Annotated in this window: 46 protein-coding genes and 1 tRNA gene (1 of these 47 running past the window's edge); 19 read left to right on the forward strand and 28 right to left on the reverse strand. The window is 45.1% G+C overall.

What is annotated here, in order from left to right; genetic code table 11:
• The 3 genes from J7K63_07555 to J7K63_07565 all read left to right on the forward strand — a co-directional run.
• The coding region (locus tag J7K63_07555; protein MCD6234875.1) for an electron transfer flavoprotein subunit beta/FixA family protein at nt 1-771 on the forward strand (771 nt) is incomplete at its 5' end.
• A 2-nt stretch (nt 772-773) separates the two neighbouring features.
• A complete protein-coding gene (locus J7K63_07560) occupies nt 774-1982 on the forward strand; it encodes an electron transfer flavoprotein subunit alpha/FixB family protein (protein ID MCD6234876.1) in 1209 nt (402 codons plus the stop codon).
• Nucleotides 1979-3382: an FAD-binding protein gene (locus tag J7K63_07565; GenBank protein MCD6234877.1), complete on the forward strand. Its 1404-nt coding sequence runs from the start codon at nt 1979-1981 to the stop codon at nt 3380-3382. The genes J7K63_07560 and J7K63_07565 overlap by 4 nt, the downstream gene beginning before the upstream one ends.
• An 89-nt stretch (nt 3383-3471) precedes the next feature.
• On the opposite strand, the gene J7K63_07570 is transcribed toward J7K63_07565, so the two are convergent.
• From J7K63_07570 to J7K63_07595, 6 genes are all read right to left on the reverse strand, one after another.
• A complete protein-coding gene (locus tag J7K63_07570; GenBank protein MCD6234878.1) occupies nt 3472-5325 on the reverse strand; it encodes an MFS transporter in 1854 nt (617 codons plus the stop codon).
• A gap of 178 nt (nt 5326-5503) precedes the next feature.
• On the reverse strand, nt 5504-6769 hold the full coding sequence (locus tag J7K63_07575; protein MCD6234879.1) for a thymidine phosphorylase: 1266 nt from the start codon (nt 6767-6769) through the stop codon (nt 5504-5506).
• Nucleotides 6769-7293, reverse strand: a complete 525-nt coding sequence (locus tag J7K63_07580; GenBank protein ID MCD6234880.1) for a gamma carbonic anhydrase family protein — start codon at nt 7291-7293, stop codon at nt 6769-6771. The genes J7K63_07575 and J7K63_07580 overlap by 1 nt, the downstream gene beginning before the upstream one ends.
• On the reverse strand, nt 7290-8672 hold the full coding sequence (locus J7K63_07585) for an LptF/LptG family permease (GenBank protein MCD6234881.1): 1383 nt from the start codon (nt 8670-8672) through the stop codon (nt 7290-7292). Before J7K63_07585 ends, J7K63_07580 begins: the two co-directional genes overlap by 4 nt.
• Before the next feature lie 29 nt (nt 8673-8701).
• Nucleotides 8702-11833 carry a PD40 domain-containing protein gene (locus tag J7K63_07590; protein ID MCD6234882.1) on the reverse strand — a complete coding sequence of 1044 codons (3132 nt, stop codon included), beginning with the start codon at nt 11831-11833 and terminating at the stop codon, nt 8702-8704.
• A 242-nt stretch (nt 11834-12075) separates the two neighbouring features.
• Nucleotides 12076-12354, reverse strand: a complete 279-nt coding sequence (locus J7K63_07595; protein MCD6234883.1) for an HU family DNA-binding protein — start codon at nt 12352-12354, stop codon at nt 12076-12078.
• A 216-nt stretch (nt 12355-12570) separates the two neighbouring features.
• Between J7K63_07595 and J7K63_07600 the strand changes: the two genes are divergently transcribed.
• Together J7K63_07600 and J7K63_07605 are read left to right on the forward strand one after the other, a co-directional pair.
• The gene (locus J7K63_07600; GenBank protein MCD6234884.1) at nt 12571-14097 is read left to right on the forward strand and encodes a TldD/PmbA family protein; all 1527 of its coding nucleotides are present in this window, start codon (nt 12571-12573) and stop codon (nt 14095-14097) included.
• Between the two features lie 8 nt (nt 14098-14105).
• Nucleotides 14106-15434 (forward strand): TldD/PmbA family protein, encoded by a 1329-nt coding sequence (locus J7K63_07605; protein MCD6234885.1) that lies wholly within the window; start codon nt 14106-14108, stop codon nt 15432-15434.
• Between the two features lie 261 nt (nt 15435-15695).
• Here J7K63_07605 and J7K63_07610 read toward each other — a convergent pair whose 3' ends face one another.
• Nucleotides 15696-18110 carry a penicillin acylase family protein gene (locus J7K63_07610; GenBank protein ID MCD6234886.1) on the reverse strand — a complete coding sequence of 805 codons (2415 nt, stop codon included), beginning with the start codon at nt 18108-18110 and terminating at the stop codon, nt 15696-15698.
• 265 nt (nt 18111-18375) lie between these two features.
• Between J7K63_07610 and J7K63_07615 the strand changes: the two genes are divergently transcribed.
• Both J7K63_07615 and J7K63_07620 read left to right on the forward strand, forming a co-directional pair.
• Nucleotides 18376-22368, forward strand: a complete 3993-nt coding sequence (locus J7K63_07615) for a PAS domain S-box protein (GenBank protein ID MCD6234887.1) — start codon at nt 18376-18378, stop codon at nt 22366-22368.
• A gap of 22 nt (nt 22369-22390) precedes the next feature.
• Nucleotides 22391-22609, forward strand: a complete 219-nt coding sequence (locus J7K63_07620; GenBank protein MCD6234888.1) for a hypothetical protein — start codon at nt 22391-22393, stop codon at nt 22607-22609.
• An 82-nt stretch (nt 22610-22691) separates the two neighbouring features.
• On the opposite strand, the gene J7K63_07625 is transcribed toward J7K63_07620, so the two are convergent.
• The gene (locus J7K63_07625) at nt 22692-23630 is read right to left on the reverse strand and encodes an FAD-dependent thymidylate synthase (protein ID MCD6234889.1); all 939 of its coding nucleotides are present in this window, start codon (nt 23628-23630) and stop codon (nt 22692-22694) included.
• Between the two features lie 119 nt (nt 23631-23749).
• On the opposite strand from J7K63_07625, the gene nfo reads away from it, so the two are divergent.
• The 3 genes from nfo to J7K63_07640 all read left to right on the forward strand — a co-directional run bounded on the left by nfo (nt 23750) and on the right by J7K63_07640 (nt 26170).
• On the forward strand, nt 23750-24613 hold the full coding sequence (gene nfo, locus J7K63_07630; protein ID MCD6234890.1) for a deoxyribonuclease IV: 864 nt from the start codon (nt 23750-23752) through the stop codon (nt 24611-24613).
• Between the two features lie 29 nt (nt 24614-24642).
• Nucleotides 24643-25530, forward strand: a complete 888-nt coding sequence (locus J7K63_07635; protein MCD6234891.1) for a cation transporter — start codon at nt 24643-24645, stop codon at nt 25528-25530.
• A 67-nt stretch (nt 25531-25597) separates the two neighbouring features.
• Entirely contained in the window at nt 25598-26170 is a 573-nt protein-coding gene (locus J7K63_07640; protein MCD6234892.1) for a peroxidase-related enzyme, read from the forward strand.
• On the opposite strand, the gene J7K63_07645 is transcribed toward J7K63_07640, so the two are convergent.
• Nucleotides 26152-26652 (reverse strand): GAF domain-containing protein, encoded by a 501-nt coding sequence (locus tag J7K63_07645; GenBank protein MCD6234893.1) that lies wholly within the window; start codon nt 26650-26652, stop codon nt 26152-26154. The two genes, J7K63_07640 and J7K63_07645, sit on opposite strands and share 19 nt — an antisense overlap.
• A gap of 63 nt (nt 26653-26715) precedes the next feature.
• Nucleotides 26716-26804 (reverse strand) — tRNA-Ser (locus J7K63_07650).
• Between the two features lie 180 nt (nt 26805-26984).
• Between J7K63_07650 and cas6 the strand changes: the two genes are divergently transcribed.
• On the forward strand, nt 26985-27785 hold the full coding sequence (gene cas6 / locus J7K63_07655) for a CRISPR-associated endoribonuclease Cas6 (GenBank protein MCD6234894.1): 801 nt from the start codon (nt 26985-26987) through the stop codon (nt 27783-27785).
• Nucleotides 27786-28145: 360 nt separating this feature from the next.
• Here cas6 and J7K63_07660 read toward each other — a convergent pair whose 3' ends face one another.
• Complete coding sequence (locus J7K63_07660; protein ID MCD6234895.1) at nt 28146-30869, reverse strand: pyruvate, phosphate dikinase; 2724 nt, start codon at nt 30867-30869, stop codon at nt 28146-28148.
• 217 nt (nt 30870-31086) lie between these two features.
• Here J7K63_07660 and lysF point away from each other — a divergent pair, with 217 nt between their 5' ends.
• The 7 genes from lysF to J7K63_07695 all read left to right on the forward strand — a co-directional run bounded on the left by lysF (nt 31087) and on the right by J7K63_07695 (nt 37999).
• On the forward strand, nt 31087-33060 hold the full coding sequence (gene lysF / locus J7K63_07665; GenBank protein MCD6234896.1) for a homoaconitase: 1974 nt from the start codon (nt 31087-31089) through the stop codon (nt 33058-33060).
• Nucleotide 33061: 1 nt separating this feature from the next.
• Nucleotides 33062-33973, forward strand: a complete 912-nt coding sequence (locus J7K63_07670; GenBank protein MCD6234897.1) for a sugar kinase — start codon at nt 33062-33064, stop codon at nt 33971-33973.
• A 97-nt stretch (nt 33974-34070) separates the two neighbouring features.
• A complete protein-coding gene (locus J7K63_07675; GenBank protein ID MCD6234898.1) occupies nt 34071-35168 on the forward strand; it encodes a tetratricopeptide repeat protein in 1098 nt (365 codons plus the stop codon).
• 190 nt (nt 35169-35358) lie between these two features.
• The gene (locus tag J7K63_07680) at nt 35359-36024 is read left to right on the forward strand and encodes a hypothetical protein (protein ID MCD6234899.1); all 666 of its coding nucleotides are present in this window, start codon (nt 35359-35361) and stop codon (nt 36022-36024) included.
• A gap of 5 nt (nt 36025-36029) precedes the next feature.
• Complete coding sequence (locus J7K63_07685; protein MCD6234900.1) at nt 36030-37154, forward strand: hypothetical protein; 1125 nt, start codon at nt 36030-36032, stop codon at nt 37152-37154.
• 244 nt (nt 37155-37398) lie between these two features.
• A complete protein-coding gene (locus J7K63_07690) occupies nt 37399-37536 on the forward strand; it encodes a hypothetical protein (GenBank protein MCD6234901.1) in 138 nt (45 codons plus the stop codon).
• Between the two features lie 64 nt (nt 37537-37600).
• The gene (locus J7K63_07695) at nt 37601-37999 is read left to right on the forward strand and encodes a hypothetical protein (protein MCD6234902.1); all 399 of its coding nucleotides are present in this window, start codon (nt 37601-37603) and stop codon (nt 37997-37999) included.
• Nucleotides 38000-38010: 11 nt separating this feature from the next.
• Here J7K63_07695 and J7K63_07700 read toward each other — a convergent pair whose 3' ends face one another.
• The 14 genes from J7K63_07700 to mutL form a co-directional block, all read right to left on the reverse strand.
• The gene (locus tag J7K63_07700) at nt 38011-39006 is read right to left on the reverse strand and encodes a hypothetical protein (protein ID MCD6234903.1); all 996 of its coding nucleotides are present in this window, start codon (nt 39004-39006) and stop codon (nt 38011-38013) included.
• A gap of 7 nt (nt 39007-39013) precedes the next feature.
• The gene (locus tag J7K63_07705) at nt 39014-39856 is read right to left on the reverse strand and encodes a sulfite exporter TauE/SafE family protein (protein ID MCD6234904.1); all 843 of its coding nucleotides are present in this window, start codon (nt 39854-39856) and stop codon (nt 39014-39016) included.
• 59 nt (nt 39857-39915) lie between these two features.
• The gene (locus J7K63_07710) at nt 39916-40317 is read right to left on the reverse strand and encodes an Rrf2 family transcriptional regulator (GenBank protein MCD6234905.1); all 402 of its coding nucleotides are present in this window, start codon (nt 40315-40317) and stop codon (nt 39916-39918) included.
• Between the two features lie 58 nt (nt 40318-40375).
• Nucleotides 40376-41011, reverse strand: coding sequence for a 4-phosphopantetheinyl transferase family protein (locus J7K63_07715; protein MCD6234906.1), 636 nt, complete (start codon nt 41009-41011; stop codon nt 40376-40378).
• Between the two features lies 1 nt (nt 41012).
• Complete coding sequence (locus tag J7K63_07720; GenBank protein MCD6234907.1) at nt 41013-41879, reverse strand: 1-acyl-sn-glycerol-3-phosphate acyltransferase; 867 nt, start codon at nt 41877-41879, stop codon at nt 41013-41015.
• Complete coding sequence (locus tag J7K63_07725; protein MCD6234908.1) at nt 41863-42108, reverse strand: acyl carrier protein; 246 nt, start codon at nt 42106-42108, stop codon at nt 41863-41865. Before J7K63_07725 ends, J7K63_07720 begins: the two co-directional genes overlap by 17 nt.
• Nucleotides 42109-42155: 47 nt before the next feature.
• Nucleotides 42156-43427, reverse strand: coding sequence for a beta-ketoacyl-[acyl-carrier-protein] synthase family protein (locus J7K63_07730; GenBank protein MCD6234909.1), 1272 nt, complete (start codon nt 43425-43427; stop codon nt 42156-42158).
• Nucleotides 43424-43888 (reverse strand): beta-hydroxyacyl-ACP dehydratase, encoded by a 465-nt coding sequence (locus J7K63_07735; protein MCD6234910.1) that lies wholly within the window; start codon nt 43886-43888, stop codon nt 43424-43426. Before J7K63_07735 ends, J7K63_07730 begins: the two co-directional genes overlap by 4 nt.
• Complete coding sequence (fabA, locus tag J7K63_07740; protein MCD6234911.1) at nt 43875-44516, reverse strand: bifunctional 3-hydroxydecanoyl-ACP dehydratase/trans-2-decenoyl-ACP isomerase; 642 nt, start codon at nt 44514-44516, stop codon at nt 43875-43877. The genes J7K63_07735 and fabA overlap by 14 nt, the downstream gene beginning before the upstream one ends.
• 16 nt (nt 44517-44532) lie before the next feature.
• A complete protein-coding gene (locus tag J7K63_07745) occupies nt 44533-45474 on the reverse strand; it encodes an SDR family oxidoreductase (protein MCD6234912.1) in 942 nt (313 codons plus the stop codon).
• A 657-nt stretch (nt 45475-46131) separates the two neighbouring features.
• Nucleotides 46132-46686 carry a peptidyl-prolyl cis-trans isomerase gene (locus J7K63_07750; protein MCD6234913.1) on the reverse strand — a complete coding sequence of 185 codons (555 nt, stop codon included), beginning with the start codon at nt 46684-46686 and terminating at the stop codon, nt 46132-46134.
• Between the two features lie 561 nt (nt 46687-47247).
• Entirely contained in the window at nt 47248-48105 is an 858-nt protein-coding gene (gene miaA / locus J7K63_07755) for a tRNA (adenosine(37)-N6)-dimethylallyltransferase MiaA (protein ID MCD6234914.1), read from the reverse strand.
• Nucleotides 48102-51434 carry a CPBP family intramembrane metalloprotease gene (locus tag J7K63_07760; protein MCD6234915.1) on the reverse strand — a complete coding sequence of 1111 codons (3333 nt, stop codon included), beginning with the start codon at nt 51432-51434 and terminating at the stop codon, nt 48102-48104. The genes miaA and J7K63_07760 overlap by 4 nt, the downstream gene beginning before the upstream one ends.
• Nucleotides 51435-51444: 10 nt before the next feature.
• Nucleotides 51445-53262 carry a DNA mismatch repair endonuclease MutL gene (gene mutL, locus J7K63_07765; protein ID MCD6234916.1) on the reverse strand — a complete coding sequence of 606 codons (1818 nt, stop codon included), beginning with the start codon at nt 53260-53262 and terminating at the stop codon, nt 51445-51447.
• Between the two features lie 310 nt (nt 53263-53572).
• Here mutL and J7K63_07770 point away from each other — a divergent pair, with 310 nt between their 5' ends.
• The gene (locus J7K63_07770; GenBank protein MCD6234917.1) at nt 53573-54118 is read left to right on the forward strand and encodes an epoxyqueuosine reductase QueH; all 546 of its coding nucleotides are present in this window, start codon (nt 53573-53575) and stop codon (nt 54116-54118) included.
• A gap of 141 nt (nt 54119-54259) precedes the next feature.
• Here J7K63_07770 and J7K63_07775 read toward each other — a convergent pair whose 3' ends face one another.
• The 3 genes in view from J7K63_07775 to J7K63_07785 are tightly spaced (at most 48 nt apart) and all read right to left on the reverse strand, a layout consistent with a single transcriptional unit that may run on beyond the window.
• Nucleotides 54260-55915 (reverse strand): VCBS repeat-containing protein, encoded by a 1656-nt coding sequence (locus tag J7K63_07775; GenBank protein MCD6234918.1) that lies wholly within the window; start codon nt 55913-55915, stop codon nt 54260-54262.
• 48 nt (nt 55916-55963) lie between these two features.
• Nucleotides 55964-56959: a PorV/PorQ family protein gene (locus J7K63_07780; GenBank protein ID MCD6234919.1), complete on the reverse strand. Its 996-nt coding sequence runs from the start codon at nt 56957-56959 to the stop codon at nt 55964-55966.
• 21 nt (nt 56960-56980) lie between these two features.
• Nucleotides 56981-57671, reverse strand: the final stretch of a protein-coding gene (locus J7K63_07785) for a hypothetical protein (GenBank protein MCD6234920.1). It continues 1310 nt past the right edge of the window; only the last 691 of its 2001 coding nucleotides appear in the window; the start codon falls outside the window, past its right edge — the gene reads right to left on this strand; its stop codon occupies nt 56981-56983.

Raw genomic sequence — 57671 nt, forward strand, 5'->3', positions numbered from 1 at the left:
CAGGTTCCCGGAACATCGGATGTGGAAGTTGACGAAAAGACCGGTGTTTTAAAGCGGGACGGCATTGATTCCAAAATGAATCCATACGATTTATATGCCATTGAGACAGCCCTGAAAATCCGGGAAACAAAGGGAGGAACCATTAAGGTCCTGAGTATGGGTCCGCCACAGGCTGCTCAAATCATCCGGGAAGCATATATGATGGGGGTAGACGAAGGGGCATTGTTAACGGACCGAAAATTTGCCGGAGCGGATGTGCTTGCCACAGCCTATACTCTTTCCCAGGGAATCCGTAAAATGGGTGAATTCGATCTGCTTCTCTGCGGTAAAATGACAACGGACGGGGATACGGCTCAGGTTGGGCCGGAAATTGCCGAATTCTTACAAATCCCCCATGTATCCAATGTCAGGCAAATCCTTTCCATGGACGATAAAGCCATCACCGTCGAAATGGACATGCCCGAGACCGTTGAAATCCAGGAAGTTTTGTTTCCCTGCCTCATCACGGTAGAAAAAGATATTTATACACCCCGGCTCCCATCCTTTAAATTGAAATTAAAAACCAATAAAAGGGAAATTCCCCATATCACCTTCAGGGATCTGGAAGACCAGGATATCTATCATTACGGATTGAACGGTTCCCCAACGCAGGTTCTGAAAGTCTTTCCTCCTCCCAAAAATGATGTGAGTGAAGTGTGGACCGGAAGTGGTGACGAACTGGGAAGACGGCTGGCGGAAAAACTCAAAGAACTGAAATTTGTCCGGGAGTAATCATGGCAAAAATCATTATCCATCAGGAAAACATCCGAAATCCCGAAGAACTGACAAACGTGTGTCCTTTCAATGCCATTGAATATATCAACGAGTACCTGAGCATCAATGCTGCATGCAAAATGTGCAAAATCTGTGTTAAAAAGTATCCGGATGTCTTTGAATATGTGGAGGAAGAGCGGCCTCAGGTAAACAAATCGGCCTGGCGGGGCATTGCAGTCTATGCAGATCACGTGGAGGGCAACATTCATCCCGTGACCTTTGAGCTTTTGGGCAAAGCCCGGGAAATGGCAGTTAAAATCGGTTACCCCGTATACTGCCTGATGATGGGGGACAGAATTTCCATAAAGGCAGAGGAGCTCCGGCATTACGGAGCGGATAAGATATTTGTCTATGATAAACCGGAGTTGAAAGATTTCCGGATTGAGCCCTATACAGCGGTTTTTGAAGATTTCATCAAAAAGGTGCGGCCTTCCATTGTATTGGTTGGCGGAACCACCGTGGGGCGTTCTTTGGCACCCCGGACGGCTGCCCGGTTTCGGACGGGACTCACTGCCGATTGTACCATCCTGGATGTACAGGATAACACCGATTTGGATCAGATACGGCCTGCTTTTGGCGGTAACATCATGGCTCATATTCACACTCCGAATCACCGGCCCCAGTTTGCCACGGTCCGGTACAAAATATTCAATGCCCCGGAGCGGACTGCAAAACCTTCGGGAGAGCTTATTTTTGAGGATATTCCATCCCATCGCCTGAAAAGCCGCATCCGGGTTCTGGAAGTACGGAAAAAGGAAAAGGTTCAGTCCATCGAAGATGCCGAAGTTATCGTTGTCGCCGGCAAAGGCGTAAAGAAAGAGGCTGATTTGGCCATGATCCGCGAATTGGCAGACCGGCTGGGCGGCATGGTGGCCACAACCCGGCCCTTAATTGAAGCCGGCTGGTCAGACCCCCGAACCCAAATCGGTCTCAGCGGTCGGACGGTAAAGCCCAAACTCATGATTACATGCGGCGTATCCGGATCTGTCCAGTTTGTCGCCGGCATGAACAATTCGGAAAACATCATTGCCATCAACACAGACCCGAAAGCTTCCATCTTTGATGTTGCCCATTATGCCATTATCGGGGATCTCTATGAAGTCATTCCCGCTTTATTGAAGGAACTGCCGGCCCCGGAGGGTCAGACTCACAAAGGAGACCAAGTATGAGTTTCACATATAAACAGGTAGATGCCCGGGATATTGAATTTTTAAAATCGGTCTGTGAGCCGGAACGGGTGATGACGGGTGAAGCAATTCATGAAGATTACAGTCACGACGAGCTGGCAGGCATACACCGCTATCCGGATGTCGTAGCTGAAGTGCAAAACCGGGAAGAAGTCTCGAAAATCATGAAATATGCCTGGGAAAATAATATTCCCGTCACCCCTCGTGGACAGGGAACAGGTCTGGTTGGAGCTGCCGTACCGGTGAAGGGGGGCATCCTCATGAGCCTTGTGAGGATGAATAAAATCCTTGAGTTGGATGAAGACAATCTAACTTTAACGGTTGAACCGGGCGTATTGCTGATGGAAATTTCTAAACATGTAGAATCCCATGATCTTTTTTATCCTCCCGATCCGGGAGAGAAAAGTGCAACCATCGGGGGAAATATCAACACCAATGCCGGCGGCATGCGGGCAGTTAAATACGGTGTAACCCGGGATTTTGTCCGGGGACTTGAGGTAGTGCTTCCCAATGGCGAAATGGTTGAAATGGGTGGTAAAATTGTTAAGGACAGCTCCGGTTACAGTCTGAAGGATTTGATTATTGGTTCCGAAGGAACCCTTGGGATTGTTACAGCTGCCACCCTGAAGCTTCTGCCCCTGCCAAGGGTTGCCATCAGCCTTCTTGTCCCCTTTCCAACCCTGGAAACAGCTATCGAAACAGTGCCTGAAATTATCAAATCCAAAAGCATCCCCACAGCCATTGAATACATGGAACGACGGGTAATTTTGAATGCTGAAGATTATCTGGGAAAAAAATTCCCGGACGCCACATCCGATGCCTACCTTCTGCTCACCTTTGATGGAAATACCCGCGAAGAAGTGGAAAAACAGTATGAAAAGGTTGCCCATATCTGCTTGGATGCCGGTGCCATGGATGTTTTCATTTCAGACACCCAGGAAAGGCAGGAATCAATCTGGAGTGCCCGGGGAGCTTTTCTGGAAGCCATCAAGGCATCCACAACGGAAATGGATGAGTGCGATGTAGTGGTTCCCCGAAAACACGTAGCCACTTTTATCCGTTATACCCGCCGGATTGAAAAAGAACTGGATATCCGCATTGCCAGTTTTGGTCACGCGGGGGACGGGAATCTCCATGTCTATCTGCTGAAGGATGAGATGGACAATGAAACCTACCATAAAAAGCTTACGGCTGCCTTCGATCGCCTGTATAAAAAGGGTAAAGAACTGGGCGGACATATATCGGGTGAACATGGCATCGGGTATGCCAAACGGGAATACCTGAAAAAAAACGCCGGCGATACCTACATGCAGCTTTTACGCAATATTAAAACAGCCTTTGATCCCAAAAACATCCTCAATCCGGAAAAAGTCTGCTTTTAATAAAACCTCTCAACGTCTAAACCTCTCAACGTCTAAACCTCTCAACGTCTAAACGTCTCAACGTCTAAACGTCTAAACGTCTAAACCTCTCAACGCCCTTCCTGCTTTTTCCCGAAATCGGGACTGATAGGCAGGTACCGAATCAATATAAAGCCAGGAATAGTTGCCAGCATAACCCAGATAAAGAAATTCTGGTAACCCACAATTTCCTGAATCCAGCCACTGATCATCCCCGGAATCATCATGCCCAATGCCATAAAACCGGTACACAGGGCGTAATGGGCTGTTTTAAACTTGCCTTCGGCAACGGAAATCATATAGAGCATATAGGCGGTAAATCCGAATCCGTATCCGAATTGTTCCAGTCCCACACATAAGGCCACGACAAAGGTATTGGACGGCAAAGCAGAGGACATGTAGATATAAACGGCATTCGGAACATTTATGGCGATAGCCATCCACCATATCCAGTATTTGAGTCCGTGTTTAGCTGCGGCAAAACCGCCCAGAATCCCTCCGAGTGTAAGCATCAGAAGGCCGATTGTTCCATAGATAAAACCGTATTCCTGAGTTGTGAGCCCTAATCCTCCGGCTTCCTGGGCATCCAGAATAAAGGGCGCCGCCAGTTTGACCAGCTGGGATTCACCCAGTCGAAAAAGCAGGAGAAAAGCAATAGAAACACCGATTTTTTCTTTTGTAAAAAAATCTTTGAAGGTTCCGAAGAAATCCTTCATGAATTCAAGAAGAGAACTTTGTTTCCGTTCTTCCTCCACATTTTTCGGCAGAACAAAGAAATGATACACGGCAAAGAACATGAAAAGGACAAACAGGACAATGAAGGTCACGGACCAACTTAGAACAATATTTCCACTGTTTGCCTCAAAGGTGGCAAATTCCCTCTGATCCAGTTTGGGATCCAATTGGATTAAAGCCATGGCGGGCTGATCCCAGTTATCACGGGTAAACACAAAGCGGGTGCCTTCCACCAGATTGATATTTTTGCTTCCTGTATTCCGGCCGAAAGTGATCACCACTTCTTCGTCATCTTTTTCCGGAGCTTTATTGAGCCGGAAAAAGATAACACCCATATTACCGACTTTTTCAAGGACCGGTTTGGGTTTATCGCCGAAACGATTCTTCAGAGTTTGTTTAAGGGGATCCGCCACATGAACGGCCCACCAGGAATGTGATTCCTTTTTCACCACTTCCTCTTCCTTGGGCTGCCCGTGGGCCAGATTCCAGGCTTTAACGGCTGCTTTGATGGAATCGGCCGTGGTTGTCATGATGGGCTCAATGTCAATCACAACTTCATCCGGCCAGCTGACAATGGATAATTCACCTGTTTCATCAATGGAAGGCATATCCTCTGCAGTAGCCATGGTATATACTTCCGGGGAGACATCGGAATAGGCTTTCAGTTCAACGGAATCCAGTCCGCTGTTACTTTCGATCAGTCCAGCCAGAATAATCAGCAGCCCCTGTCCCGTCAGCATGGCAAATCGGTAAAAAGTGCTCCGGATTCCTACAAACCAGGCCTGTTGATGCTGGTCCAGGCCAATCATATACAAACCATCGGCCGCAATGTCATGGGTGGCGGAGCTGAAAGCCATAAGCCAGAAAATCCCAATGGTGATTTTAAAGAAATTCGGCAAGGGGATGGTGAGGGCAACACTGCCCAAAGCGGCACCAATAATAAGCTGCATGGCAAGAACCCAGAACCGCTTTGTTTTCAACACATCCACAATGGGGCTCCAGAAGGGTTTTATCACCCAGGGTAAATAGAGCCAGCTTGTATAGAGTGCAATTTCAGCATTTGAAACCCCCATTTTCTTGTACATCACCACCGTGATATACATTACAATCGCGTAAGGGAGTCCTTCGGCATAATAAAGTGATGGTATCCACCACCAGGGAGATCGGCTTTTTGTGCTTTTTTCCGTCATGTCAAATCCCAATTTTAATGAGTGTATTTTTGCACGTGCAATTTACATGAAATGAAAAGGGAGAACAAGCCAAGAGCATATACTCCGGACTGAAATCCGGGGCCATCTTTTTTCCTGTTCCGGGCAAATACGGGAATCCGCTCCTATCCCTCGTATCCTCTCTTTCCGTTTCCCCCAACTATCCCTCTAAAACAAACCTTTTCCCTATTTCTTTCGTCTTTTGATTCAGGGTTTTTTCATTATCTGAAAAAAGGGTAATCACAGGATCTCCGGGAGAAACTTTATCACCAATATTTACATGGACCAGCATCCCGGCTTTCGGGTCGATAGTATCGGTGTTTTTCCGTCTTCCGGCTCCCAAATCGATAGCATCCAGTCCCAAACCATACGTATCAATGGATTTTACAGTGCCATTTTCATCGGCGGTGATTTCTGCCACATAATCAGACTCAGGATAGGTATCGGGATCTTCGAGAACGGAAATATCCCCGTCCTGTGCTTTTACAATTTCCAGAAATTTATCAAAGGCCTTACCGTTATCCAGGAGAGATGCCAGTTCGGCACGAATTTCTTTCCGGTCGGCTTCCGGTTCGGCCAGAAGAATCATCTCTTCCGTCAGGCGGATGGATAAATCCCGGACATCTTTGGGACCACCGCCAAGAAGGACATCCAGGGATTCGCGGACTTCCAGCCAATTCCCAATCGCTTTTCCAAGAGACTGATTCATATCCGTGATGACAGGCGTGACTTTCAGGCCTCCCGCCTCTCCAAAGTGTTTCAGTTTTGAGGCCAGTGTTTCAGCATCTTTTTGCGTTTGCATAAAAGCACCGTTCCCCGATTTCACATCCAGGACAAGTCCCTGAATTCCTTCTGCAATTTTTTTACTCAATATTGAAATGCAAATAAGGGGAATGGAGCGGACGGTTGCGGTCACATCCCGGAGAGCGTACAATTCCCGGTCTGCCGGACAAATATCGTTTGTTTGTCCGATGAGGGCGCAGCCGATGGTATCGGTCTGTTCCTGAAATTCCTTCAAAGTTAAATTGGTTCTCAGCCCGGGAATGCTTTCCAGTTTATCCAGGGTTCCGCCTGAATGTCCCAGTGCTCTACCGGAGATCATAGGAACCCTTACTCTGCCCGATGCGGCCGCCAAAGGTGCAAGAATCAATGAGATTTTGTCTCCAACCCCACCAGTACTGTGTTTATCGGCATAAAAGACATCCTTATGCTTGAAATGTATCCTTTCCCCGCTTTTAATGACGATATCAATCAGATTTGATACCTCCTCATCTTCCAATCCGCGAAAATATATTGCCATCAACATGGCGGACATCTGATACGCAGGGATATCTTCAGATAAATATCCGGAAATAAAAAATTCCCACTCTTTGCGGGTCAGAGATTTTCCGGCCTGTTTTTTTTCAATCAATGAATAGGGTAACATCAGTCTGTCTCCTGATTTGTTAAAAGATACGATTCTGCCAATTCACGGTAGTGATGAGCCGAGCTCAGAATTTTCTCATATTCCTCATCCGTCACATCCCGGATTACTTTAGCCGGCACACCGGCAACCAAGGTTCGGGCAGGTACGGTAAAATGTTCCCGGACAACAGCACCTGCCGCCACAATAGATCCTTCTTCCACAACAGACCCGTTTAACAACGTGGCACCCATACCAATGAGAACCCTGTCCCGGATATCTGTCCCATGAATAATGGCTCCATGACCAATAGTCACATCATCACCTACCAGTGCCGGATATTCTCCCGTACCCGTATGGACCAGAACCCCATCCTGGAGGTTAGAGTTTTCCCCGATACGAATATAGTGGATATCCCCCCGAAGGACGGAGCGAAACCATACTGAGGTATATTCTCCGATAATCACATCGCCGATCAGGGTCGTATCAGGTAACAGCATTGTTTTAGGATGAATGACAGGCTTCACGCCGTGATGGATAATAATCATGATTCATCGTTCCCGTTTTTTACACGTTTTCTGAATATTTTCAGGGTGACTTGTTCCCGTATGGCATACCACACCAGAAAAATCCCCAGGAATCCAAAGAAAATGTTGGATGACCACATCGCCACCCAGGGGGAGATAATAGCCCGGTCGGCCAGGCGTTCGCCGCCCATAAGGGATGCCCAGTACACCAGGAAAAAGACAACACTCACCCCAACGGCCACACCCATACTTCCCCGGCGGGCAATGATTCCCAAAGGTGCCCCTACCAGGACGAATATGATACAGGCAACCGGCATGGATATCTTTTTATGAATCTCCACCAAATATTTATTTTCCTGCATTTTATAAGCCTGGAGAATCCTGATATCCGTATCCAGGCGTTTCTGTCGGGCTTTCAATGTCCTGATTTGCTGTTTATAATTCCTGGCTTTCCGAGGATTGTTTGCGATGGAATCCCTCTCGAAAGAGGTTACCAGATTGTTCAGATGGGCATCAAACCTGTTCACATCAAAGACTGTTGTATCTGCATCCCAGCGGGCCATATCCGATTTAATCCTGTTTCGGATACTTTCCTGGCGCTCACGATAATCATGGACAATGGCCAGCATATCCGCAATATCCATCTCCCGGTCCCCCCGGTGATTCGACTCTTTTCTCTGGAGAGACATTTCATCCACAGGAATGGTGATGCGATGCTTTTCAAAATGGAGTATCCGGTATTCCTCATCTTTTTCAGCGGGATACTCATGAATTTCACCATCCTGCAAATCCAGGATCACCCGTGTACCCCTGGTGGATAAGTTTCCGGTATGAGCCCAGACAGTAATGTGCTGCCCCTCGGGAGACGTGTGGTAAATGAGCAAATCCTTTAAGTTATTTCCTTCTTTCTGCCGGATGAAGAGGGTGTAATCGGGAATATCATACAGGAAATATCCGGCATTGATATTCAGGTCGGGATGTTTTTGATAGATAGCCCTTTTTAAAAGTCTGGCCCGGTGGTTGGCATCCGGCAGGATATAATTGTTGAAGTACAGAAGTCCCAACATCACAATAAAGGCAAAGAGAAGAGATGGCCGGATAATCGATGTAAAACTGATTCCCGAAGCCCGCATGGCCGTAATTTCGTTATCTTCTCCCAGCCGGCCGTAAGCCATGAGGGTTGAAATGAGCACCGCCATGGGAACGGCCATCGCCAAAATCCATGCCAGATTCAGTATGATATATTCTACGGCTACAAAACCCAGGTTTTTACCCAGCAACTTATCCAGACTTGTCATGAGCAGATTGGAAATAAAAAGAAAAGCAAGCACGAAAATGGCAGCAAAAAAGGGGCCCTGATGCTCTTTAAAAATGTAAACATAGAGTTTTGGAATTCTCATAAAAGCCGGTCTCCGGTATAGTCAGCCATTTAGAAATCCCCTCCCAGAGAAAAGAGGTAGCGGGGTTTGGAAAAGCCATTGCCGTCGTATTCCCAGGCCATATCGACGCGCAGCAGGAAATAACCAAGGTAAATACGAATTCCCGTTCCCGTTGATGCAATGAGATCCTGAAACTTATTGTTAAAAGGCCACAAATCCGGATTCTGAATCAGGGTTAAATCATCATACCAGGCTGTTCCCGCATCCATAAAAAGCACACCCCTGATTTGCCAGAGATTCAACGGTAAGGGAAAGCGGAATTTTGCATATTCCAGGAAGGGGAAGCGGAGTTCGGCATTGACCACCGTGAATTTGTCTCCGTATTTGGCAAAATAGGGCGTTCCCCGGACAGGAGTGACAAAACGGGAAAAGTAATAAAGGGTCATATCGTCACTGAAATTTCTTGACGATGTGCCAAAGATGGGAGCATTCGTGTTATAGCGGTAGTTGAGCCAATTATCCACACCTCCGATGAGAAATGTTTGGGGATTTCGTCCCCAGGAGTACCCACTGGTCAGGCGGAAACCAATGTGATAATCAAAATTGAATTTCCAGTATTTCCTGAAATCCAGAGAGAGGGTGTTGAAGGCCGGTGTATCCGTATTGATATTGGGAGAAAAATCAAACTGTACCCGCCAGCGGGTCCCGTCCATGGGGGCCGTATAAGACCAGAGGACATTGTCTTTCACATAGGCGAGTGTGGAAACGGTGCTTCGGAAGGAGTGGTCAAAATCCTCGTAAGATTCATATATGTCCATCACTTCACGACTGATTGTTGACAAGGTCTGTGTATATTCAAGACGCCTGTAGCGGTCGAAGGGATAGGATATCCCTGCCATCAATCCGTAATTACGGTACCGGGTGAAACGGATAGCATACCCGTAGTCCGTAAGATAGTAGGTATAGTAGTGATTGGAATCATTATAATATGTGGCGGCGAAATTGAGTCTGTTTTTCAGATATGCATAACTGATGGAGTAGTCACTATTTTTCAAATCGATATATAATTCTGTCCCGATACCTATCTGATGGTCGCCCATCATATCACTGAAAAGGAATACCGTTTGTCCCTGGATTCCGTAAAAAGTGGAATATCCCACCTGGCTATCCACAAGATCCAGGGAGAATCGGGTTTTATACTCATGGACTTTGTAATCGCCCGTTTCGGTTAAGATGAGTGCTGAATCCAGAGCAACGGAATCCCCTTTTGTAAAGGCATCCTGTCTGTGGTGGGGAATAAAGATAAATTTGCTGTATTCACCCTGTCTTTCCGGTTTTTCCATATCACTGACTGTTGCCGGCATGGTCTTTTTAACGGATACCGACTGATCCGGGGCAGATTTGTAGGCCAGGGGTTCGGTGGTTTCAATGGTATAATGATGTTTTCTGAATTCAGTTATATTCAGGTCCCTGGGGAATAAAGACAGAGGCTCGTTAATCCGGTAGATATCCCATCCGCCGTTTTGAAAAGCCGTTAAAACCATGGTACCGCCGTCCCGTGAGATATCCAGGTGAAAAACACCGCCTAAAATATTTGTCACGGCATAGGGTTCGGCGGTTTCCGGTTTAATCCACACATTAAAAATCCCGTTCTCGTCGGACGTGTAAATAATCGTTTTCCCATCAGGGGCACAAATGGCATAATCTTCATCCCAGTCTGTCTGTGTCACGGCTTCTTTGACCCCTTCGGGATAAGTAATGCGCCAGACATCATTCTGGTAGGGATGGCGGAAAGACTGAAGGGGCAGGCTGCGGCGTTTTTCGTTAATATAAAGGATGGATTTGCCATCCGGTGCCCATATAGGATTCACGGAGCTGGTATGATCGCGGGTGAGATTCGTGAGGGTTTTGGTATCCAGATGATAGGTATAAATATCATTTTGGCAACCGTTGTTTCCGGAAAAGACAATAATATTTTCCCGGGGATGCCAATCCGTTGAATAGATTCCGTTCAGTTCTTCTATAGGATAAAAGGTTTGTTTTTTAGTTTTTACATCCACCACCACAAGAGCGTCGGAAGGACCGCTTTTTGCGGCAAAGACGATCTTTTTAGAATCGGGAGACCAGCTGATACCCGGAGAAAGCCATTTGAGTTCTTCAAGCTTTGCTTTCCGCTGACCTGAAACAATTTTCTTAACATCCTTCCCATCCTCAGCACGCATGGTAAAAATATCCGCATAGCCATTCCGGTCGCTGAGAAAGGCAATTCTGGATCCATCCGGACTCAGGGCCGGTGCGATATTCTGATAGTTCCCAAGTTCATTGTGATCGGTCAGCCGGACACTGATATTCAAAATATCTTCGGCAAAATCAATATCCGGCCAGTAGGTTTTTTGGATATATTTATGCCATTCAGCGGTAAAATCCTCTTCGGACATATTAAAAATGCGCTTGATACTACGGGGGACGCTGTGAGTGGCTTTAAGGGAGCCGTAGAAGTCGGTCAGTTTTTCCATCCCATAGGTTTCGTGAATAAAGCGTATGATGGACTGACCGCCCTTGTAGGCATAATACCCGTCCAGAGCCCACATGGGTGGAAACTGCCCGTTAAAGGCAAAATCGCGCATAAACATATCCGCCTGTGTATCCCAACGGAGGGATTCATATTCGGCCGTCCCCTCGGCCAGCCACAGGGGAAGATCAAGGGTTACGGCACCGGAAATGATCGATTGGATAGATCCGCCGAAATACATATCATTCATAACCGCATGGACCATTTCATGATGAATCACATGGCGGAAGTCCCTGTAACTTCCCTCAAAAGGCAGAACGATACGGTTTTTAAACAACTCCGTAAAACCTCCGGTACCTTCGGAAACATCTCCTGAATAGGTATTTGTCTGTTGAAAAGCTTTGTGGCTGTTATATAAAATAATTGCATAACGCTTTTGCAGAGGCCAGTTCAACAGATTGCGTATGCTGGTATAGGCCTGTTCTGCCTCCCGGGCGGCAGACTCGGCAATCTTATAGTTATCATCATGATAATAAATATCGAAGTGATTGCTTTGAATATATTTCCAGTCAAACGTATCATACTGGACCTTGTTTTTCCCGAACTGAGCCCGGAGGGGAAAAGACCAGATGATTATAAAGGCAAGAATCATCAGACGTTTAGCGGACATGCGCTTCTCCAAACTATTAGTTGAGAATATTGAAATTCAGTGTCTTAGTCAAGACATCTCCGTATGCAGGACACATTTCCATTACATCTGTTAACGAGGGTTGCGGCATGAGGTTTCAATCCAATCCATCCGGCAAATGGAATCCGCCTTCCGGACGATGAAACAGGCCGGTGGGTTCATCAATAAGAAAAAAACCCCGCCAGATGAGAGACGGGGTTTAATTTGAAAAATGTTGAAAGAGCTTATTTGACAGCTTCTTTCAGAGCTTTTCCGGCTTTGAATTTTGGTGCTTTGGAAGCAGCAATATTAATCTTTTCACCGGTTGCGGGATTGACACCGATCCGGGCGCTGCGTTCAGCCACATAAAAAGTTCCAAAACCTACCAGTGTCAGTTTGTCACCGGCTTTCAATGCATCCTCGACAGCTCCGAGAAAACTGTTCAGAGCTTTTCCGGCCTGGTCTTTGGTGATACCGGCATCAGCAGCAATTTTGCTTACGAGATCAGCTTTACTTAAACTCATCTGGGGTCTCCTTTGTTTAGTTTGTTTGTTTTGATGTTTCCCACATAATTTAGAATTAATATTGTGATAATTTTAATATATGTCAAGAGAAAATCCTTTATTTATGCACTTTCGGGAAAGTTTTTTCCTTTTTTACAAAAAAAATGAGCTTGGAAGCCCTTTACAGGTAAACTATATTTAACCTTATCTGTTTAAACGGGAGGATCTATGAAAAAAATGACCCGTCGGGATTTTATCAAAGCCGGAACGGCAGGCGTTATTCTTGCCGGAATGCCCCTGACGCTTACTAATTGTCTGAAGCGTCCCGGCAGTGCAGCACCAAAAAATCTGGGGGAATATTTTTCCTTTTTTGGAGTAGACGAAGAGATCATCCGCAAAATACTTGAAACAGCCCTGTCTGAGGGAGGAGATTATGCAGATCTCTTTTTTGAATACTCAACGGGGAATTCGGTGGTGATGGAAAATGACACCGTAAACCGGGCATACATCGAGTCCTCTCTCGGGATGGGTGTCCGGGTTTTAAAAGGGGAAAAGACCGGATATTCTTTTACGGAAGAGATTACACCGGAAAAGATGCAGAGTGTGGCGCGGACTGCGGCCAAAATTGCCGGAAGTCCTGGACAAAAAGACGTCAAAATCCTGAAAGAGAGAGAACTTCCCCATTATTACCCAATCATCACCCGCTGGGAAAATGTATCTATTAAGAAGCGGATTCAGATGCTGAGATTCGTAAATAATGAAATGTTAAAAAGGGATTCCCGGATCCAGGCAACACAATTAAATTTTTCGGATAATGAACGCCTGATTCTCATTGCCACATCAGAGGGGGTCCTTGCGGGGGACTATCAGCCCATGACCCGTTTTAATGCCTTTTGTGTGGCAGAAGAGAAAGGTCGCCGTGAAAACAACGGTTTTAACCTTTCAGCCCGGCAGGATATCAATTGGTACACCCGAGACAAATTGATGTATCTGGCCCGTGAAGCCGTCAAACGCACTATTGCCCTTTTCGATGCCGTACCGGCACCTGCCGGAGAAATGCCCGTTGTTCTTGCCGCCGGCAGTGCAGGGATACTTCTTCACGAAGCCATCGGTCATGGTATGGAAGCTGATTTCAACCGGAAAGGGATCTCCATTTTTTCAGACCGGATGAATAAGAAAGTTGCCGAACCCATTGTTTCCATTGTAGATGACGGAACCAACCTCAACATCCGGGGCTCCATCAATGTGGACGACGAAGGGATTCCCGGTCAAAAAACACACCTTGTGGAAAACGGGATTCTTCGTTCCTACATGCATGACAGGATCAGCGCCAAATATTACGGGCTTAAGCCCACCGGGAACGGTCGCCGGGAATCCTTTAAATTTCCGCCCCAACCCCGGATGCGCAACACCTATATGCTCAACGGTCCACACACTTTTGAAGAAATCATCCAAAACACAACCCGGGGTATTTATGCAGATCAGTTCCTGAACGGTGAGGTTCATATTGGTGCCGGAGATTTCACCTTCTATGTAAAATCCGGGTATATGATTGAAAACGGAAAACTGACTCAGCCTGTGAAAGATATTAACATTATCGGCAACGGCCCGGATGTTCTGAGTAAAATCACCATGGTGGCCAATGATCTGAAACTGGCAGAAGGCGGCTGGACTTGCGGAAAAGGCGGCCAATCGGTCCCCGTATCCCAGGGTATCCCAACCTGCAAGGTTTCTTCCATAACCGTGGGTGGTAAAAACATTTGAGGTCTATCATGCAAAAACAAAAAGATTATGAAAATGTGTTAAAATGGATAGAGCAAAAAGCTCTCAAGATCGGGGCTGATGCTATCCGTTCAGTACTCAGTATAAATTCGGGATTCAGTATAAACCAGCGGGATAATTCCATTGAAAAAATGGAAGAATCCATCCAGTCCTCACTCCATGTGGAAATTTTCAAAGATAATCGGTACTCATACCATTCCACCAACGATCTGAATCCGGACCGTCTTGAATCTTTTCTGGACAAAGCTGTTTCCATGACCTCTTATCTTGAAAAGGATGAGGAGCGTAAACTGCCGGATCCGTCACTGTACCCAGCATCGAGGCCACAGGTGAATCTGGATTTGGTGGATCAAAATCTTTCCTTTATGTCCATTAAGCAGAAAAAGAGTATTCTGAACCGTCTTGTTCAAAGTGCCTATGCAAAAAACAAACAATTGATATCCGTAACAGGTGAATTCTGGAACGGCCATAGCCATATCTATGGAAGGGCATCCAACGGTTTCTCGGGCAAGGTGGAAAGAACCTACGTGGGCATGAGTGTGGAAGTTAGTATGGATGAACCGGGAGGGCGAAAACCGGAGGATTGGAAATCGATCAATGCCCGTCATTTTGAGGATTTGTGGGAACCGGAAACCGTCGCCGCTGAAGCGGTTAAGCGTGTAGAACAAAAACTGGGTGCCATAAAAATTGATTCCGGTAAAAAGACCATGGTTGTGGAAAATACAGCTGTCCCCCGCTTGCTGTATCCCGTAATCAGAGCTTTAACCGGAAGATCCTTGTTCCAGAAACGCTCCTTTCTCGACGGCATGATGAACCGACAGATTGGTTCAGATCTGTTTACCCTTCTGAATGATCCCTTCATTCCCCGGGCACTTGGAAGCCGCTATTTTGATGAAGAGGGCATCCAGGCACAAAAAAGAATTATATTTGAAAAAGGGACCCTGAAAAACTATTTCATTGATTCTTATTATGGGAACAAATTGGGGATGAATTCCACATCGGGAAGCTTTTCCAATCTGATCCTCAGTCCCGGTAAATTATCCCCTGAAGAACTGATTAAAACCGTACCGGAAGGGATTTACGTAACCCAGTTTATCGGGGGAAATTCAAACTCTAGCACCGGCGATTTCAGTTATGGTGTTATGGGACACGAAATCCGGAACGGAAAATTGGTCCGTCCTGTTACTGAAATGAACATTTCCGGGAATTATCCGGATCTGATCAAATCACTCCATGCCGCAGGAAACGACCCGTATCTTTTCTCCAGTTTCCGGATGCCCACACTGGTGTTTGAAAATGTGGATTTTGCAGGGAAATAAAAACCGCAGGTTAAGGTTGCACCTCGATACATCCGCCTGCGGCGTCCTGTTCGATAACCGGGATTGAACCAGGGAAATTTATTTATCAAAATGGGGTGATATATTAATTATAATATAACCTTGCTTTCGTTTCGGTGACAGCGTATTTTATCCCCGGGGGTCATTCAGAATAGGAATTTTCATATATTAAGCAAGTGATTTAATTCAACATATTTAAACAGTAAATCAACCCAAAAAAACCATACTCTGTCAGGACTTATATTATCGGCTGTTCGTGAAAGTCAGTATATATTTTGCAGATTCCTTCACTTTGTTCATGGTAAAGAAATCCTTCCTGTAATCACCCTTCAGGTACATTTCAGTCTGATTCAGATAAAAAGGACTGGCAGGATTTCCCGAGCTTCCCGTAGGGAGAATGACATAACTTTTATCCCAATCAGCAAGATTGTAAATATGGCGCTGTGAAGCACCGTGATTCACGCTATAAGGATTTGCAAGGCTGTAGGCAAAGGGACACACCGTATGAAAACTGCCCGGTACCGGATAAGACTCCCCATTCAAATGAAAAACCCTGTCCAGCATTTTCACCGATCCCAGGGGATGGCTGAGGGCCAGAGTATGTAAATCCCCCCACTCCCAGGATTGTGGATCGTTTCCCAGTTTATCTTCCAGGTCGGCCACGACATCCTGAAATGTCATCCAGATTATATCCTCCAAAGTTTCCTTCGTCCCTTTTGTTTTAATATCATCCACCCAGATTCCACCATGATTTTCCCAAATTTTATCTGCGGCATAGCGTGAAAGGTAAGAGCTCCGTGAATATTCCGTAAACAATGAATCTCCCATTTCGTCCAGGAACAAATTCCGGACCAGGGTAACATAGAAATGATCAAAAACAGCCGGGGCTGCTTCGGAGGCTTCCATTGACCCGGACCAGGTCCGTAAAAGGTTCAGGGCACCGGTCTCTGAAGGTGTTAACTCTCCCCGGTGGGCATGGACAACCTTCAATAATCCGGGCAGGTAATCCCGTACCATAACAGATTGGTAATCTGTGTGCATACGCATAAAATCCCGGGTTGAAAGTTTATCTTTGCTGTTCAGCATCTCCCGGATTCTGTCTATCCTGTAATGAAGGGCATACCAATAACTGATATGATGGGGATATGCTTCATCTGTCGTTTTATTATTTGCTGATGAAATAGTCCCGGTTGAAGGATTAAAACTGTATGGCCGTTCTTCAAAGGGAACAATGCCTTCCCATTCATATTCGCCGGTCCACCCCGGCACCACCATGAGTCCGTCACCCTTTTTCCGGATCGGAATGCCTGCACAGGTCTGAAGGCCAATATTTCCGTCAACGTCGGCATAAGCAATATTCTGGCTGACGGAAACAAACCCCCTTGCCGCTTCCCGAAAATCATTCCAGTCGTCCGCCCTGTTCAAGGCATACACACCTTCCAGCTCCCGGCTTAAGTCATATCCAAGCCACTTCATGGTAATTACATCATCACCTGTCCTTTTGAAATCACTGATGACAGGCCCGTGATGTGTAAAGAGAATCGACATTTCAATTGGTTTTTCACCTTTGACGGGAATTTTTTCCTTTTGGATTTCAAAAGCCTTCCATTCTCCCTTGAACTCATAAAACTCCGGATTTTCATCCGAGACTTTTTCCAGATAAAAATCCATGTCATCCACCATCACATTGGTCATTCCCCAGGCAACGCGTTCATTGTGTCCGGCAATCACAAAAGGCTGTCCCGGCAGAACAACACCGCTGACATGAAGACCATCCGAAACATACTGGTGCATGGGATACCAGATACCGGGCGAGGACAGCCCCAAGTGCATGTCATTGGCAAAAAGGGGAGCACCGGTTTCACTTCTATCCGGTCCGACAACCCAATTGTTACTTCCGTGAAAAACAACCACGCCCAAGCGGTCAAGTTTTTGAGTGGCATCCTGAAGCACAGCACCTATATCCGGCAAATCAGCACCGGAAAGCTCTTCATGGACAACCGAATATTGAGCAGTGATATCCGGGATCAACTCACGGTAATAATCATGTCCCAGTTTCCGGCCGATTTTATACAGGATAATTTCTGAGGAATAAGGCATGGTCAAATCCCAGGCCATATACCCGATGAGATTGGCGGAATGGACCGGCTCCCAGGGTTCCGGTTTATATCCCAGGATAACAAATTCCGGCGGGAGTTTATCCCGGTGGGTTTCTATATAGGCATTCACCCCGGCAGAGAAGGACTCCAGAGCTGTCAGAATATCGGGGTTTTTTGTGCTTTCAAGAATTTTCAGGCTCTTTTCTGTCATCCTGAGGGTCCGCATCAACAGATCGGTCTCTACAAAATCCTTTCCGAATATTTCAGACAACCGTCCCTGAGTCACCCTCCGAAGCAAATCCATCTGCCATAAACGATCCGATGCCATCACATACCCAACAGCCCGGTACAAATCGTCCTCACATTGGGCTTCCAATGTAGGAACACCCCATTCATCCCGGTATACCGTAACAGGATTCTCCAGACCCGCGAGAACTAATTCACCCTCTAAGCGGGGCAAGGCCTGTTTTTTTAGCCGGTTCAGGTAAAGAATTCCACTCACGGCCACTGCAATCACTAAAACAAAAACAATCCATACAAGCTTATGTTTCAACCGCATGATTCCCTCCATCTGCTGATTGATAATGAATAAATAAGATTAAACTTTTTTATCTCTGAAGTCAAGATTTGATAACTCTTTATTTCACGATATCCCGGGGAAACAACATCACAATTTATTTGGTTCCGTATTTGCGCCTTTCTAAATTGCATAAAAGGAATAAGCTATATCAATGACGCTTCATTCTCTGACATCATGCAGGATCCATTGGAAGGATATCGATTTAATATCTTTATGTTCTAAATATGCCCATACGGTTAGAGCTATGACGCGGTTCAATTTTCAGAAGCATTGGAAAGAATGCAAAATTATCCTTTTTTCTGTTGTCATCCTTTTCATTGTAGTTGGTGTTGGTATCTTTGGCACTTTATGGCAGGGGCGTATCACAGATAATTATATACGGCAAAAACTCACACATCAGGTTCAGGGACTGGCGAATTCCTTGGATAAACAACTCATTAAAGAACTGAATTTTACATTGTCTGACAGCGCATCTTTTGCTTACCACCGTGTGGAAAACCAATTAAAACATTACGGACAATTAATTGATCACCGCGGTATTTATACACTCGCCTTAACAAACAACACATTAAAAATGGGTCCCAACACTATTCCCGGACCCTTTTCATCCAAGGAATTATCACATTTTCTTACCGAAAAAAAACTGAACCCGAAGAATCGCATACGGCTTTACCAAGGAGAAACCGTTGTCCTTGGTCCCCTGAAGAATTCGGGAAATCAGATACTTACGGCATTGTCTCCTATTCACAATACGAAGACAGACTCCCTCATCATGCTTATAGGGATAGATATTTTATACGATACCAATAATAGGGTTTTGATGATGTCCATCGTGATCGGTCTTATCTTTCTGGGTGGCATCATCATCAACCTCTTCTGGCGCAAACGCCAGGAATCGCTCCTGCAGTATCTTGAAATTATCATTACGTTCGTTCTGGGCATTTTGTTAACAATGACCATCACATTTATGTTTTATAATTATGAGTGTTCGAAACAAAACGAAATTTACAGGCAATTGAGTTCTTCCATTACAAGGGATGTAAACCGCTCATTTGAAACGATCCGAAATCATCTGAACAGCCTTGTGAATTTCCAGGAAAACAGTAATTATGTGAACGACGAAGAATTTCGCCAGTTTGCCAAACACCTATTCAATACTTCACATGTCCGGTTTTATAGTTGGGTGGATTATATTGACCAACCCTCACTCAAATCCTATGAATATCAAATTGGGAAGGAAAAAAAGAGGCCATTCAAAGTCTGGGAGCGGACTCATGACGGATCTTCCATTCCGGTTGCTCCCCGGAATTATTATTTTCCTGTTCGACAAATAGCCCCTTTTACACCCCACGAAGCGCTGATCGGATTTGATATTTCTTCGGACCCTTTTCTTAAGGAAGTACTGGATGAGCTGCTAATTACAAAAATGATAACAGCCACAGGAGCTATTCCGAATTATAAAGAAAACATTACTTCGGAAACACTATATATTATGAAACCGGCATTCAGACATGCCCATAAAGAATACAAAAGTCCCTTCTTCTGTGATCTCACAGGCATTGCTCTCACAGCCCTTAACCTTTCCAGTATTTTACATCTCAGCATCCCGACCTATTCATTGGACGTTGATTCATTAATCTGCATCCATCTTGTGGATTTGGAAGATAAAGAGGGCCAACGGATTATCACATCGTATATGCCGGATAAACGGACTCCGTATCCCCCGTTTGTGAAAAAGGAAACACTTCGCGGATTTCGGCATTTCAGCAGTTACCCCCTGTTCATGTTCGGGCGTTCCCTGGCACTGGTCACTCATCCTACCCCGGCTTTTTATAGTACTTTTCCCCTGGGAACAACCCGCCTTACTTTCATTACCGGTCTGATTATCACGCTGTTTTTGACACTCTTCATCGCCTATTTGAGAAACAGGGAAAACCGCTTGGTTAAACTGGTGGATCAACGAACCCTGGAACTCCGGGAACGGGAAGAAAAGTACCGCTTGCTGACGGATAATTCCACAGATATGATTTGGTTGATGGATATGAATTACAATTTCAAATATGTGAGTCCGGCAGTTAAAAAGATGCTGGGATATGAACCAGAGGACATGACAGGCAGAAATATCCGGGAATTCTGTACTAAAGGCCATTTTGAAAAACTTGCCGAAATCTTTCAAAAAGCTCTGGAATCCCTGCCGGAAAATGAAGGTCAAACATTCGAGACGGAATTTATTCGCAAAGATACAAAACCTCTGCCCGTGGAAATCGGCACCACTCTGCTTTTGGATGATCAGGGAAATCCCATGGGTATTCAAGGCATTACGCGGGACATCACGGAACGTAAACAAGCCGAGGAACAGATTCGAAACAGTGATCGTATTTTCAACCATGCTTTGGATATGTTGTTCATTGCAGGATTTGACGGATATTTTAAAGTGCTGAATCCTTCCTGGACGCATGTGTTGGGTTGGAGTAAGGAAGAACTGCTATCCAGACCCTGGATTGAATTTATTCATCCCGAGGACAGAGATTCGACGGAGAAATTCCAGTCAGTGCTGATAAACGGGCAGGAAATTCGCCAATTTGAAAACCGGTATTTATGCAAAGACGGGACCATTAAATGGCTTGCCTGGAACTCATATCCCTATCCGGAAGAAAAAGTCCTGTATGGTGTGGCAAGAGATGTCACCGACAAAAAGAAAATTGAGAATAAGTTAAAGAATAGACTGAAAGAACTGGCCTGTATTTCATCGGTTCGCAAGGAAACACTGCAGAATCTCCCTGAGAAAGACTTTTGCGAGCGTGTAATCCGTCATGTAAAAACAGCCATGCAATTTCCCGGTTCGGTTTTTCCGGTCATTGAACTGGAAGGACGCATTTACCGCAACGGATCGGCCAATACAGTTGCAAATAAAAATTTACAGGCATTCATCAGGGCCCGGGATGAGGTATTGGGGCGCCTGGTTGTTTTTTACACTGAAAACAAACCCTTTATCATCCCGGAAGAACAGGATCTGATTAACAATGTAGCCAATACCATCGGTCTCTGGTATGAATGGAAGCGGGCACAGGCACGGGAAACACATGCTAAGAAAGTTTTGATGGGCAAACGAAATGTAAATCAGCTGATTATAAAAGAAACGGATAGAAACACACTGGTTGAAAAAGTCTGCGTGAATCTGACGGAAACTCTCGGCTATCAGTATGCCTGGATTATATTAATTGACAACGAAAATAATTTTCACATTACAAAAATTTCCGGCAAAGGCACTTGTGGGTTTAAAGAGTCTTTTAATAACCTAAACGATAACACCCTGCCGGCCTGCATTACAGATATCATTGAATCACGTTCATTTCACATATACCATGGTTTAGAAAGCGTCTGCAACCAGTGTAAATTTTCTGATAAAGACCCGAACTATGCTGTTTATTCAGCTCCTTTGAGCTATCAGGACAAACTTTACGGCGTAATAACAATGGGGGTGCCTTCGGCATTTGCTGAACTGGAAGAGGAACAGATCTTCTTTACTGAAGTGGCCGAAGACATCGGATTTGCCCTGTATAAAATCGAACTGGAAGAAAAACGAAGGACTTACGAACAACAAATCCTGAAAAACCTGCAGGAAAAGGAAATCCTTCTGCAGGAAATTCATCACCGGGTAAAAAACAACCTAAATGTGATTTCAAGTCTTTTAAAACTTCAGGCACGAAAAATCAAGACAAAAGAAGATGCTATCGAAGCCTTTAAAAAGAGCAGCGACCGGGTTCTGGCCATGGCACTGGTCCATAAAAAGCTGTATGACACGAAAAATATTGAAGCAGTGAATATGAAATCCTATCTGGCCAGCCTGGCCAATCAGTTAGTCTCTACCTATGCCCACGGACCCCAAATCAAGGTAAAAAGCGATGTGGAAAATATTGCCTTAAGCATCAACACAGCCGTCCCCTGTGGACTCATCCTCAATGAATTAATATCAAATGCCCTGAAATACGCTTTTCGGGGAAGGGATACAGGCGAAATCCATCTGAAAGTCTTCTCACCAGATACCGAAACTGTCCAGATAAAAGTAAAAGACAACGGGGTCGGTTTACCAAAAGGTTTTGATCCTCAGAAAAGTGAGTCCCTGGGTTGTCATCTGGTTCAATTATTAACAGAACAAATCAAAGGAACCCTTCAGGTTGAATCGAAAAAATCCCGGGGGACGGTATTTACCATCACATTTCCTCAGAAAGAGTAAGAATCACAAAGCGGAGTCTGTCATGGCAAGAAAACTTTTTCTGCTTTCTGTTCGCCTTCCCCGCTATATGCTCCGAATTATAGTCTTGTTGCTATTTATACTTTTCTGCCTTTTGCCGGATATGTTATCCGGCCGTGAAGTTCGTGTCGGCATCTATGAAAATCCACCCAAGGTTTTTCTGGATGATTCAAAGAATCCTCAGGAGATTTTTGTAAACATCATGAATGATATTGCCCGGTGATAAAGGGATTCATGTGACGATAGAATTTCCTTTGGGAAATACATAGACAGTTAAAATCACTACTCATAACTTCGGATATTTTTTAGATAGAATTTTTTTCCCAGGGGAGAGTGATATTCATGGTCCGCATCTTTTCTTCAAATTCGTAGCGTTCCTGTTTTTTTTTCAGGATTCCCTGTGCATCCCGCACCAACCAGCCAAAAGATTCCGCCTTTTCAAGGGCAGCTTCCGGGAGCCCCCTGAGCAGACATGCCAGGATTTCCCGTTCAAGGCGTGAAAATTGTATGGACTTCATCACATAATCATTGAATGCTTCCCAAGTTACCGGGACCCAGCGGCTTACAATTTCATGGCCTATCGTCAGAGCATAGTCCCGGATTTCTTTTTGAGCATTGCTCTCCATCCGGAGTTTGAGAAAATGGAGGAGATTGTGGAGGTCAATCTTCCAGTATGCCTCCGTATAGGTACAGAGGGGTAAGTCCTTTCGTGCCTGTTCACGGGCAACACCCGCCTCCAGGCGTTTTGAATAGACTTGGCGTGCTAACTGGTGTAATTCCGATTCCTGTTGGCTGAATTCCCGCCCGATCTCCGGATCAATGAGTCCGGCACTCCCCTGATGGTTTACGGCAGACTGACCGCGCCAGGCATCAGGAGCTGTTTTCTGAGCTGCATTGATAGCAATGGAATAGCGGGTGGAATATTCATTGACACTGGCCGTTCGGTGGCGTATCCACTGGCGCCAGCAATCCATGGGCACGCGAACATGAAGTTTGATTGAGCACATTTCAAAGGGACTCGTGTGCTGGTGTCGGAGCAGATACCGAATGAGTTCCCGGTCCCGGCTGACCTTTTTCGTCCCCTTTCCATATGAGACTCTGGCCGCCTGGACAATACTGCTATCAGTACCCATATAATCCACAACCCGCACAAAGCCGTCATCCAGTACTTTAAAAGGTTTGCCCAAAATCTCATCCAGAGCTTTGCTGTTAAACCGCACCAATTTTTCCATTATTTCTTCCATCGGTCTCCTCATCCTTTCATGTCCGGGATAAGTTAAGAAAATTCCGATGCGATGGCTTTGGAAATTCTTTTTTTAATTCCGGGGTTAGCTTTTATATTTTCCTGTAAAAGGAGAAATGCATGAAACCTTATTACATCGGAGCCCACGTAAGTGCAGCAGGGGGTGTGTCAAATGCTCCCAAAAACGCGGCAGACATCGGTGCTACCGGCTTTGCCTTCTTTACGAAAAATCAGCGACAATGGCACGCCAAACCCCTTGAAAAAGATGAGATCACCACCTTCAAGGAAACCTGTGCAGCCCTGAATTTTCCTCCTGAAAGCATTCTTCCCCATGACAGTTATCTGATTAATTTGGGTCATCCGGAAACGGACGGACTCCAAAAAAGCCGTGAAGCTTTTCTGGATGAGATGAAACGGTGTGAACAATTGGGATTGGACCGTCTGAATTTTCATCCGGGAAGTCATTTAAGGAAAATATCAGAGAAAGCGTGCCTTGCCCGGGTTGCAGAATCTGTCAACTGGGTCCTTAACCAAACTGAAGGTGTGATGGCTGTCCTCGAAAATACAGCCGGTCAGGGAAGCAATATCGGTTATTCCTTTGAGCAATTAGCTGAAATCCTGGATCAGGTGAAAGAAAAGGACCGGGTAGGGATTTGTATCGATACCTGTCATGCTTTTGCGGCAGGATATGATCTGAGAACAGAAGAATCCTGCCGGATGGTCTTTGAAGAATTCGACACCCTCATCGGATTTTCCAAACTAAAGGGAATGCATTTTAATGATGCCAAAACCGGATTGGGTGAAAAAAAGGACCGTCATGAATCATTGGGAAAAGGAACCCTGGGATTAACTGTCTTTAAATTTATCATGTCGGATGACCGGTTCAGGGGCATCCCCCTGATACTGGAAACCGTCAACCCGGAGATTTGGGCTGATGAAATCCAAATGCTTCTATCCTTTACAAAATCAAACAAATCCTCCTAAATTAGTTCACTTAACACTATGAGGTTCATGTGCATTCCCATTCACATCATCATGTATCATCACGGGGTAAAATCCTGATTGTATTCCTGCTGAATGCAGCAATTACACTGGCAGAATTCATTGGCGGATTCTTATCCAACAGTCTTGCCCTCTTATCCGATGCTGTTCATAATCTGCAAGATACCCTGGCTATCGGCATCAGTTATGGCGCTCAGGCATTATCAAAAAAACCGGCAAACACACGTTTTACCTTTGGTTATCACAGGGCAGAAATCCTTTCTGCTTTTATCAACATGTCCATACTGATCGTCATTGCCTTTTTTCTGGTCCGTGAAGCCTGGGAGCGCTTTCAAAATCCGGAAATCCCTGTCTTAAGCATTATGCTCCCCGTTGCATTTATTGGACTTGCCGGAAACGCATTGAGTATCTTTTTTTTACAAAAGGATAAAAATCACAGCCTGAATATCCGAAGTGCTTTTTTACATCTTTTTTACGACACACTGAGCTCTGTCGCTGTGATTATTGCCGCCATCGGCGCATGGCTATGGCAATGGTCATGGATTGATCCGGCTGTCACATTGATTATCGCCATCTTCATGATTTTCAGTAGCGTGAAAGTTCTCAAATCCACCATACGGATATTACTGAACGGAACCCCGGAAGATCTGCATCTGAATCAGATTGTACAAAAGCTGGAAACCATTGATGAAATCATTAATATTCACCATGTCCATATCTGGAACATCTCAGAGTCCCATCGGGCATTTAGTTGTGAAGCCATCATTGATGACCGGCTTTTATCAAAAACATCCCGAATCCGTGAAAAAATGTTACGCATTTTAAAAGAATACCACATTGACCACCTCACGGTACAATTTGAAACGGAGTGTGATGATGAAAGAATTATTCATACGTAAAGAGATGTGGGAGATGGGTGATTTGATAATCAGAGATTTACAAGTTTTTCGGCAATAAGGAGTACAAATGGCATACATCAAAATAATCGAGCCGGATGATGCTGAGGGGACATTAAAAGAAATCTATCAACAATTAGAGAAAACAAGGGGTAAGCTGGCAAACATTCATAAAATTCAGAGTTTGAATCCTGAAAGCATAACCAGGCACATGGATCTTTACATGACGGTTATGTTCGGTAAATCTCCGCTAACCCGTTCACAGCGTGAAATGATAGCTGTCGTGGTATCCAAGGCCAACCGATGTAAATACTGTCAGCAACATCATCTTGAAGCGCTGAAACATTTTTGGAAAGAGGAGAAGAAGTTAAGGACTTTTCATAAGAATTATCGAAATGCCGGATTATCATCTGTTGAGTTGTTATTATGCCAATATGCTGAAAAGCTAACATTGACTCCTGATTCAACAGAAGTTGAAAATTGTATCGTTGAAATGAAACATGCAGGGTTTGATGACCGTTCAATATTAGATGCCGCTTTGGTCATTGCATATTTTAACTTTGTAAATCGAATAGTACTGGGTTTAGGTGTAGAACCGGAAAAAGAAGGTGTCGATGGATATATCTATGATAGTGAGGAATAACTTATATTTTTTTCCAGCAATCGGACAATCTTTTCAAGTCCGATCTGATCTGCCTGAGTAAAGCGGCTCATTAAAGGACTATCAATATCCAAAACGGCGATCACATCATTATTATTCAGAACAGGGATCACGATTTCGGAATGAGATTCGGGATCACAGGCAATATGTCCGGGAAAGGTATGTACATCATCCACGCGAAGGGTTTTACGGGAAGAAAAAGCCATCCCGCAAACGCCCTGGCCGGGTGCAATCCGTACACAGGCCGGCTTCCCCTGAAAAGGGCCGAGGACCAATTCTCCTTTTTTAAAAAAATAGAACCCAACCCAATTAATATCCGGCAAAGTATGCCAGATCAGGGATGACATATTCGCAGTCAGGGCAATAATATCCGTTTCTCCCGACATCATTGTTTCGGCATAATGATAGAGTTCCTGATAAAAATACTCCCGGTTTTCGGCTGATATTTCTGAGAATTCAAACATATTCAATCATCATTCCGGATTCGCTTACCACGTTACAGACATTATGCCGGACTTCTTGCTGAGCGGAGAGAGAGGGATTCGAACCCCCGGTCCGCCGAAGCGGACGCCACATTTCGAGTGTGGTGCATTCAACCAGGCTCTGCCATCTCTCCTTCAGGCGCGAATTTAAAAGATATCCCGGGCATTTAAAAGACGGAAAAAGGCAGCAATAAATTCTTCCTTGCAATCAACTTACATTTTCTTAAATTTCACGATGTTTCTTGACGGTAGATAAAAATATTGCGGATCAGGAAGAAAACATGTATTATCAAACCATCTGGGAAGGTGAGTAGATGCTTTTACGACTCATATTAGCTCCGCAAGTTCCGAATTATAGTATTCCAATTAATGTAAATACACAAGTCCGTCATTTGATTCGTTTAGCGACGCGGACATTTCATCGCTATTGTGATGAAAACATTATCAGGGAACGCCGCTGGCAATCCTTTGACGCATATACTTTTTCACAACTTCATATTCCCAACCGGAAAATCAATGAAAACCGTATTATGGGGGGAGAAGAACCAACTACCCTCTTTATTTCATCCCCGGATGTCCAGTTCATCAATTGCCTGGATAAAGTCTTCAAAGAGTGGGAAGTCATTCAGATTCAAACAACCCGCTTTACCCTTGTACGGACAGAATTTGAAGAGACAGCGGAACTGGAAGAAGTCCCCCACTTTACCTGCCTTTCTCCTGCCGCTATAACCCGACCACAAAAATCAAAAGCCTTCATGTTTATCCTCCCCATGGATTACGACATGAATTATTATCTCACGCAGGCCATGCACAGACGGTATGAGGCCTATTATGGTAAAACACTGGAAAAACCTTTTCTCAAGGTAGAATTTGATCCGGATTACGTACTCCGAAAAAAAAGCAAGATTACCAAATTAATCAATATTCATAAATACGAAGATCTTGGTTTTCTCAAGGTAAAAAGTTTCTTTTCACCCTTGGTTCTCAGAGGAACGCCGGAACTGGTACGTTTTGCCTATGAGGCTGGCCTGGGAGAATTTACCGATTATGGATTCGGCATGCTTCAACACGTTGTGCCTGATAAATATGCAAAAGGCCGGCGTATTACAACTTAGTTGAGTTGAAAGTTAATAGTGAAAAAAATGGGGTTGGCGTTTTAAGTTGAGAGTGTGTGAAGAGAAAAGGCAGAAATTATTATCAACTGTTTTTGGGTTAATCAGCAATGAAACCTCTTGATTTGTCATCCGTTCTTTTTTTCTCACCTGTCCCATAACCGCTTTCCGGTAAAAAGCATACTTATATAAAATATATAATATGATTTATAATATTATTTTGCATTTATTGATTTTCGTCACTATTTTATCCCCGAGGGTGTTTTATAATTAAATAAATTTTTATTGTATAAATTCCTGAATAAAAAAAGAGCCTTTGATACCAAAGGCTCTTTTTTTATCTATCAATCGCTGAGGATTGGTTTATTTGTTTTCCTCGATGGCAGCCTGCGCGGCAGCCAGCCGGGCAACTGGAACCCGAAAAGGTGAACAGCTGACATAGTTCATGCCCACTTTGTGGCAGAACTTGACAGATGAGGGTTCTCCCCCGTGTTCACCACAAATGCCAACTTTCAGTTCCGGACGTGTACTCCGTCCCTTTTGGATCCCCATTTCAACCAACTGTCCAACACCTGTCTGATCCAGCACCTGGAAAGGATCATATTCCAAGAGATTTTTCTCCAGATAGACAGGCAGGAATTTACCCACATCATCCCTTGAGTATCCAAAGGTCATCTGGGTCAGATCATTTGTCCCGAAAGAAAAGAACTCGGCAGTTTCGGCGATTTCATCAGCCGTCAACGCCGCACGGGGAATTTCAATCATGGTACCCACCATGTAATCCACTTTATCATTTCTTTCTTCGAACACCTTTTCTGCAGTGGTCCGGATGATTTCTTCCTGCATTTTCAGTTCATCCTTGGTCCCAATCAGGGGAACCATAATTTCAGGAAGGGCTTTTATGCCGCGTTTCTTACAATTCAATGCGGCTTCAATGATAGCCCGGGCCTGCATTTCCGTAATTTCCGGATAGGTATTGCCCAGACGGCATCCCCGGTGTCCCAGCATGGGATTCACTTCATGCAGGGCTTCCACTTTATTGAATACTTCTTCAGGAGAAATACCCAGTTCTTTAGCCATTTCCGCCTGAGACTTCTCATCCTGGGGGACAAATTCATGCAGCGGCGGATCCAGCAGGCGTACCGTAACCGGCAGTCCGTTCATGGCTTCAAAAATGCCTTCAAAATCACCCCGCTGCATGGGAAGGAGTTTCTCAAGGGCTTTCCGGCGGCCCATTTCATCTTCCGCCAGAATCATTTCACGGACAGCCTTGATCCGATCCCCTTCAAAAAACATGTGCTCGGTCCGACAAAGGCCGATTCCGGAAGCTCCGAAATCCCGGGCAACTTTCGCATCTTTTGGGGTATCAGCATTGGTACGGACTTTCATGCTGGTATATTTATCACAAAGGTCCATGAGTTTTGCGAAATTACCGCTCATTTTCGGCTCGATGGTTTCTACCTTGCCTTCGTAAACTTCTCCTGTTGTTCCGTTCAGGGAAATCCAGTTGCCTTCCTTGTATTCTTTTCCATTAGCAACCATTTTCCGTTCTTTATAATTGACACGAATGCCGCCGGCACCGGAAACACAACATTTTCCCATGCCACGGGCAACAACTGCCGCGTGGGATGTCATACCGCCACGGGCTGTCAGAATTCCTTCTGCAGCATCCATACCGGACAAATCTTCAGGTGATGTCTCAATACGGACAAGAATGACTTTTTCATCTTTGACCTTCCAGGCTTCCGCATCATCTGCAAAAAAGACAATCCGGCCTGTTGCAGCGCCAGGTGAAGCCGGCAATCCTTTGGTGATGAGTGTGGCTTTTTCCAGAGCCGATTTGTCAAATTCAGGGTGAAGCAGTTCATCCAGCCGGTTTGCATCGACCCGGGTTACCGCCGTTTTCTCATCAATTTTCCCCTCTTCCAGGAGTTCCATGGCAATACGAACCTCCGCTGCACTGGTCCGTTTTCCATTCCGGGTCTGCAATAACCAAAGCCGGCCTTCCTGAATGGTAAACTCCAGATCCTGCATATCCTTATAATGTTCTTCCAGTTTTTTCTGAATTTCAAATAGCTGATTATATACTTCAGGCATCACTTCTTCCAGAGACGGATATTTTTCTTTTCTTTCCTCTTCAGAAATATTCTGCAGTTTAGCCCATCGGCGTGACCCTTCCAACGTAATTTGCTGAGGAGTTCTGATTCCGGCAACCACATCTTCACCCTGGGCATTCACTAAGTATTCCCCGTTAAAAATGTTTTCACCGGTAGCCGCATCGCGGGTAAAGGCAACACCTGTCGCAGAATTATCCCCCATGTTACCATATACCATGGACTGTATATTGACGGCAGTACCCCAATGATGGGGAATACCATTCATTTTCCGGTAATAAATTGCCCGTGAATTATCCCAGCTTCCAAAAACAGCCCCGATGGCTCCCCACAGCTGTTCCCAGGGATCCGTTGGAAATTCGTTTCCGGTGACTTCTTTCACGGCTTTTTTAAAACGGGCGACCAGTTCCTGCAAATCGTCTGTTGTCAGTTCCGTATCCAGTTCGACCCCTTTTTCTTTCTTGACCTTTTCAATAATGACTTCAAAGGGATCTTCATCTTCCTTGGATTCCGGCTTCATACCCATGACGACATCACCATACATCTGAATAAAACGGCGATAAGAATCCCAGGCAAACCGACCATTTCCGGATTTCTTTGCCAGGCCGGCAACCGTATCTTCATTCAGACCTAAATTCAATACCGTATCCATCATACCGGGCATGGATACCCGGGCTCCCGAACGGACAGATACCAGTAAGGGATTTTCACTATCTCCGAACCTGGCTCCCATAACCTCTTCAATATGAGAAATCCCTTTTTCCACCTCAGGCTTCAGTTCTTCAATGGCTTTCTCTATCCCTAACTCATTCCAGCGGTTGCAGTAATCCGCCGTAATCGTAAAACCGGCCGGCACCGGCAATCCAATGCGATTCATCTCCGCAAGATTAGCCCCTTTGCCACCCAACAGATTCTTGTCTGTGGCACGGCCTTCCGCTTTACCTGCTCCAAAAAGATATACATTTTTCTTCATAGTTTCTCCATTTGTTTTCAGCTTGGAAATATAAGTATCTTCATTTCTAAATGCAATGAAGCACAACCGATGTTACCTGATTATTCCGGAAATTAATCCGACACGATACTTTCTTACTTCAATTTTTCTCTATTTTAATTATCATTCCGCACAAATTTTAATAGATTTTCCGGGGAAAGGTTAAGCAGAAACCAACCAGGTCAATCAGGAGTTCGGTATGGGACAAAATCTTATTGAAAAGATAGTACAAAAACACGCGGCAGACACCACGGGGATGCTTCACAGCGGCGACTATGTCAGCATCCGGCCGCGTCATGTATTAACCCACGATAATACCGGGGCTGTCATCCCGAAATTCCGGGAAATCGGCGCCTTTTCAGTAGCCGATCCACGGCAGCCGGTTTTTGCACTTGATCATAATATTCAGGATACATCTGAAAAAAACCTGTCAAAGTACCGGACCATCGAACAATTTGCCAGGGATATGGGGGTGGATTTTTATCCTGCGGGATATGGTATCGGTCATCAGATTATGTGTGAGCAGGGATATGCTTTTCCCGGCACTCTGGTTGTTGCATCAGACAGCCATTCCAATATGTACGGCGGCCTGGGGTGTCTGGGGACACCGGTCGTAAGGACTGACGCAGCGGCTCTCTGGGCTACTGGCAAAACCTGGTGGCAAATCCCGCCTGTTACCAAAGTATTATTGACAGGCAAACTAAATCCGGGCGTCAGTGGTAAGGATGTTATATTAACCTTATGCGGGATTTTCAATCATGACGAGGTTTTAAACCATGCTCTGGAATTCTCAGGAGAAGGTGTTCTTACTCTCCCTATTGCTGACCGTTTGGCTATTGCCAACATGACCACGGAATGGGGGGCGCTGGCAGGGCTGTTCCCCATTGACAGCAAAACGCTGGAATGGATGAAAAACCGGGAGGAGGAACTTCGGATGCAGGGGCTGCCCGGTGTTCCATCCGATATAGACGGAAATGGACAGCATCCCAGAATCAACCGGTCAACCCTGAAGGAATTATCCAAGCTTAGGCTCCGCCCCGACCCCGACGCCGTTTATGTCCAGGAAATCACCCTGGATCTACATACCGTTACACCGGTCGTCAGCGGTCCCCATCATGTTAAAACATACCAATCCGCCACCCGGGCCGAAACACAAAAAATAAAAATCAATAAAGCTTATCTGCTTTCCTGTGTTAACAGCCGATATGAAGATTTGGCTGAAGCGGCAAAAATCGTGAGAGGGAAGAAAGTGGCGCCGGGTGTTTCATTCTATATTGCCGCAGCGTCGGCTGAGGTCCAGAAAAAAAGCGAAGCGGCAGGTGACTGGCAAACCCTGCTGGATGCCGGAGCCATTACTTTGCCACCGGGATGCGGTCCGTGCATCGGTCTGGGCCGGGGCCTTCTTGAAGACGGTGAAGTGGGAATCTCCGCCACAAACCGAAACTTCAAGGGACGCATGGGATCAAAAGAGGCCAAGGCCTATCTGGCATCACCGGCTGTTGTGGCTCAATCCGCTATAAAGGGTTACATCAGTCATTTAAATGAGGAAAAAGTTCTCAATCCCATCGCCAAACGGATTCCTCTGGCTAAAGCCACAGAACAGGCTCCTTCCAAACTCATTGAAGGCTTTCCCAAAGTCACCCGGGGGAAGCTCCTGTTTTGTCCGGCAGACAATATGAATACAGACGGTATTTATCCCGGGAAATACACATACAATGACGCCATGACGCCGGAACAACAGGCATCTGTGGCCATGGAAAACTATGATTCCGCTTTCCGCTCCCTGGTTCGTCCGGGAGATATTCTGGCCGGCGGATTCAATTTCGGCACAGGCAGCAGTCGTGAACAGGCAGCTACAGCCCTGAAATACCTGGGTATACAAATGGTCATTGCCGGATCCTTCAGCCAGACTTACAAGCGAAACGCCATCAACAACGGGTTTATCGTCGTAGAATCTCCCGAATTTATTCATTATCTTTTGCGGCAATTCGGCAAGGACAAGCTGACACACCAAACGGAACTGGAAATCCTTGTGGATTGGAAATCCCGGTTCATTCATATTCGCGATAAACAGTTTGCCATGGACGGACTGGGTGTTCCTGCCCAGGAATTGATCCTCCAGGGGGGACTGAATATGTGGGTCCGGGAACAACTCAAGAAAAAGGAAATGTGATATGGCACAAATTGTTGTGGTGGGCTCCATAGCTCTGGACAGTGTGGAGACACCCCATGGCAGACGGAAAAGTGCCCTGGGGGGGTCCTCCACCTATTTCAGCCTTTCCTCCTCCCACTATACTAAAACCTGTCTTGTCGGTGTGGCGGGGACAGATTTTCCCAAGTCCGCACTGGATTTACTTCAAAAACACGGGATCGACCTGGAAGGGCTTGAAATAAAGGAAGGAAAGACTTTTCGCTGGGGCGGCCGGTATAAAAGCAATCTGAATAAACGGGACACGTTGTATACCGAACTGAATGTCTTTGAAAATTTTCAGCCGTCTCTTCCTCCGGCTTACAGGAAAAGTCCCATTCTCTTTCTCGGAAACATTCACCCCGAATTGCAGCTGCAAGTATTACACCAGATGGAAAATCATCCCCTCACGGCTTTAGACACCATGAACCTTTGGATCGACATCAGCCGGGACACACTTCTGGATGTCATTTCAAAAATGGATATTCTGTTCATCAATGAAGATGAGATCAGACAGCTGAACGGGACATCCAGCATACTCACCGCGGCACGTAAAACACTTCAATCCGGCCCCCAATTTCTCATTGTTAAACGGGGCGAAAACGGTGCCATACTATTTCACAAGGATAAATTATTCATCATGCCTGCCTATCCTATTGAGAATGTTGTAGATCCTACCGGCGCAGGAGATTCTTTCGCCGGCGGCTTTATGGGATACCTGTCTACACGGAACACCCGACAATTATCCATGAAAGATTATAAAATCGCCATGGTTCACGGAACAGTAATGGCTTCATTTCTTGTCGAAACCTTTTCCACGGACAGGCTCGTCTCAATAACAAATGAATCTATACAACACCGGGTTCGCAATTTACTGGAAATGACCTGTGTGGATTAAAACGGATGACTCCGGGATTCAGGAAAATTTGATGGACAAATTATTTGATTATGGCCGTGTATTAAATAAATTATAAGGATATTAAAAAGGAGAGATAATGAAAATTACAAAAGTTCACATCTTGCTTTTTCTGGTTGCCATAGCCCTGATTATCGGGTGCTCTTCCCAGGAATTCACATCTGCAAAACTATATGTCCAGCAGAAAAATCTTCCCAAAGCAGAAGAATTTTTCCTAAAGGCCATGGAACGGGAACCGACCAATCCGGAAGTGCCATATCTTCTGGCCAGGGATGTATACGGCCCCCAGGAAAAATATGGACTGGCCCTGGAATACCTGAATAAATCACTGGAGCGTGGACCTCAGTTCAAAGAAGATATTGAACAACTGAAGGAATATTACTGGCAAAAGTCCTACAATGAGGGCTTAAAATACTACATGGCATTACAGAACAAATCAGCCACAGATTCCGTTAATGCCGTCCAGGAAGCCACTCGCTTTCTGAAAGATGCCAAAGATCTGAAACCGGACGACGAACGCGCTTACTATCAGTTGGCACGTATTGCAAAAATCTATGAAAACGATTCGGAAAAGAGCATGGCTTATATCAACGAAGGCCTCGAAAAATCCGAAAAAGCCCCGATTTTGAAAGAATATAAAGCAATCCAGCTGATTCAGAAGGGAGAGAAAGATGAAGCCCTGGCCTTGCTGAAAGATGTCATCCAGATGGAAACAGAAAGAAAGCAGGACGCTGCCAAACTCTATGCGCGAATCCTCCTTGAAGAAGAACGTTACGACGAGGCAGAAGCCACATTTAAACAAATCGTGGAAGAAAATCCTGATATTTCAGATAACTATTTCAATCTCGGCTACCTCTACGTAAAAATGGCCTCTGAAGCAAAAGATCGGGAAGAAACGGAACTGGCCAATCAGTATTATGAAAAGGCTAAAAATCAGTTCGAAACCGTTCTGGCGATGAATCCTGACGATATGCTTGTCCTTGAAGCCGTCGGCGACCTATACACTGAATTAAAAGACTATGCCACCGCTGAATATTACTATCAGCAAATGGTGGATAAAAATCCCATGAATGTAAATTACTTAAAAAAGTTGGGGCGTGTCATTTATCTTCAGGGCCGGCAGAAAGAAGGGCAGGCTATTTGGGACCAGGCAAAAGCCATTGAATCTCTGGAATAGATTGTCATATCAAATACACTTCTAAGGGGTTGATATCAACCCCTTTTTTATTTCATGTGAGCAACCACACAGGACGGAATCCCGGACATGATATTCCTTTTTAAGGGGAACAAATATCCGTAATTTAGTGTAAGATAATTAACTTATGGTCTCTTTCCGTGTCTAATATACGGGAAGAAAAGGAAGGCTTATGAAACGTATACTTTTAAATCTTTCATTCCTGGCGGCACTTCTCATCTTCACGTCGGGGTGTTATACGCTGACACGTCCTCCTTTGTCCGCTATTGAGGCGGATTCATCAGCTGCAATCACTTATTATCATGAAGAATATCATGACAACAGGGTAGAAAACTATAATTTTTACGATCCTTATGGATACTATTCTTATTCACCCTATCGCTGGCATTTACGTTACGACTGGTTTACGGGGAATTATTATTACGATCCTTATTATTACGATTACAGATATTATAACCGGGACTGGTATTATTACAACAACCGGTATTACTGGTACCGGGACGGGTACTGGTATTATGTTCCCTCAGCTGGAAGCGGTTCTTCAGGCGGCAATGACAGCGATAAAACCCCCGGAAGGCGAACATTATCCGTCCCCAGGGCAATTGGCCCATCCTCCCATTCTACGGGTTCTCTTCCCCCACCTTCTGAAAATATCCGCGTTTCCTCGGGAAATGCGACACCCGTCACGTCACCTCCTCCGGCTACATCCGGTGAAACCAAATCATATTCAACCCCCAAATCTTCTTCCGGTGGAAGCTCATCCTCATCCTCAGAAAAACAGAAAGAAACCAAAACGGAAAATTCAAACAATCGCCGCAGCAGTAAACCAAGACGGTAAACATTATGAGAAAGATACTTTTTATTGCTTTTTTGAGTATTCAGATTCTGTTTGCACAGTACAGTGAAGAAGATGCAATACGCCCTTTTAACGGGTTTTCAGGACATCTGCCTCAAAGTACAGCCATCGGCGGGGCCGGAGTGGCAGCCGGTCAGGTTATGCCGGAATTCTCACTCAATCCGGCCAATATCGCCATGACCAAATTCCGGATACTTCGGGGGACCTATGGATCCGGAGAATTTACCAGCGGAAGTGAAACATTGCCTCAAAACCGCATATCTCATGTTTCCTATACACATGCCATACCCGTTTTTCGTGGACATCTGAGCTGGGCAACGGGGATTACCCAGGATCTTGAATATGCCATGAAATATGAAATTCCTTCCTATTCCCAACGAATTGAAGGAAGCAGTTATACATTTCATCTGGCCGGGGCCACAGAATTTGCCAAAGATCTCTATATCGGTACTGATTTCCAAATCCCGATGGGTGATTTTAAGCTGACAGCCAAGGATTTTAACCAGAATACACAGCTTCTGGTTGAACCTTCTTTTATCGGCGTCTCAGGAAAAATAGGGCTGATACACACCTTAACCCCATATCTGAACATCGGACTGTCAGCTCAATTGCCAAAAACCTTATGGGTAACTGAAGATAACACGGAGATTTTTGGAGACAGCCTAATTTTGGAATATGAACCTTTCGACTATAACCTGACACGCCCTATGGAATTCCAGGTAGGAGCCGCACTCCTTCTCAAATGGTTTGATCTCTTTTATCAGGCCGATTTGATTCACTGGAACGGGTTAAAATGGGATTCTGAAGACAGTGAACTGTTTGATCAAAAGATCAATGAGGGGATAGAGGAACATTTTGACAAGACCCTGACCCATCGGGCAGGCTTGGCAGTCCATCCTCCCTTCCTGCCCATGAATCTTTATGGAGGATATCAGTTCAGACCCAACCCGCGCAAAGGAGAAGACCCGGTTCATGTGACCAGTGTCGGATTCTCATGGCTTTTCCGGCAAAGTGTAAATATCAGCACCTCCTGGCAATCATGGACCTGGAAGTATGAGGGACAGGATGAGTCCTGGGAACAATTATTAATCGGCATGGAATTTATCTTTTAAAAGTTATTTTACTTCCATACGCAATAAGGCCGTTTTCCGAACGGCCATTTTTTATTCATGTCAAGTTATAAATGCATTGTCATCATTTAAAAAGCTTTCTATTTTTTCTACTGAACATCATAAATGATTAATGCACATAACCGTTCAACATAATCCGGATGTCTTATATAAAACGCATGAATATCTTTGCTCTATTTTTATCCATATTGTACTCTGGCGGAATTTATACCTGGAGTGTTTTCAGTTGAATTTCGGAATCATCATTGCCGGTCCCCTTGCCGGAGGATGGCTTTCAGATACCTTCGGCAATTATCAGTATATGTCCTATGCAACTGCATCGATTGGCCTCACCAACGTAATCCGGGATGATATGCCTTTATAAAGGGATATGAACAGAGTGTCCGGACATGTCCGGTATAAAAATAATAAGAATGGAGGGTTTTCGGATGACACCATCAAACATTCCACGATTTTTCTGGATATCCTTAAGTTTTTGTATGATTGTGGCAACCTTTGGACTTTTAACTATTGCATGGCAATCCACATCTATTTCCATTGAAGTTGCCAATGCTAAAATCAATATGTCCAAGGCGATATCTGAAGTTCGACAGATCAAAGATGAACTGGAAAGGGAACAGGAAATCCTGACAGAGGAAAAAGAATCTCTGAAAGATCTCTTAAAGAATCTGGAAAAGGCACCGGACACATCATTTAATCCGGAAGAACTTCTGATGTCCTATTTATCGAATAAAAAGACAAACTGGTCAACAGTCCAGCAAAAACAACGGTTTAACCAATTAGAACATCGTCTTCAGAGCCTTGAAAAGACACTGGATATAGAATAATAAATCAAAATCTACCAAGTTATTTGAAGCAGGGCTGTAAGGGCTTTAGCCCCGTTATCATCTAGAGGGTGAATGTATTCGACCCGGAAAATATTCAGGGCGCTTTTATCCAGGTGGAATGTACACCCTGTCGTCATTTGGGTTGTTTTTCCAAAACCGGCTTCGTAAAGGTGCTCAAAACGAAAGGCCGGATCAAAAGACATTAACCAGGGTTTATTTGTCTCAATTGAAGTTTTCATAAACACGTAAAATGCGTTGGAACTCTTTTCATTCCGGTTTTGTATGACAATTTCGCTGCCGGATTCAAATCGCTTTCCGGACCAGAGATAAGCACCATTGATGTACTGCCCCCGCTTAATTCGGGATTTGGATTTATCGGTGAATAGTGACACAGAAATCCTGTGATTATCGAAGATGGGGACTTCTCCCCGCAAACCACCGCTTAAATATTCATCAGCATTGACAGCATTAGCTCCTTCGCCGTTGAAAAGACCTGCAGAAAACTTGAATCCCCTGTCCCCCGGTGTCCACTCAGCCAGTACACCAATATCCCGGATCGGAGGAGCAATTTGACGTGTAAGGGGGCGGTATACAAAAGGCATGGATGCCGGACTTTTTAAATTCGAATCACTGAAAGGGACTTTCATCTGTCCGAATTGAAATCTAAGTTGATCCATTACAAACATATCGATATATGCATCTAGCAGTCCTGCAGGAAAATCGACAGATACATGTGTCAGATAGCCGGTAGAATCCCTTTGAATGTCCAGTGAACCGAGAGAAGAAAACTCTGCATACAGTTTATAGCCTAAGCGGTCGGAAGCCTTCCCTTTCATACCCCAACGGGCTTGAAAAACGGAGAAGTACTGTGATTCGAGTACCGGTTCACTTACAAAAGCAAATCTGATAAATCCGAAATGAGTTATCCGTGTTTCATCTTCCCCCGCATACAAAAACCCGTTTAGAGCAAGTATCGCTAAAAATAGATTTAATATATTTAATTTCATGCTCTTCTCAGCTTACAAGTGTATTATAAAGACTCATTATTCCAAGTATTATTGTTAACATTCCAATTGCCTTTCTAAACGTTTTAGGTTTAATGGACTTTACTAAAAAAGCAGAAGGATAAACAGATAAAACAGCACCTATTGTCAGATAGGGTGCCAGAGACAAATCCAGATTGGTATCAGTTAACGCATATAAAATGACACCAACAAGGCATGTAAGCCCTTCAGCAAGAGAAGTGATGGCAACCGCATTTTTACCATCCACACCGGATAAAATCTGACCGCTTGTCACTACAGGGCCATATCCTCCTCCACTCATCCCTTTATTGAATGAAGCAATGATTCCTAATATGCTTACCTTTCTCCATGAAAAAGCATAGGTTTTATTTACTGTCGCAATAACTATAATTCCAATAATCAGAACAAGTCCTCCGATGTAAATTTTCAACCAAAATTTTGGAATATTCACTGCAATAAAGACTGCAATCACAGTGCCAATGATGCTGCAACTGGCTATGAGTAGAGCAACCTTTAAATTCATGGGAAGTCCCTTTTCCACGCTTTTTCTGAATCCCATTTCTCTGAAAGATTTATAGATACGGGCAAGATTCATGGTTTTGGGTTTAAAATCAGCATTTCCAATGGCATGGTGTGTAAATCCTGCAAGTAATCCTGTCACCAGTTCAGATATTAAAATCGCGGGGACTACCTGTAATGGTTCAAAGCCAAGAATCAATAGGAGAGGAGTAAGGGTTGTCCCATACCCCATCCCCATAGACGAATCAATAAGTTCTGCAAAAAATGCAAGTCCCAACAAAGCAAGTCCTACTTCTAATGTCAATTGAAACATGATCTACTCCTTCATGATATTCTCTATATGGATTATCGTATTTAAAATTAAAAAAATTTTTACACTAAATCCGAAATGTGTGTCCCTTCCATCGTTGTGGAAATATAATCCCTGATTTCACGAAAGACGTCAATCAATTTTTGATTTTGTTCTATGGGTGTTTTTTCATAAAAATAAACACTGACTGAGTCCACTGGCGCCAATGCACCATCCATCAGACGAATGATTTCAGCCAAAGAAATCTCCGAGGGATTCTTCCCTATTCTGTATCCACCTTCTGCCCCCCGTTTACTTCGGACATAACCAGCTCTTTTTAAAATGAGAAGAATCTGTTCTAAAAACTTGCGCGGAATATTTTTCCGCCTGGCAATATCTTCAATATGATGCAAGCCCCCGGACTCTCTTTCAGCCAGATCAATCAAAGCCAGAATGGCATATTCACTTTTTGCGGATAATTTCATAATTCTCTACTATTCTTATCGTTATAATACGGATTAAATGTTTTCACAGCAAGTTTTTTTACTTTTTTGCCGGAATCCCTGCAGTCAGACAGCAGGCATAGGAGACAAACCGCCCGTGATGACTGAACGAAAATCGTCCCGGTAAGACTTTGTGATTGATCCGGAGGACAGGAGCACCTGAATTTTCTTTATCCCACTTTATCGTCTTATCTCCATCCTTCCTGCCGGATGCCAACAACCGGCTTGTGGTAAATTCCCTTACTGCATCGGAAGGATTTTGATCGGGGCTGATCCATGTAACACCGCTACTTATCTGATGACGTGACAGAGAAGGAGAATACACGAGACTATGAATATATGGAGTATTTCCGGACATCCCTCCTTTCCCCATATCCGTTTTAACATTCAATAGAAAATCTCCAAAACACAAAACCTGTCTCCTTTCAAGAATCACTTCAAAAGAATTCCACCAACCGGACACGTCCGGTTTATATTGTTTACATGCTTTATAAGCTGATTCTTTAATACTCCAAATCATCCAGAGTTTTTCAATATATTCAGGACTATCCGGTGGGATAAGGTTCAGATAATTTCTTTCTGAAAGTGTACAGATGCGTTGTGGAAAACGTGGATGGAAATTCAGGGTATCCGGGTGACTCAAATCCACAAGGTCATTTCCCAGGACAAAAGGCACGTTATTCTTTCCGTTGCTCAAAATACACTTCTTCCATTTCTTTAATCTTTCGGATAATGGTCCGTGAAATGTCCCTTTCGGCCCGTCTGCCTTTCTGCACACTTTGTGGTGTAATCACTTTAAAATCAAAATAAAGGGTATCCCCTTTGGGAGGCAGGTCTGTCATTTCCTTTTGGCTTTCAGCACGCAGATAAACGCAGATGACCCGGTAGTCCGGCAGGGCATTTAAAATCGTTCCGACTCCGTAACGGACATTTTCAACATCCACCCGGCCTTTTGGACTCCTGCCGCCTTCAGGAAAAACCGTACACAGTTCACCACGGGAAAGGAGATATCGAAGTGTATCCAGGACCTCCTTGTGGTGTTCGGGTGTACCGGTCCGGACAATTGGAATACATTTCCCAAGGTAAGTCACAAGCCGGTCCAGGGGATTCGTCCAGAAATTTTCCTTGGCAGGAATATTCCAGGAAAAGAGCCTGAAATGCCGCCAATAGAAAAAAACAGACGCAAATGCATGATGAATATAAATTGAATCTACTTTCGTCAAGTGATTGGCACAAATGAGCGTTGGAATTTTGCTCTCCCCTGCAATCCGTTTGAAAAGCATCCGAATTTTCTTCAGATTCTGTATTCGGTTTTTACGGACATGTTTCAAAATGAAAATGATCAATGGCGCTAAAAAGGGAAAAAAGATCCAGTCAACCCATTTTTGTATGGTACACCGCCAACGCATTCTGAAAGGTATTGAAACCTCTTGGGAAGAGTTCCGGTTAATTTCAGAATGGACCCGGCCTTTATCAGCCGGGTCTTTTTGAACTGCATGGATAGTATTCATGACAGAATAGCCGTTTTCAGATTTTCCCGGCAATCAGAGATACGATATCACCGATTGTCTGGACCTCATCGGCCTCATCATCGGAAACTTCAATATCAAATTCATCCTCAATGGCCAGGATAATATCCACCAGGCGGGAAGAATTTACTTTCAGATCATTTAAAATATCCGTTTCTTCCGTTGCATTTTTTAGATCTTCCGCTTCACGAACATAGGGTTTGAGAATCTCAAGGATTTTCTCAAAGATTACTTTTTGTTCCATGGTTTCCTCCTTTTTATGGTTTGATCGCTGTCACTATTGATTGTTTATCATTCATATCTTTGAAAAACGACACACGAATTAACATCTCCAAAGCCAAAACTGGCCTTGATCAGGGTTTTAAAATCTTTTTCTATCGTCTGATGTACAACATGCTCCTCATACGGAAGAATTTTCTCATGCAAATCCTCGCAGTTTATAGAGCCGTGGATAAACCCTTTATGCACTTCAAGGAGAGAGGCAACGCATTCAATCCCGCCTGCGGCTCCAAGGCAGTGTCCCACCAGAGATTTTGTTGCATGGATAAAGGGAAAATCCCGGGGATTCCGTTCCAGAGCCGACGCCCAGTTGGCGATTTCCAAAGGATCGGCCATCGTTGCCGTCAGGTGGCCGTTAATGACATCTACATCTCCGGATTTGACACCTGCATTCTTCAAGGCCGTACGGATACATCGCTGTACACCTTCGCCGTTCGGGGCGGACATGCTTCCGCCGTTTCGTTGACCACCAGAATTGACAGCTCCTCCCAGAATCTCCCCGTAAATCCGGGCACCTCTCTTTTGTGCACTGTCCAGACTTTCAAGCAAGAGAATCCCGGCTCCTGCACCGGGAATGAATCCTCCGGCAGTGGCACTCATGGGACGGGATGCCTGTTCAGGAACATCGTTTTTTCCTGTATTCAGGACCCGCATAGCATCAAATCCGGCCCATATATAGGGAGAGGATCCTTCGGCACCACCACAAAGCATTTTATCCGCCTTACCGTCGCGGATGCGTTCATATCCCATAATCACCGCTTCTGTTCCTGTTGAACAGGCGCTGGAATTGGTTGTCACCTGGTTTCCCAGAGCCAAAAGTCCGCTCAATCGTGCTGAAACCGAGCTGGACATAGTTTGTTCCACAACGGCGGATCCAAGTCTTCTTGCCCGTCCCTCATTCACTTTCGGAATGATGACTCCCAGGGTGTCCGCACCACCTATACCAGTCCCAACGATAGCTCCCGAATCCCAGTTAACCTGATCATCATCGGGTCGGGGGACTTCCAATCCACCATCTTTCCAGGCATCAATGGCTGCAATGCCTGCATAACGCATGGATTCATTGAGAACGTAAAGAACATCCGCCGGAAAATATTCTCCAGCTGTTTGATCAAGATTATCGGGAACTCCGCCGACACGGCATCCGAACTTTAATGCTTCAAGATGGGGAAGAAACCGGATACCGCTTTTCCCCTTCCGTAAGGCTTCTTCAAAATCCAGTATGCCATGGGCATTGGGGGCTATGATTCCCAGCCCGGTAACAACAACGCGTCTTTTATTCATACCTCTGCTCCTATTCCGGCAAGGTTTCCCCGGGCGATCAGTGTCCCGTCTTCCAGGGTCACCCATGCTTTACTTTTAATTTTACCCCGCCGGAAGTAAATCTTTTTCCCATGAATCAGTATTTTACTTTTCGGCGGAACCACATTAAAAAATTCTATTTCACATTCCGTAAAGAGGGTTACCTTATTCAGATCTCCCCCTGTCACCATTGTTTCATATATCCCCAGGGCTACTACCGCAACCTGGGCCATGGCTTCAATAAGAATTACCCCGGGCATGGTAGGTCTTCCGGGAAAATGACCGGGAAAGAAAAATTCATCACCAGTCACTCTGTATTCACCGCTGATTTCCTCTGTGGAAAGTTCACGAATGGCATCGACAAAACGGAAAGGGTGCTTTTGAGGCATGGTTCCCAAGACTTTCTCTCTAATATGTTCAGGTGCTGGTTTATTGTCCATCATTCCTCCGGAATCGTTTAAGAACTTTGTCGAGGGTTGATTCTTCGTGGGGTGGTAATCCTCCAATGGCATGATCGGAACGGATGGGATAATCTGTATATGCAATATCCTTAAATATTCCGGCCTTGGCATTTTTCATTACATAAACCAGTTCGTCATCCACAAATACTTTCCCGTTCCCCAAGGCAATCATGGCTCCGGTTTCTCTGATCTCACTAAAACGCCGGATTTCAATTTCATAACGGACAATTCGGTTATGGGGACGAATTTGTCCATTAAATTCCACCGCGTCACATCCCAGGGCCCGACCGGAACCGGTCGCTCCGTTCAGTGAACAATAAAATCCGATCAATTGCCAGATGGCATCCAGTCCAAGTATACCCGGCTGAACAGGGTCGCCAAGAAAATGGCACTGAAAAAACCAGTCATCAATTCGAATATCCTTTTCAGCCGTTATGTGACCCCGCCGTCCCCGCTTATCCACCCAGGTTACACGATCCACCATAAGAAGGGGAGGAGCCGGAAGACGTCCCATTTCACCGGGAGCATCCTGAATCAAATGCCCATGGGCAAATGCAAGCAGATCCTCTTTCTCAAAAGATGTGCGTGCAAGAAATTCCTGATATTTCATCTTTTTATCTCCCTTATCATCCGGCAATATGTTCTCCGCCATCTACCCGGATAATGTCACCATTAATCCAGGCTGCTTCATCCGTACATAAAAGGGCGATGACATTTGCCACGTCTTCGGGGCGGGTAAGCCGTTTAAAAGGATTTCTCAGCATGGCGGATGAGACAATATGTGCGTGTCCCGGAATATGACGTAAAGCCGGCGTATCCGTCACTCCAGCCTGAATAATATTGCACCGAATCCCATAAGGTGCCATCTCTACGGCAAGGGTCCTGGAAACGGACTCTAGAACGGCCTTCGCCGCGCTTACGGGTGCATATCCCCGCCAGGCCACACTGTTTCCTTCACTGGTTAGTCCAAACACCCGTGCATCGGAAGCAAAAATTTTCCGGGAAAAAATATCCTGAACCCATCCCAGAAGACTGGTTCCCATGGCATAGATGGTGTTGGAAAAATCCTCTTCCGAAGCCAGCCGTTCATTGCTGTATGCCGGAGGATCGGCCAGAGGATAGAGCCGGGACACACCAACAGAAAAAAGATCCTGAATAGCTGTATCCATTTTTTCCCTGGAAATTCCAAGCTTTTCTGCCAGAAGAGTCCGGACAGATGCCTGTCTGTTACCATCCGGGAATGGTGCAACCAGTTTTAGATTGCCAAAAGCAATAGAATGGAGAAGCATCCGGATTTTCTCTCCTTCTCCTAAATTTTTTTGCAGTGTATTCAATACTTCCTGACGGGCTTCGGGATCCAGAGCATTTGTATTCATAGAGAGAAATTTTACACCGCAAGCTTTAATGGCATCAAATTCCTCTTCAACATTCTTCATTGCACCCCGGCGATCCCTGTGAACCGCACAAATATTCATCCCTTGTGAAGCCAGCTTTTTAGCCGTGGCCAGACCAAAACCGCTGGATGCTCCTAATATCACGCCCCAGTATCGCTTGTTCTCAAATTGCATGGTACCTCCATATTTTCCGTACATAACATCGACTTTCAGAAGAATTTCCTTTTGACAACGCATGGGGAATTTACAGTTATGCCCGTGCATTTTTTTCAGGATAATCTTCATCCCCGACCGTATTCCTGCGGGAAACAGCCTTAATATCACTTATGTCACGTTCGGTTTGGGTTCCCTCCCGTGCCCGAAGCGTGAAATAATATAAGGACAAGAGTTGATAGTGAAAAGAAAAACGTTTGAACGTTGAGAATGTGTGTGTCAGGAGATAGGTAACAGTTTTATGTCAAAAGATAGGTAACACTTTTTGGAAATATGGTAACCATAATTCCGGTTTATGTCATACAATTATTTTATATATAGAAATTTGATTTATAGATAATGGGAGAAATCAAGTATATGGTTTCGGTGATGTGCTCGCCCCCTACCCCGGGGGTAAAATACACTCATTCCCAGTTTAATGCAAGTTAATATTATTAATCATATATATCACGTGTCTTATAATATGTTTCCATTCACCCATCAATCAAATGATTCAATCTGATCAATGCACCATGCCGTTTTTACTAAAAGCCTGTCCCAATAGGACTTTTGATTCTGTAAATGAAGAAAGGACGGTTAAAACCGCCCTTCCCTTAACTCAAAATTCAAACTCACAACTTAAAACTCTTTAGAATAATTATATTTTTCCTTGAGCTCTTCCAATTTGGCTTCAATCGCAGCATTCCGGAGTGATGAGAGTTCATTTTCCCGAAGTGAATCGCGGACCTCTTCAAAAGGTCGTGTTTCGGATTTTCGGTCCAGAATCTTGATAATATGATATCCGAATTGGGTCTCTACGATATCTGTAATTGATCCGACAGGTTCTGTAAAAGCAGCTTCATCAAATGCCGGGACCATCTGTCCACGGGAAAAATTCTCATAAAGTCCGCCCCTCTCCTTGGAACCGGGATCTTCTGAATACTCTTTTGCCAACTCGGAAAAATCTTCTCCGGAGCGGGCACGTTTGAGAATTCCTTCCATTTTCTTCCGGGTTTCTGCCTTCTCTTCAGAATTCTGTCCCTGTGTTGAAAGCAGTATATGGCGGACTGATGCAGATACCGGCTCTTTATAAGCTTCCCGCAGGACTTCATCCGGGACTTCTATTTCAGGGTCAATGACTTGTTCCAGATAGGCCTGGAAAATCAATCCATCACGAATGTCCTGCCGGACCATATCCATGGTAAATCCCTGGGTCTCAATGTAATTTTTGAATGCTTCCTCTGAACCGCCAAAACGGGGGTTGGACCAGATTTGTTCCAGTTCAGCCTGGATATCTTCCTCAGGAACCTCGATCCCCTGATCAGCAGCATCTGCCATAAACATATTTTTGTCCGCCAGGGAAGCCGCTACCTGATTGATATAATTGATAATGTGCTCGAAAGGAACCTCCGTTATGTCCAACTGTCCATTGACAGCCCGATAAAGTTCCGGCATGACATCATAATTGGTGATATTTCCACAATCCATGGCGATCAGTGTGACTTTTTCATCCGGATTCAGTACCGGAACAGTATCCGCCAGTGATTTGAAAAATGTATATTCCGGGGCACTTTTCGAGTATAATACGTCCCCGGAGTCCTTGCTGCAACCTGCAATCAGCGCAAAGATGACCATCGATACAATCAAGATTTTTTTCATTGTAATTCCTTTTTGTTTACATTAGCGATGAAAAATACAATATAACGGCTCAAATAACAATTCGAGATTTGGCTGGATAAAATTAACAGCCTCATTCTAATACCGCTTTAACATTTTCTTGTTCCAGGTTATTTGTTTTTTTGCATATTGCCGCGTCCGGATATTGATCCAGTGCTCGGCGTCTTCCAGGCTGTACTCTCCCCGGACATGGGCGATCATCTCTTTGTAACCAACGGTATTCAGGGCATTAAGTGAGGGACTGTATCCTTTGTCCAGCAAACAACGGACTTCCCTTTCAAAGCCCTTTTCAATCATACGCCGGGTCCTGATTTCAATACGACGCCATAACTCTTTTCGGGGAATATCCGTGACAATAAAACGGTATTTCCAGGGGAAAGACTTTTCCTGGGACGCAAAATGTTCACTTGGTGTTTTCCCCGTTTGTTCAATGATTTCCCAAGCCCTTGATATACGGCGGATATTGTTGGAATCTGTTATTCTTCCATATTCCGGGTCAAGTTCCTGCAACTGCTGCCACAGGATATGCCAACCTTTTGTTTCACCTCTCTGGCGGATTAACTTGCGTATTTCAGAATCTGCTTTTTGCCCTTCAGGGATAAAACCCAGCATGGCCTGGATATACAAACCACTACCGCCACAGACGATAACAGGACGCTTTTCTTTCATAAAAGTGTCAATCAATTTCCGGGCATCTCGTCCAAATTTACCGGCACTGTAAGTCTGGGTGGGATCCAGAAAATCCATCAGATAGTGAGGAATGCCTTTCTGCTCCTCCGGGGTGGGTTTTGCTGTGCCAATATCCATGTATTTGTAAACCTGCCGGCTGTCAGCAGATATAATCACCCCCTTCATTTCCAGGGCCATACGGACAGCCAATTCAGTTTTCCCCGAAGCAGTGGGACCTGTAACAATGACGAGTTCCGGTTGATTCATATTTTGTTCTGTCTCACTCTTAAATAGAGGCTGAAAAGAAAAGCAATGATTAAAAGTCCCGCCAGGACCAGAGATTCAGCTATTAAAACATCCGGATATCCTTCATAGCGGATTTGGGTATATGCATAGGCAGCGAAAAAGGGGAAAATGGCAAAGGGTATCGCTGAGGGCATTGCCCGGAAAACAACCCGGTATACCCAGGCGGACCAGAGAAAAAGCACCAATCCGGATCCGAACCAGCTTATCTGTGTATCCATGAAAAAGAGAGCTGATAGACCGAATCCGGTGACGAGAAATGCAAGATATCCATAAGCTCGCTTGCGGACTCCACCTCCTGTCAGATGATCTACGCCACGAAAGAGTATCATGAACAATATACAGATGATGGAAAAAACCCATATACGCATAACAAGGAGATGCATCAGGGGGATTCGGGCATTGAGTGCTGAATAATCGGCCCAGACCGGATTATAAAAGGTCAGCCTGCTTTGAACCAGTACCAATATGCCCAATCCCCACAGACCGGCCGATAAACCTACCCACCGCGATGGCCGGTCCCGCATGTGGTCCGATTTGTAATCACGTATTAAAAATAAAAACAGGGGCAGACAAAACGCCATCACCAGACTGCGGATTACACCAAAGGCAATTGTACGGAATATCTGTCCTTGCAATGGCTCAGCCGGATTCAGGTTAAATCGGGTGACCGGCCATGTATTCCACATGTGAAAGAGACCTGCCAATAAAACAATACCCCCCAGGATAACCCAAACTTTTTTAGGAAACTGATCATGAGTTTCTTCCTGATAAGCCGAAACAGCCATTATAATAAGCAGGATGAACAGTAACACTACAGACAGGATTTGAATCAGACTCAGCAGGGTCTCCCGGTTCCGTTCTTCCCTGTCCCATTGTTCCGGAATATGAATGTAGCCCGGATTGTAGCGACTCACTTCATTTCCGGAAATCGTCACATTCAGGCGGCCTTCTCCTGCATTGAGGGGATATCGCAGTGTATCGGCCCATGTAAAGGTCCAATCTGTACGATTCGGCATCTTTTGGGGGATGACGGATATTTTCTTCAGTAAAAGGGGATCGAGACCCAAACGGGCACGGAGGAAGGCATCCGCTTTTTTTTCAGCGTCCTTTTCGGAGAGCGAGGGGGCGGGGCGGGCTTCCGGCAGGCGGTGGATGAAACGGCGGACTTCGCCATCCCCCACAACATGAATTTTAAACTCTTCAGCCCTTTCCGGCACTTCACCGGAGAAGCGTGCATAGCGGATAACCCAGCCGGGGCCGGAAAGGAATGTCCCCATGAGTTGCCGGTACCCCGTTTCACCACCGCTCTGCCGGGCGAAGCGGCCCTCCCGTTCCTGTGGTATCACTACCCGTTCACTCACCATCCACATACTGTCTGCCAACTCAAAACCCCGCTCAGCAAGAGCCGCTTCGGAGGCCCTCCGGGCCTCAGCCCGCCCCACTCTTAATCCGGAATCCTCATTTTCAAAGGACGTATAATGATACCAGATCACAAGGAAAAAAAGTCCGAAAAGAAATAAAAATCCCCTGGCCATGGGTGTAATCTGCCCGGTTTTCAAAGGCAATTCAGGAGGTTTTTCTTTTTTAAGGACTTTCACGACATGTTTGCCATTCAGATATGACGCTTTGATTTCTTGTTTTCCAAGTCTCAACCGGTGAAAAAAGATAATCCCCAGGGGAAAGAGGGTCAGCAGGATGACCAGGGTCCTGTGTACTCCGCTTCCGGGGGCGGAGGTATTGAAGAGTGGCAGGGAAATCCACACCACATCATATACAAAATGCAAAATCACTCCGGGCAGGAGGCCATAATGAAGATAAAGGAATCCGAAGGCCAGAGACGGAATAAAGAGTTCCACAACCCGGGCAAAGGCAGGCTGATTCGCATAGGAAGCATGAGCTGCCCCAAAAATCAAGGCCTGGAGCACAAGGGCTCCACCAATCCACCATTTTTTCCGGCCAAACCTTTCCCCAAGAAGGGCTGCTCCGGCGAGAGGTATGGCCCTGAAAAGGGCTTCCTCCCAAAATCCGGCCTGGAGGGAAATTGCCAAAGGATTCAACGAGGGAATAATATGGGCCAGAATATTGGGATCATAGAGAGGACTGGCAGGTGACCACCAATTCCAGTAGCGGGTCGCAACAATATAGAAAATTGTGGAAAAACCAAAAAATATCCCCGTGGACAATAAACCGATCCAGGTCTGTTTATGAATTTCACCTGTCGCGGCAACAGGTCCGTTCCACACTTTCCAAAGGCATATTTTCCGGGGAAAAGCCATGCGGGTCAGACCTTCGGCTACTGCAAAGGTCAGGGTCATCACAAAAGCCAGAACCATTCCCAAGAGAATAAAGTCAAAAATCTGTTGGAACACAAAATTGTTCTTTGACAGGGCTGTATCGTAATTCATCCAGATCAGAGGCCATTGATTAAAAAGGGCCGCAATCTGAAGGACGGCAATCCCTCCGCCCCAATACAGAGCAGGTTTCCATTTAACGGCATGTCGTTTTAAAAGGGTGAATAATCCTGCCAATCCGCCCACACCCAGAAAGAGGAACATGGCCACCAATCCCACATTTGAAATGGTCCGGTTTGCTGCCCGCATATTTTCGTATCGCAATCGGAAGGCTTCCGGCACTTCGACATATCTCTTTATCTGAGTGACGGTATTCCCGGTGACTGTAAAACGAATCCGATACCGACCATCCTTTCCCAGGGTAATATCCGGTCGTTCATAGACAAAAACATGATCCATCCTCCCACCGGGTTTTATTTCCGACGAGACTTCCACTTCATTATAAGCATGAAGTGGAACATGATAACTTTTTGATAGTCCGGCGACCAAAGACCGCGCTTCTGATTCGGAAAGGATTTCTCCGGGATTATCCTCCGGGACCTTCTCATAGAATCCATAAACCTGTCCGCCGGGAGTCAGACGGACCAGAAATTCTTCATCCTGACGTTCCCGGAAAAAGCGAACAAGCCAGGTATAGGGTTCATAAAGGGTATCTGCCAGCATTTTCCCGAAAGCTTCTTTTCCGCCGGCTTCCAATTCGGTATAGTACTGCACTTCCCGGTCCAGATCAAAGCGAACGGCAGTCTGCATGCCGCTTACAGAAAATCCACGGGATTCTGCGGTTTGCTTTGCAATTCTGACAGCTTCTTCCCTATCTGTATTCACCTGAACATTCACAACGGGAAAGGCATCGGTAAACTTCAACCACGCATAAGCACTTCCTAAAACAAAGAGGGTGATAAAAAGGGACCAAAAGAGAAGCGATTTATTTTTTATCATGGGATTTCCCTTAATTTCTTTCGAACCGGCGGTCCAGTTCATTCAGCGTAAACCTGATAATAACCGGTTTGCCGGAAGGGGAAAGGTAAGGATTTTCCGTTTGAAACAGTTCGTCTGTAAGTCTTTGCATTTCAGCAGGTGTCAGCTCTTCACCCCTGCGGACAGCCGCTCTTTCGGCATAGGCCAGGGCAATTTTTTCACTGACTGGATTATGCAAACGCCTTGAGTTTTTATAATCATCCAGAATCTGCAAAACAACTTTTCCTTCCTCAAGCCACTGTAAATCTACCGGGATTGCTTCAATAAGGATTGAATGCCTGCCAAATTCCCGCATGGAAAAGCCCAGCTTTTCCAGAGACGGAACAATCTCCAGGAGGATGGAATAATCGTCAGGTGAGAGTTCCAGGGTTATGGGAAAAAGAAGCTGCTGGCTGGCAGAAGACGAAGCCTGTTCCAAAGCTTTGATGGCCCTGTCGTAGAGAATGCGGGTGTGGGCTGCCCGCTGATCAATCACAACCACGCCGCTGGAAATTTGTGTAAAGATATACCTTCCATGGGCCTGCCAGAAATTCCGTTCGGTCAGAAGCGGGTGTGTTTCGTCCGGGACACTCTCTGTAATGCTTTTTTCAAAACGGCGAATCCGTTCATCCAGCGAGAGATTTGCAGCGGAAAATGAGGGTTTTTCAATCCCCTGAAACGGTTTATCTCTTTCAACCTTTTCGGAAAACGAAAGCTGTTCCCCTTCGAGCCTGGGAGGAGCCGTTACATGTACCGGACGTTCTCCTGAAAAAAAATCCCGATCATTCAATTTTCCGGATTGACTGTTTTCCATTGATTCTCCTGTCCAATCCCGGATAGCCTGTTCACAACTCCGCCGGACAAATTGATATATCTGCCACTCACTTCTGAATTTCACCTCTGTTTTTGCAGGATGGACATTGACATCCACTTCTGCAGACGGCAGCGTAAGAAAGAGAACAAAAAAGGGAAATTCACCTTTATCCAGATGTCCACCAAAAGCTGAATAAACAGCACTGTTCATCATGCGATCGGTTACAAGGCGTCCATTTACATAAAGATACTGTTCACCACTTTTCCGCCGGACCAGTTCCCGGGTGCCGATAAACCCTTTAAGAACCAGGGGCGGTTCTTCCTCGTAAACGGTGATACAATTTTCCGTCAAACGTTTTGAAAAAATCCGGTTTAACCGTGAGGATAAGTCCTCCGGCGGCAGGATGTAGACATCCTTTTCATTGGCTGTCAGATGAAAACGTATGTGGGGTCTGGCCAGGGCAAATCGCCGGACGATTTCCACAATATGGCGATATTCCGAATTTGCCGATTTAAGAAATTTTTTTCTTGCCGGTATATTAAAAAAAAGATTTCGTACAGTTATGGATGTCCCACGTTTCATGGCGGCGCCTTCCAGCCGGTCAACTTTTCCGCCATTGATCAAAAGCCTGAATCCTTCACCCGTTTCGTTATTACAGGTTCTGGCGTCAACTCGTGATACGGAAGCTATACTGGCAAGAGCCTCTCCCCTGAACCCTAATGTTTTAATTGCAGTAAGATCTTCAATATCAAAGAGTTTACTTGTAGCATGTTGTTCAAAGGCCAGCAGGAGATCATCCCGCTCCATTCCCTCTCCATTATCGGCTACACGGATCAGCTCACGTCCTCCATCTTCAATCTGAATTACAATTTCCGTTGCTTTTGCATCCAGACTGTTTTCAATTAACTCCTTAACGACAGAAGCAGGTCTTTGAACCACCTCCCCGGCAGCAATGCGATTACTTAACGATTCCGGCATGATTTGAATGACAGGCACAGGATTCTCCATACTTTTATTGCAAAAAGGAAATTACGGTTAAAGAAATGAGAATTCAAATGTGAAAGAAAATTGTCAGATACCGTTTATATCAGAATCACATAATATTTTATTTATAATATTAATTTGTTTTTGCTTATTCCCCTTGTTATTTTATCCCCGGGGGCTTTTGTAAATAGGATATTTCATATATATTGAAGGCTCAATTTTATGGAGACACCATTTCAAATAGTTTCACTCCCTTTTCAAAGCCACAACCCCAATATATTCTCTCCTTGATTCATACGCCCGGAATCAATAACGTCAAGCCATGAATAGCACACATCCCAAAATCCTGCTTCATACCTGCTGTGCCCCGTGTGCCACGGCTTCAACACTTCGTTTGTTAAAAGATGACTATGATGTGACCTTTTTTTTCAGTAATTCAAACATTTTTCCCCGGGAAGAGTATGAAAAGCGCCTGGAAAATGCCCGGAAACTGGCGGATATTTTGCATCTTCCACTGATTGAAGACGATTATGATCACACGTCTTGGCGGCAGTGGATTCGTGGACTTGAAAGAGAACCGGAACGTGGCAAACGCTGTGAAAAATGTTTTCAATACAGTCTTAAACGAACTTCCAATAAAGCGAAAAAACTGAATATCCCCTTTATTACCACCACATTAACTATCAGTCCTTATAAAATTTCCCCTGTCATTTTCCGTATCGGCCGCCAATTTCCAGGTTTTGTGGAATACAATTTTAAAAAGAAAGACGGCTATAAAGAAAGCATCCGGCTCAGCCGTAAATGGGATTTATACCGGCAAAATTATTGCGGGTGTGAATTTTCTATGAAAGTACCGGGCAAAAAGTAAAGAGTATTAAGTTAAAGTTCTGAGTTTTGAGTCTTGTGTTTTGGATTTTGAAATTGGAATTAAAAGAAAAGGGGCGAACTAAGTTCGCCCCTTTGTGTATTTCCGAAAACCAAAGTCCTGAATTCATCATCCAATTCAGAATTATTTCAGCAGTGTCATATTCCGAACTTTTACGACATTGCCTGCTTTCATCCGATAAATGTAAGATCCGGATGCTACTTTTCTGCCGTTCATATCGGTTCCATCCCAAACAAAGGAATGTTTTCCTGCATTCAGATGTGAATTAACCAGTACTTTCACTTCTTTTCCGGTAATGTCATAGATAGCAAGTTTCACGTGTTCAGCTGTTGGAATATTAATGGATAACGTGGTGGACGGGTTGAAGGGGTTGGGGAAGTTTTGTTCAAGTGTATAGGCAAAAGGCAGTAAGGGATTGTTTTGATCGATACTGTTTGCAATTTGCGGATCCATGACAATAATGGGATAAGAGATATGATCGACAAAGGGCGCCACACCTTCATCATAGGGCACACTTGATGTATAGACAACTTCAAGGTATTCATCATCGTCCATATTGGCCACATCAATCACATCCCAAAAGCCGGCGTCACCATAGGCTGTATCGACAAATGAAAGTTCCCAATTATCGGGGGATGTAATATCTCCGCCTTTATGAGAGAGAAAGAAAATCATGGCATTGGGCGGACCGGAATATCTGGAACCGAACACAAAGTCCAGATTTCCATCTGCATCAATATCACCGTGTGAACCACCACACAGACGTCCACCGTTAAGATAAGGTTCTGTACCTATATCAAAAAGTGCAGTCCTTTTCAATGTATCTGCTTCTTCCTGAAGAAGCCAGAGGTGACGGGTATTATCTCCGTAATAATACTCACCGGTAATGGCTTCTTTTGTCCCATCCTTATCGATATCTGCCGTTTGTACAGCCCGGAAGGAAATACCACCCGGCAAGGGAGATAATTCGGAATATTCCCAGTCACTACCATTCCAGGTTGTCTTACTGATCACCACTTCGTCAAACGTATAGAAGGATGGTTCAATCACAGCCACATCCCATTTATTATCTCCACCGTAGGTGAAATCATGAGGTGTCGCTTCGATTTCCCAAGTTTCTGAGCCATCTCCCGCATCCGGAACATCACTGACTGTGATAACACCAAAATTGTATCCACTGTCGTTTCCTTTACGGTCGGCAAAGATGATCCGCTTGACACCATCTCCTTTGATATCTGCAATGTCCATATCAAAAATGCGGAGGTTCACATTATCCTGATCCACGATAGTCCAGGCTGCATTCGGGGCATAACCGCCTGCTCCGTCGTCAACACCGAACAGATCCGAATCACCCCCTTGATGTTCGTAAATCAGAATTCTGTATGGATTCGTTTCTGTCGAGAAATTATTGACAACTGACCAGATGAGTTCCATTTTACCATCACCATCTAAATCATCCAACAGAAGCGGTGGCCAGGTATTCTGGGCATCTACAGGAGCCACTGCACTCCAGACGACTTCCCAGTCTGTTCCATTATTTTCCAGTTTGTAAATACGTGGTACCAGCTCATCTGCTGTGTCATTCCAGTTATCATTCACGAGGTAAATTTCTCGTTTACCATCTCCATCAACATCCTCTCCGGCAACCATATCCCCTGTACCACCATTGTTCAATGCCGAATCGGGCATTGAAATTTCCTGCACACGGGAAAAATCAATTGCGAAAAGGGAGGTTGTCACGAAAAGAGCCAGGATCACTACGCTAACAATTCGTTTCATTTGTTTCTCCTTTTCTCGTTTTCTTTTTCATCTTTAATATAACCTTTTTTAAAAGGATATACCCAGCGAAAACCGGTGACTGCTGGTTAGCAGTCCCAAATCAGAATATGCATAATCAATACAGAGGGTTGTCCAATCCATCAACGCCATCCGGAGTCCGGCACCCAGGGTGAGTCCGCCTTCATCTGCAGCAAATTTATAACCGCCCCGGAGGGACACCATTTCCCGAAAAGCATATTCAAACCCCAGATTGTACTGTTCCAGGTTGTTGTTAGGATGAATCATATCCCCTGCAACCGTCAATCTGTGTTCTGTTTTATCCATCAGATTGGCACTTGTGCCAAAACGAAACATCACCGGAAGAGAGTATTTCTCAAATTCTTTGGGAACCTGGGGAACGGGCAGATAAGACTGCTGATCGGAATAATCGATGTAATCCCCGCTGAAACGGATTTCCGGGCCGAAGTGCATAATCGACATTCCCAATTTCAGTCCGTGAAAACCGGTCCGGTAAATGGATCCCAAATCCAGGGACCAGGCACTGTAACCATGGTCCAGATACTCTTCACGAACCAGTTTCCCGGTTAATCCTACAGAAACGTGATCTGTGAGATAACGGGCATAGGAGAGTCCCAGCGTATAGTTGGACAATGAGAAAAATTCTCCCGTTCCGTTGGGGGCATCCAAAGAGGTGATTTCCATATCATCTGTCATCAGATAGATGGAGCTGACTGCGAACGTTCCCACATTTCCAAGGCTCATGGACAGAGCCGCTCCTCCGAAAGCCATATCCGCCGGCCATTGGGTTTGGGTAACGAAGAGTTGATTTTTTCCTCCGTCCACCAGTCCGGCAGGATTCCAGAAAACGGCTTCGGCCCCGGAAGCACCGGTTGTATAGGCTTCACCCATACCGGCTCCCTTTGCACCCATGCCGATTTCCATAAATTGTCCCACGACAGTTCCCACAGGTGCGAAGGTTTCACCCGGAGTCACCGTTACCGTGAACAAAATCAGCAGGATAAGCATCAACGATTTATTTTGCATAATTCTATCCTCTTTTTCGCATTACCGGACAACGACAAATTTACCGACTTTTGTCCCCAGGGATGGTGAATCAACTACATACATATAGATACCCGGGGCTGCTTCCTGATCATTCCGGGTTAACAGATCCCATTCGGCAACAGAATCCCTGGCATCGGGGTACCCTTCGCCGACACGGACAGTTTCACCGGCATGAATTTCATCTACAAAATCCCCATCTATGGTAAAGATTTTAATAGTAGCATCGGCAGGCAGATTGATGAACTGCAATCGGTGTTCCCAGGGATTGGCACTACTGGGAATCCGGTTATTCCATATCGCACTGCCCACATAGGGATTGGGAACAACTTTAACATCATCCAGATTTTCCGTCGCAACCGGTGTGGCAGGCGAAACAGGATAAAAAGCATTTGGATCCCGCATGGATGTCGCCTGTACTCCAATGGGCGGATCCGTGATTTCAATACTGACCGATTGGACCGTATAGTAATAATCAAACCCGAATTTTACATCGCTGTCGAAGATTTGATACACGGATGCTTTTTTCCCCAGCGGCGGCGGCCAGTTGTCGTTTACCATAAAGGTATCAATGGTGACCCAGAGCAGGTCGCCGGTTGCCGTTTTTTCGCTGGCTTTATAGGCAATATATCCGGCAAAATTTGGATGAGATTCGGGAGAATCATCCCATATAAGATTCACACCCTGGAACCCG

It is taken from the genome of Candidatus Neomarinimicrobiota bacterium, assembly GCA_021157965.1.
Lineage (GTDB): Bacteria > Fidelibacterota > Fidelibacteria > Fidelibacterales > Fidelibacteraceae > Fidelibacter.

Coding starts and splice junctions, on each gene's coding strand:
- J7K63_07600 (MCD6234884.1), top strand. CDS start 12,571: ATGACCCGTCGGGATTTTATCAAAGCCGGAACGGCAGGCGTTATTCTT.
- J7K63_07565 (MCD6234877.1), top strand. CDS start 1,979: ATGAGTTTCACATATAAACAGGTAGATGCCCGGGATATTGAATTTTTA.
- J7K63_07700 (MCD6234903.1), bottom strand. CDS start 39,006: ATGAAATTAAATATATTAAATCTATTTTTAGCGATACTTGCTCTAAAC.
- J7K63_07775 (MCD6234918.1), bottom strand. CDS start 55,915: ATGAAACGAATTGTTAGCGTAGTGATCCTGGCTCTTTTCGTGACAACC.
- J7K63_07730 (MCD6234909.1), bottom strand. CDS start 43,427: ATGAATAAAAGACGCGTTGTTGTTACCGGGCTGGGAATCATAGCCCCC.
- J7K63_07595 (MCD6234883.1), bottom strand. CDS start 12,354: ATGAGTTTAAGTAAAGCTGATCTCGTAAGCAAAATTGCTGCTGATGCC.
- J7K63_07640 (MCD6234892.1), top strand. CDS start 25,598: ATGGCATACATCAAAATAATCGAGCCGGATGATGCTGAGGGGACATTA.
- J7K63_07580 (MCD6234880.1), bottom strand. CDS start 7,293: ATGATTATTATCCATCACGGCGTGAAGCCTGTCATTCATCCTAAAACA.
- J7K63_07780 (MCD6234919.1), bottom strand. CDS start 56,959: ATGCAAAATAAATCGTTGATGCTTATCCTGCTGATTTTGTTCACGGTA.
- J7K63_07680 (MCD6234899.1), top strand. CDS start 35,359: ATGAAACGTATACTTTTAAATCTTTCATTCCTGGCGGCACTTCTCATC.
- J7K63_07615 (MCD6234887.1), top strand. CDS start 18,376: ATGACGCGGTTCAATTTTCAGAAGCATTGGAAAGAATGCAAAATTATC.
- J7K63_07770 (MCD6234917.1), top strand. CDS start 53,573: ATGAATAGCACACATCCCAAAATCCTGCTTCATACCTGCTGTGCCCCG.
- J7K63_07750 (MCD6234913.1), bottom strand. CDS start 46,686: ATGGTCCGGCAGGACATTCGTGATGGATTGATTTTCCAGGCCTATCTG.
- J7K63_07685 (MCD6234900.1), top strand. CDS start 36,030: ATGAGAAAGATACTTTTTATTGCTTTTTTGAGTATTCAGATTCTGTTT.
- J7K63_07590 (MCD6234882.1), bottom strand. CDS start 11,833: ATGTCCGCTAAACGTCTGATGATTCTTGCCTTTATAATCATCTGGTCT.
- miaA (MCD6234914.1), bottom strand. CDS start 48,105: ATGAATCAACCGGAACTCGTCATTGTTACAGGTCCCACTGCTTCGGGG.
- J7K63_07605 (MCD6234885.1), top strand. CDS start 14,106: ATGCAAAAACAAAAAGATTATGAAAATGTGTTAAAATGGATAGAGCAA.
- J7K63_07610 (MCD6234886.1), bottom strand. CDS start 18,110: ATGCGGTTGAAACATAAGCTTGTATGGATTGTTTTTGTTTTAGTGATT.
- cas6 (MCD6234894.1), top strand. CDS start 26,985: ATGCTTTTACGACTCATATTAGCTCCGCAAGTTCCGAATTATAGTATT.
- J7K63_07625 (MCD6234889.1), bottom strand. CDS start 23,630: ATGGAAGAAATAATGGAAAAATTGGTGCGGTTTAACAGCAAAGCTCTG.
- J7K63_07695 (MCD6234902.1), top strand. CDS start 37,601: ATGACACCATCAAACATTCCACGATTTTTCTGGATATCCTTAAGTTTT.
- J7K63_07585 (MCD6234881.1), bottom strand. CDS start 8,672: ATGAGAATTCCAAAACTCTATGTTTACATTTTTAAAGAGCATCAGGGC.
- J7K63_07620 (MCD6234888.1), top strand. CDS start 22,391: ATGGCAAGAAAACTTTTTCTGCTTTCTGTTCGCCTTCCCCGCTATATG.
- J7K63_07560 (MCD6234876.1), top strand. CDS start 774: ATGGCAAAAATCATTATCCATCAGGAAAACATCCGAAATCCCGAAGAA.
- J7K63_07660 (MCD6234895.1), bottom strand. CDS start 30,869: ATGAAGAAAAATGTATATCTTTTTGGAGCAGGTAAAGCGGAAGGCCGT.
- J7K63_07735 (MCD6234910.1), bottom strand. CDS start 43,888: ATGATGGACAATAAACCAGCACCTGAACATATTAGAGAGAAAGTCTTG.
- J7K63_07645 (MCD6234893.1), bottom strand. CDS start 26,652: ATGTTTGAATTCTCAGAAATATCAGCCGAAAACCGGGAGTATTTTTAT.
- J7K63_07670 (MCD6234897.1), top strand. CDS start 33,062: ATGGCACAAATTGTTGTGGTGGGCTCCATAGCTCTGGACAGTGTGGAG.
- nfo (MCD6234890.1), top strand. CDS start 23,750: ATGAAACCTTATTACATCGGAGCCCACGTAAGTGCAGCAGGGGGTGTG.
- lysF (MCD6234896.1), top strand. CDS start 31,087: ATGGGACAAAATCTTATTGAAAAGATAGTACAAAAACACGCGGCAGAC.
- J7K63_07575 (MCD6234879.1), bottom strand. CDS start 6,769: ATGTTACCCTATTCATTGATTGAAAAAAAACAGGCCGGAAAATCTCTG.
- J7K63_07675 (MCD6234898.1), top strand. CDS start 34,071: ATGAAAATTACAAAAGTTCACATCTTGCTTTTTCTGGTTGCCATAGCC.
- J7K63_07745 (MCD6234912.1), bottom strand. CDS start 45,474: ATGCAATTTGAGAACAAGCGATACTGGGGCGTGATATTAGGAGCATCC.
- J7K63_07710 (MCD6234905.1), bottom strand. CDS start 40,317: ATGAAATTATCCGCAAAAAGTGAATATGCCATTCTGGCTTTGATTGAT.
- fabA (MCD6234911.1), bottom strand. CDS start 44,516: ATGAAATATCAGGAATTTCTTGCACGCACATCTTTTGAGAAAGAGGAT.
- J7K63_07760 (MCD6234915.1), bottom strand. CDS start 51,434: ATGATAAAAAATAAATCGCTTCTCTTTTGGTCCCTTTTTATCACCCTC.
- J7K63_07725 (MCD6234908.1), bottom strand. CDS start 42,108: ATGGAACAAAAAGTAATCTTTGAGAAAATCCTTGAGATTCTCAAACCC.
- J7K63_07570 (MCD6234878.1), bottom strand. CDS start 5,325: ATGACGGAAAAAAGCACAAAAAGCCGATCTCCCTGGTGGTGGATACCA.
- J7K63_07705 (MCD6234904.1), bottom strand. CDS start 39,856: ATGTTTCAATTGACATTAGAAGTAGGACTTGCTTTGTTGGGACTTGCA.